The organism is Saccharopolyspora sp. NPDC003752 (assembly GCF_053605825.1).
Map to the genome: position 1 here is coordinate 56,675 of NZ_JBSGJZ010000027.1, position 54,284 is coordinate 110,958.

The window sequence follows — 54,284 nt, forward strand, 5'->3', positions numbered from 1 at the left end:
GCCCTCGACCAGCAGGGTCAGGAAGCGGTCGATGCTGTTCGGGCTGTGCTCGCTGGCCCATGAGATCGACGCCACCAGCAGCAGGAGTTCGCTCGCCAGGAGATCGGGGCGGACCTCGCCGGCCTGCTGGGCGCGCGCGAGCAGCTGTTCCCCCACTTCCTGCATCGCGTGGCAGGACGCGTAGAGCCGGGACTCCTCGTCGTTCAGCGTTGCCATCACGGAGGCGGGCAGCCCCTGGTACCTGTTCGACGACCTCGCGAATTCCCGCAGCCAGGTGACCAGCGCGGTCCGCGGCGACTTCGCGCCCAGCAGGTCGGCGCCCATCTCGCACAGCGTGGCGAAGCGGTCGTGCAGCAGTGCTTCGAGCAGGGCGTCCCGCGTCGGGAAGTGCCGGTAGAGGGTGCCGATGCCGACTCCGGCGCTGCGCGCGATCTCCTCCAGCGAAGCGTCGGTTCCGCGCTCGCGGAAGGCGGCCTCGGCTTCCGCGAGCAGCCGTTCGTAGTTCCGGCGCGCGTCGGCCCGCATCGGGCGTCGCTCGGTCGTCATGTGCTCACCCATCGGGAATCTCGTTGCCAACCGGAGGAACCCTCCGTATTGTTCGCGGAGAACCGGAGGATGCCTCAGCTTAATCGGAGGGCGGCAGAACATGTCCCACGCGCAGCACGACCCCGGCCGGCTCGGGATCTGGACGTTCGCGTTCGATCCGCACCCCGCCGCGCGGGTCCGCGATGCCGCGGCGGAACTGGAGGAACTGGGCTACGGCGCGGTGTGGTTCGGGGAGGCGTTCGGCCGGGACGCGGTGTCCCAGGCCGCGCTGCTGCTCGACGCGACGAAGCGAATCGTCGTGGCGACCGGTATCGCGAACATCTACCTGCGGGATCCGATCGCCATGGCGGCCGCCGAACGCTCGCTCGGCGAGCAACACCCCGGCCGGTTCGTGCTCGGCCTCGGCGGGCACCGGGTTCCCAGTTCGCCGACCGCGCTCGCCGGCTACCGCATCCCCTTCAGCGGCAAGCCGGTGTCGAGCATGCGCGACTACCTCGACAACCTGGACGAGGTTCCGCTCAACGCCGCGGCTGCAGCGGTGCCACCCCGACGAGTCCTCGCCGCGCTCGGGCCGAAGATGCTCGATCTGGCCGCCGAACGAACCTGGGGAGCGCACACCTACTTCGTGCCCGTCTCGCACACCGCGATGGCGCGCGAACGCATGGGCGCCGCGGCGTACCTCGCGGTCGAACAGCCCGTCGTGCTCGACCTGGACCGGGATCGGGCTCGCCGGACGCAGCGCGAGCACGTCGGCGGCTACCTGCAGGCCCCGCACCAGCGGAACAACCTGCTGCGGCTCGGCTTCGGCGAAGCGGACCTCGCCGACGGCGGCAGCGACCGGCTGGTCGACGCGATCGTCGCCGGCGCCGACATCGAGAGCATCGCCGAACGGGTGCGGGGGCACTTCCAGGCCGGTGCCGACCACGTCTGCCTGCAGGTCCTGACGGCGACGCCGGGCGAACTGCCGATGTCCCAGTGGCGCGAGCTGGCGGCGCTCGTCCAGGGGTAGCGGGTGCTCAGGGGGCGAAGGCGCAGAACCCGTTGCCCTCGGGGTCGGCGAGGATGTCCCAGTCGATCTCCTCGTCCCGGGCCCGGACCAGGGTCGCGCCCAGCGCGAGCAGTTCGTCGCGGTCGCCGACGACGTCCAGGTGCATCCGGTTCTTGCCGTTCTTCGGCTCGCGCACCGGGTTGAGCCAGATCAGCGGCCCGACGCCGGCCGGGTCGACGATCGGCACCGGCCACTCGGCGGGGCGATCGCCGGCGTCGGCGAGGCCGTCCCGGCGGACGTAGCCGATCGCTCGGCACCACCAGTCCGCCAACGCCTGGTGGTCGAGCGCGTCCAGTGCGAGGTCCTTGAAGCGTGCGGGCATGCCGGGATTCAACCGGACTACCGCCTGCGCACGGGTGCCGGGCGGGCGACACCCGAGCCGCTGAACCGGGCGTGCCGACGGGTGCCCGGGGTTCCGCGCTCGCATCCGGGCCGGTTATAGCTGGTTTGAACAGTGCCGGACCAGGAGGTGTGCCGTGTTCCTGTTGCCTCGTCCGTTGTTGCTCATCGGTGCCGGTGTGCTGGGGGTGAGCTACCTGGCCGGCACCGGCCAGGCCGGGTTCGGCGTCGGAGAGTCCGGGCCGTGCACCTTCCACGTCACCGCCGACGTCCTCAACGTCCGCTCCGGGCCCGGTTCCGGGGAGGACCGGGTGGGCAGGCTGGGCCACGGCGAAGAGGTGACGGCGACGCCCAACGTGGTCGGCGGCTTCCGCGATCTGGGTGGCGCGCGCTGGGCGGCCACCGAGTTCCTGGCGCCCGTGCCGGGCAGCTCCTGCGACCCCTGACGGAACCGGCGCGCGGTGCGCATCGTTGGACTCCTGGGACGTGTTCGAACGGACGGGAGTGCCGATGCCGTACCAGTACAAGGTCGTGGAGCTCCGGGAGAAGTGGCTCGGCGGCAAGATGTCGGGCGACAAGCTGGAGCGGGTCCTCAACGACCACGCAGCCGAGGGCTGGCAGCTGAAGGCGATCACCGGGGCCGACGTCAAGGGGCGGGTCGGCCCGGGTGGCGTCGAAGGGCTCCTGGTCACCTTCGAGCGCCAGGCGTGAGGCGGGGTGGTGCACGGCCGCTTTCGCGGGTCGGCTAAGCTGAACCCCGCAAGCGGCCGAGCCGCTCGGCGCGATTAGCTCAGCGGGAGAGCACTACCTTGACACGGTAGGGGTCACTGGTTCAATCCCAGTATCGCGCACCACCATTCGAACCCTGTCGGTGATCTCCACCGGCGGGGTTTCGTCATTCCGGCGGGGTTCGAGGCCGCGCCGATTCGGCGTCCACTGTGGATCCGGCGGGGTCGACGTGTCGACTTGTTGCCCGATGGGGAACCTGTCCTGCTCTGTCGGTGACAGTGCGCATCGGCCTGATTACGTTGGTTCGGACCAACATCCCCGAGCCCCGAGGTGGGACATGCGCAGCAGGGCGATCGCGGCAATGGTGCTGGCGCTGGCGGCGGTGGCCCCCGGTGTCGCCAGCGCGGGGAATCCCGCGCCGATGGCGGATCCGCCGCCCGCCACCTGGCAGGAGCACTGGTTCGAGCACGACCAGAACCTGCGGTTGATCGACCACAACGACACGGTGGCGCTCTACTTCGACCAGGACGTCGACCCGGCCGCGCGGGAATGGCTGATGCCGTACCTGACCTCGATGTGGCAGTACTCCCAGCAGACCTACGGCAACTCCGGCAACCAGATGACGGCCGACCGGCTGTACTCGATCCACCACGAGGGCAAGTACTACGGTGGCCACCCGTCGACCGTCTACGACGAGTCGCACGACTTCCGCAACGTCAGCGACGTCGGCGGCGACGACTGGACCACGCCGCAGTACGAGATCGTGACGCACGAGGCGGGGCACGTCGTCGAGAGCATCGCCGCCGGGAAGCACGGCTCGCCCGCCTTCGGCCTGTGGGGCGACAGCAAGTGGATGGAGTTCTACATCTACGACGTCTACAAGTCGCTCGGCATGGCGGCCGAGGCCGAGGACTTCTACAACCGGAAGACCGCCGACGACCACGTGGACGACTTCCCGCGCGCCGGCACGCACTGGTTCCGCGACTGGTTCCACCCGCTGTGGCGCGACCACGGCGGCGCCCAGGTGATGGTGCGCTACTTCGACCTGCTGGGTCGGTACTTCCCGGCCAACGGAGAGGAATTCGCCCGCGACATGAACTGGGGCGAGTTCGTGCACTTCATGAGCGGCGCGGCCGGGGTGAACCTGAAGGGCCTCGCCACCGAGGCGTTCGGCTGGCCCGCGGCGTGGGAGGAGCAGTTCCTCCAGGCACAGCGGGACTTCCCGGACATCCGGTACTCCTGACGGGGGCACCGCGCGGCCGCCCGGTCCCGTCACCTCACGCGATCGGGTAGCCGCGAGCGGGGACCCCGGCTAATCTGAAAAAAGAGTCACTTTTCGCATTTTTGAGCGTTGCCGAAACGTGTCCATTGAGGACCGTTATCTGCTTTGATCTAGGCGTCGTTACCGATGCCGCGCAGTGGCCACACGTTGTAGTGACCCGGTGCGATATTTCCTTCCAGTGCTGGTAGAGATCTTATTCGGACGGTCGGAAAACCGATCGCCAGTCCCGAAGAAGTTTCTGTCTGGAGGGGTTTGTAATGACGCGTGCTCGCTGGATGTTCGGTGCTATCGGTGCTCTGGCTGCGATTTCTCTCGTGCCGGCGGGAGCCCAGGCCGCTTCGACTCCTGCCCCGGCGTACCCGGGAGCGGAGATCAGCAGTGTCGTCGACGGGTCCCGGTGGGTCGACTTCGGCAGCGACTCGGTGGTCAAGACCGCTCCGTTCGGTGTCCTCGGCGACGCCGGCAAGTGGGTCGTCTCCGACCGGTTCGACGGCAGCTGGACCATTCGGAACCAGCAGACGAACCGCTGCGTGCAGGCCAACGCGGAGGGCGGGCCGCAGGTCCTCTCCCTGCCGTGCCAGCACGGAAACCCGAGTCAGGACTGGGTTTTCTCGCGGGATGAAAACGGCTGGATCATCAGCCCGAAGCTGGACCAGGACGTCGCGGTGGCCGTCGAGCCGCACGCTCCGGCGGGCAGCTGGCTGAAGCTCGAACCGCGCTGGCAGTCGTTCGGCAACACGAACGTCTTCCGGTTCGACGCCTGAAGCTGATCCGGCCGGCCCCGCCGGGGCCGTGGTAAGCGACCCGCTGATCCGACGCGCGCAGCCGCCGGATCAGCGGGTTTCTTCATGCGCGCGGGTCCGGTGATCACCATTTGGAGTGATCAAGATGTTTCGCTCCGCCGCCGAATGTCAATGCGCCGGTAGGTTTCTGTTGCCCCATTTCGGGGTGCGGATTCCAAGGTGCCCGGGCGCTTCGCAAATTCCGATCGCCGCGGAGCGCCCTGGACGGCGAAATCGATTGGTCTACGAAGGGAATCGGTTGATGAGTACTGCGAAGCAGACGCTCGCCGCGGCCGCTGTGGCGTTGCCGCTGCTGCTGATGGCCTCCGGCACGGCGCTGGCCGCCAACGGTCCTTCGGGGAGCCCGCCGAAGGCCTCCTGGATCGTGAAGCAGACCCAGGAGCAGGCCGAGCAGAACCACACGGTGCAGAACAACATCAACGTCTCGCCGATCACCCAGGTCAGCAACGGCAGCAAGGGTGAGCAGTCGGCGCTGACCTGGACCCAGCAGAACAACTACAACAGCTCCGAGCAGTCCGAGGGCGAGCTGCAGGACGAGGACTAGTCCGGTGCAGCCGGGCGAGCACCGCGGCTACGGGTGGGGATGAAAAGGGGCTTGGCCCGGCGAGGGAATCGCCGGGCCAAGCCTTTTCAGATGCGGGAGGACTGCGAAAGCGAGGGGGCCGCTATCGTCACCAGTCTTCCTGCACGCCGACCTCGGTCTGGTCGGTGTCGGCGTCGTTGGACTGGTTGCTCCAGCTCACCGAGTTCGCTTCACCGCTGCCCACGTTGAACGTGTACTGCGTCGGCACGTTCACGTTGGCCTGGTCGGTGTCAGCATCCTGGTTCTGAGCCTGGAACTGGTTGTCCTTGATGTTCCACGGGTGGTGGCCACCGTCGGCCAGCGCCATTCCCGGGGCACCGAGCATGATGGGGAGGCCCAGAGCAGTAGCAGCGATGACGCGCTTGGCAGAACGCATAACTATTAATCCCCTTCGTACTGACTTGAACAAGTGACGCCGCAGGAACCGCTGGCAGACTTTGTCGGGATGAAAAGTCAGTGGATTCCCATCGGATTAAGAAACCCTGCCGCAGCGGGGCCATCTAGAACATAGCGTGGCCGCAAAGCCGTGCAACCCGAGATTTTGGTGGCTCACCTCATCTGATGATCTCGATCGGTTCGCTCGCGCAACGGGCCACCTGACGGAGATCTGCGCCAGGAGCAAGGCATTGCGCAGTGCAGCAGTCCGCCGCTCGACTGCGTCGAGACGATCACGCGATCGGCAGGCCGTGCCCGGTTGGGGGCGCGTTGCGGCTACGTTCCGTCGGTGGTTCCGGGTGTGCATTCGATTTGCGTGGCTCAGGCGTCATCGCGGCCGATGTCCGCTCGGAATAGGAGAAATCGACGTGAAACACCGTCGCTTCTTTTCGGTCCGGGACACCGGCGGGTTAATGGGGAATACAGGGTGTCGCCGAGCGGCCCGATGCCGTCGCCGAATCGGAGCGGGTAGATCGTCGCGGTGGACAGGCCGGGCGCGAGATCGCCGCTCGGCGGTGGCTGGCCGTAGCGACGACCGCTTCGAGGGAGCCCGATAGGTGATCGTTTGGACTTCGCGCGGAGAGATCGTTCGGCGTGCGGTAAGGAGGACGGGGGTTTTCTTTTCTGTTCGGACGGAGGATGCAGGAAATGACCGATTCCCGGTTGCTCGGACGCGGTGTGGTCAGCGTCTTTTTCGCTGCTGCGGTGCTGGTTCCAGGAGTTGCTTCGGCCACGTCCGACGGTGCGGGGCAGAGCACCTTGAAGCTGACGGTGACGGAATCCCAGAAATCCCGGACGGTCACGCTGACCTGCGATCCGGCGCGAGGAGAGCACCCGCGTGCGACCGATGCGTGCACGGAGCTGCAGCAGGTGGACGGGAAGTTCGAGCGGTTGGACCCAGGCGAGCCGAAGAGCTGCACCAAGGAGAGCCGACCGGTGAACGCGTCCGCGGAGGGCACCTGGCGCGGCCAGCCGGTCGGATACCAGGTGATGCTGGCCAATCCTTGCGCGCTGAAGGCCGCGACCGGTTCCGTGTTCGACTTCTGATCAACCGTGCCGCCGCACCCCAGGGATTGCCGAAAGGCAAGGAGTGCAGCGTGAAAGTCGCCGCCCGTGGTCGCGCACGCCACGCGGCGGAACCAAGGTGGGATCGCATTCGCAGGGCGTGACTCTGGCCCTTCGGCCCGCCTGCGCCGCACTCGCAGTGGCTTCACCGGCAGGCCCGGTGAAGCCACTGGTTACTTTTCCGGCGATGTGATTCCCGGCCGACCGCGGCAGAAAGTCGGGGAGCGGAATTCCTCCCGCTCCCCGACTTTCTGCTGCCTGCTGATCCCGGTCAGCAGCGTCCCGCGATGGTCCGGTCGAAGATGACGGTCGGGCCCGTCGCCACGACCACCCGGGAGCTCTTGCCGTTGGCGATGCCGACGCTGTTGATGGACATGCCGTTTCCGCTGACGGAGCCGCTGGCCCGCTGTTCCCCGTCCACCGTGACGACGTAGGGGTGCTGCTGGCCGTCGTTGGTGGCGCTGCGGACGGTCAGCCGCACCGTGGCCGACGCGGAATCCTCCTGCCCGGCGGTTTTCAGTGCTGCCGCCAGGAACGGGAGGTCGGCCGCGTGCAGGCACCTGGACTCGCCCACCTCGACGGTCAGCGGTGGCCCGGCCGCCCAGGCCGTCGCGGCGACCACCGAGGCGCCAGCGGTCAGAGTTCCCAGCGCGGCCAGCACGACTGCCGTCTCGCGGCGAATTCCCATGACTTGCCTCCTGAAACGTGATTCGGATCGTGAGCAGTTACGAACGCTAGGGGCGGCCCGCTCGCCGTGCCCGGTGGACAGTCCCGGCATGGCCCCAACGTGCGACCTCCGACGGTCTGGATTTCTGGGGACCGACTTGCGCAAGTCGCCTGTGGGGCAATGGTTTTCGCGGAACTCTTCTTGATCGTTTTGTGATCGGGATCGAGATTCTACTTCTTGATCTTTTTCCTCGCGGTGGATCTCCTTCATCTGATCAGTTGAGTTGTGCGAGATCGCTTCCCGGTGCGTCGGACGCACTGCGTGATCGTGCATCCTCACGGGTGGCGCATGATTCTCTTTGGTGTGGCCCGACATGCCGGACCGGCCAAATCAATGGCAATGTTTGTCGTGCCGGTCGGCGCACCCCAAATTCCCGGAATTCCGGGAACGCAACCTGCCGGTCCGGCGAATGTCCAACATGGATGGGAGCTATAGGAATGCGTACTTCGATTCGCCTTCTCGGTGTCACCGCTGCTGCTGCTGCGATGCTGGCCATGGGCTCGCCCGCCTTCGCTGACGGTGGCAAGCACCACGGCAAGGGCGGCAAGGACGACCACTCGGTGACCGCCTCCGAGGCCACGGGTGGCAACGGCAAGGGTGGCAACGGTGGCATCGGCGTGAACGTCCTGTGTGGCATCGGCGTCGGCGTCCTCGGCGAGGGCAAGGGCTCCTGCTCCGCTGGTGACGGTGGCAACGGTGTCGGTGGCGACGCCGACTCCAGCGCGTACAGCGAGGACTGATCAGGACGCGGGCGACCCCCAGCCCGCACGTCCCGATGAGAGCGTGTCGACCGGTCTGCGAGCCGGTCGGCACGCTCTTTTTTGTTGGGGCAACGAGTTCCGGTCGCACCTACGGGTGACTGGTGCGTCGATCTGCATGTCGCTGGAGGCGTTCCGCGGGCTCTGGTGAAAGGGTCCACGCGTTGATCTCGGTACCGCCGAATCCCTTCTGAGCAGTGGCGGCGGAGCCGTTCAACCAAAGTGGTGTTCATCAGATTGGAGTTCGCAGTGCGCAGGTCTGTTCGTGTTCTGTTCGCCGGGGCCGCCGCAGTCGGGTTGATCGCGATGGGAGGGTCGCCGGCGCTGGCCGCCAAGGGCAAGGAGAAGGCGTCCGACGACGACTCCACCGTGACCGCTGCGGCCGAAGGTGGTGCCGGCGGAAACGGCGGCAACGGTGGCTTCGGGGTCAACGTTTGCCCGTCCATCGCGTTGCTGGCTCCGGCGAAGGCCGACTGCGGCGCGGGCAACGGCGGCAGCGCCAACGGCGGTGACGCCGAAGCCACCGCGGAAGACGACAGCAAGGACCGGAAGTACTCCAAGGACGACGAGTGATCCTGGGAATTTCCTAGGGCGCGGAAGCCGCGTCGGTCGCTGCGCGGCCGACGTGTCGCGCCCGAGGTTCTCGCTGGTAGCGGGCAGGCCACGTCCGAAGAAATCCCACGGCCTGCCCGCTTTTCGAGCGTAAGGCCGCCGGTTCGCCCGCGATCGGCCGAACCGGCGAAGCCGCCCGGATCGGGCGATCCGGGCGCGCGAGGTCTGGATCACAATGGACAGTTCGGATCCTCGGTATTCATGAAGATGTGTCGGCCTCCTGGTGGAGACCGACACATGTTCATTTCTAGCGCTGCGAGCTATTTTCGGGCGTCAGTCCTCGTCGTCGCCGTGCTTCTTGGCATCGGCGTCCGCGGATCCGTTGGAGCTCGTGCCGTTCGGTGCCACCGAGCACTCGGCCGTGATCTGGCCGCCGGTGAGGGAGAGCGGTCGGCAGATGCTGAAACCCTGGCCGGCTTCGCCGTCGCTGCCCGGTTTTTCGGTGGTGCTCCGCTCGGCCTGCGCGACCGGCTGGGTCGCCAGCCCGGCCGCCAGCACGCCGACGCCGAGCGCGGCGGCGGTGCCGAGGAGGCGTGCAGAAATGATCACTAGTACTCCGTTCCACGTCGTCGCCCCGAACTCGTCATCGGCAGCAGGCCTGGCGTTCCGGTTCGGGGCGAAGACTTCGGTCGGCCGGACTGCTCCCGTTCGGGCGGGAGCGCCGGACCGCGATTCCGGTGTCAGTCGTCGGATTCGGTGTCCCGGCTGTCGTCCTCAGCCTCGGCCCACGCGTCGCCGCCGTTCGCGCTGCCGCCGTTGCCGGCACCGCAGTGGGCTTCGGCCTTCGCGAGGATGCCGATCGCCGGGCAGATGTTCACGCCGAACCCGCCGTTGCCGCCATTCCCGCCCTCGCCGCCCTGGGCCGCGGCCGTGACGGTGGAGTCGTTGTCGGACTCCTTGTGCTTGCCCTTGGCGGCCAGCGCCGGGGAAGCCCCCATCGTGAGCAGGCCGACGGCCGCGACCCCGGCGAACAGGGCACGGGTTGAACTGCGCATGTCAGACTCCGATCTGGATTTTTCCGGTGGTGTCAGGGCCGGCCGCGATTCGTCGGGGCGGGCGAATGACGCGGCAAACCTTCCACCGGTGTCGTAGATCGACACGCCAACACGCCGGGAATTTCGGGCGACCACCCATTAGTTGAACGATGCCCGGAATATTCCAGTCTACTGTGGATCGCTGGTCGATCCGGGCCTCAGCCGCCGGCCATCGCGCCGACGATCAGGTACGGCTGGTCGCCCGCCGCCACAGCCGGCGGCAGCGGCGCGTCCGGCGGCTCGTTGGAGAGGTCTTCCTCGCAGGCGAAGAACCGGATGAAGGCCCGGCGCAGCTGGGTTTCCTGGTTCCGGATCGTGCCGCGCAGCATCGGGTACCGGGCCTCCAAGGCGTCGAGCACCGCCCGCTGCGTCGGCCGGCCGGTGACGTCCAGCTCGATCTCGCGGTCCGCGATCTTGGCGAGCGTCCGCAGGTGGGCGGGGAGCGCGACCCGGATCATGGCAGCGTCTGCACCTCGACGGACAGGACCGCCGGGAGGTCCCGGACGATCGGCCGCCAGTTGTTCCCGGCGTCGGGCGACACGTACACCTGGCCGCCCGTGGTGCCGAAGTAGATGCCGCACTCGTCCAGCGAATCCACGGCCATCGCGTCGCGCAGCACGTTGACGTAGCAGTGGCTCTGCGGCAGGCCGTTGGTCAGCGGCTCCCACTCGTGGCCGCCGGTCCGGCTGCGGTAGACGCGGAGCCTGCCCTCCGGCGGGTAGTGCTGCTCGTCGCTCTGGATCGGGACGACGTAGACCGTGTCCGGCTCGTGGGCGTGCACGTCGATCGGGAAGCCGAAGTCGGACGGCAGGTCGCCGCTGATCTCGTACCAGGAATCGCCGGCGTCGTCGCTGCGCATCACGTCCCAGTGCTTCTGCATGAACAGCACGTCCGGGCGGTCTCGGTGCAGCGCGATGCGGTGCACGCAGTGGCCGACCTCGGCGTCCGGATCGGGGATGCCCTCCGAGCGCAGGCCGTGGTTGATCGGCTGCCAGCTCTTGCCGCCGTCGTCGGTGCGGAAGGCACCCGCCGCCGAGATCGCGGTGAACATCCGGTTCGGGTCGTCCGGCGCGTGGATGATCGTGTGCAGGCACATCCCGCCGGCGCCCGGTTGCCAGCCGGCGGCGGAGCGGTGCTTGCGCAGCGCGGGCAGCTCGTGCCAGGTCTTGCCGCCGTCGGTGGTGCGGAACAGCGCGGCGTCCTCGACCCCGGCGTGCACGGTGTCCGGGTCGGTCGGCGACGGTTCGAGGTGCCAGACCCGCTCGAACTCCCAGGGGTGCGGGGTGCCGTCGTACCAGAGGTGCGTGCCGGGCGTGCCGTCGTAGGAGAACCGGTTCCCCACCGGTTCCCAGGTCCGGCCGCCGTCGTCGGAGCGCTGGATCAGCTGGCCGAACCAGCCGAGCGACTGCGAGGCATACAGCCGGTCCGGGGCCGCCGGCGAGCCCTTGAGGTGGTACAGCTGCCAGCCGCCGAAGTGCGGGCCGCTGATGTCCCACCGCTCGCGCGTGCCGTCCGCGGTCAGGATGAACCCGCCCTTGCGGGTGCCGACGAGAACTCGAACACGGCTCATGGGGACACTCCCTGGTAAGCGGCGAGCAGCGGGTCCATCGCCGGTCAATGTAGGACCGCTGACCGGCGATGTCCTGTCGAACGCTCGCGAGCGCTTCGGGCCGCCGTGCCGACCCGAAGCGCTCCCGCGCGTCAGGCCAGCGCCGGTTCGTGGTCGGCGACCGGGCCGAACAGGGCCTCGGAGCGCAGGGCCGCGTAGCCGGGCTTGATCACCTCGTTGATCAGCGCCAGGCGCTGGTCGAAGGGGATGAACGCCGACTTCATCGCGTTCACCGTGAACCACTGCAGGTCGTCGAGCGAGTAGTGGAAGTTCTCGGCCAGCTCGGTGAACTCGCGGGTCATCGACGTCTGGCTCATCAGCCGGTTGTCGGTGTTGACCGTGACCCGGAAGCCCAGCCGCCGCAGCAGCGCGATCGGGTGTTCCGCGACCGACGCGACGGTGCCGGTGTGCACGTTCGAGCGCGGGCACATCTCCAGCGGGATGCGCCGGTCCCGCACGAACGACGCCAGCCTGCCGAGCCGGGCGGTGCCGTCCTCGGCGATGTCGATGTCGTCCACGATCCGCACGCCGTGGCCCAGCCGGGCCGCGCCGCACCACTGGATGGCCTCCCAGATCGACGGCAGCCCGAACCCCTCGCCGGCGTGGATGGTGAAGTGGCAGTTCTCCCGCCGCAGGTACTCGAACGCCTCCAGCGAGCGGGTGGGCGGGAAGCCGGCCTCCGGGCCCGCGATGTCGAAGCCCACGACGCCCGCGTCGCGGTACCGCACGACCAGTTCCGCGATCTCCCGGGCACGCGCCTCCTGGCGCATCGCGCACAGCAGCACGCCGATGCGGATGCGGTTGCCCACTTCTCGCGCCCGCGCCGCTCCGCGCCGGAACCCGTCGAGCATCGCCTCGACGACCTCGTCCAGCGACAGCCCCTGCTGGGTGCTCAGCTCCGGTGCGTGGCGGACCTCGGCGTACACGACGCCGTCCGCGGCCAGGTCTTCGGCGCATTCGGCGGCGACCCTGCTGATCGCGTCCGCGGTCTGCATGACGCCGACGGTGTGCACGAACCGCTCCAGGTACTCCTCCAGCGAGCCGGCCCCGGCCGCGGCGGCGAACCACTCGGTGACCCCGGCGACGTCGGACGTCGGCAGTGCGCCGTAGCCCTGCTGCTCCGCCAGTTCCACGACCGTCTCGGGGCGCAGCCCGCCGTCGAGGTGGTCGTGCAGCAGCACCTTCGGGGCGCGGCGGAGCTGGTCGGCGGTCGGCGAGTCGGGCACTTGTTCCCTCCTGGGGTTCGGCGTTCCCGGCGAACTCGGCCGGGATTTCCTGTCTGACATGTTAGGCATGTTGGCGGAAGGATCTACCCTCCGAAGGTGACGTACGTCAAGGTGTGGTCTCCGGTTCTTCTCCGGCTTGCCGGAGTTGACGCGCGGGACCATCTCTCTTAACTTGTCTGACATCAACCCGGCAGGAGGTGCGGCGTGGCTTCCAGACGACCTCAGCGTCGACCGGTCGTGGACCTCTACGAGCGGATCGCCGAGGCCATCAGGCAGGGCACCTATCCGCCGGGTTCGACGCTGCCGTCCGAGCCGGACCTCGCGACCGAGCTCGGCGTGAGCCGGCCGGCGCTGCGGGAAGCGCTGATCCTCCTCCAGGAGGACGGCGTGATCACCGTGCGGCGGGGAGTGGGGCGGACGGTCAGCGACCGCCCGGCCCGGCGGGGCTTCGAACGGCTGCAACCGGTCGAGGGCCTGCTGGGCTCGGACAGCACCAAGGTGCGGCCGCTGGTGCGCGACATCGAGCAGCCGACCGACCTGGTGATGCAGCACTTGCCGGTGCCGGCCAGCTGCGAGATCCGGTTCTGGGAGAGCGTCGTCGACGTCGACGGCGTGCCGTCCTGCCTGGTGGAGGAGTGGAGCGTGCACGACGAGGCGCTGGCCGCCGTCGATCCCGCGCTGCCCGGAGCCCTGGCGGCGGCCGAAGCCCGGCCGAGCACGATGCTGCACGTCATCGGCTCGATCGACCCGCACCTGCCGCTCAGCGGCGCCAGCACGATCAACGCGACCGTGCTCGGGCGGCGCCGCGGGGAGGTCTTCGACCGGCCGCCGGACACGCCGGTCGTGCTGGTCACGCAGGTCGTCTCGATGGAGCGGACCCCGCTGATCGCCGCCAAGTACGTGCTGCCCAGCGGCGCGCCGGGCATCCCGGTGCGCCAATCCCGATGAACACCGAACAACCACAGCCGGAGCTCCGCGGGCCCGTCTCGATCTGACGCGATCACCCGCTCCGCTTCCCGGGGCAACGCTCGTGCGCGTTTTTGGTCGCCATAGCGCTCCGAAACGCGCACGAGTCCCGCGAGACTCCGCTCCCAGCAGAAAGGCGCGCTACCGATGGCGTCCAAGGAAACCCTGATCGTCGACTGCGACACCGGAATCGACGACGCGTTGGCGTTGCTCTACCTGCTGAGGGACCCGGACGTCGACATCCGGGCTGTGACCACGGTCTTCGGCAACATCGACGCGGTCACCGCGGCTGACAACACGCTGCGGGTGCTCGAACTGGCCGGGCGGCCGGACATCCCGGTGGCCATCGGTGCCCGCGACAACTGGCTCGGGAACGCGCACTTCGCGCCGTACGTGCACGGCGCGGACGGCCTCGGCAACACGGACCTGCCCGCGCCGACGGCCAGGCCGGTCGCCGAGCCCGCCGCGGAACTCATCGTGCGCCTAGCCAGGGAGAACCCCGGCACGCTGCACCTGCTTGCGGTCGGGCCGCTGACGAACCTGGCCACCGCCGTGCTGCTCGATCCCGAACTGCCCGGGCTGGTCAAGCACGTCACGATCATGGGCGGCGCGATCCGGCACCCGGGCAACGCCACCCCGGCGGCCGAGGCGAACATCAGCAACGACCCGGAGGCGGCGCGAACGGTGCTCACCGCCGGCTGGCCGATCACGCTGGTGCCGCTGGACGCGACCATGGGCGAGCGGATCACCGAGGGCCACCAGCGCCGGCTCCGCGAGACCGGCACGCCGGTCACCGCCTTCGCGGCGCAGATGCTGGACCAGTACTTCGACTTCTACGAGGGGAACGTGTTCGGCGACCGCAGCGCGGCCTGCCACGATCCGCTGGCCGCGGCCATCGCGGTCGGCGACGTCTCCCCGGTGCTGGCGCCGGTCGTCGCGGTCGACGTGGAGACGAGCCAGGGGCCGGGGCGCGGGGCGACCGTCGCCGACGTCCGCGGGCAGTACCGGAACTTCCCGGCCCAGGACGATGCGCACGTGCGTGTGGTGCTGGAGACCAGCGGCGACTTCGCCGAGCTGCTGGCCGATCGGCTGTGCGACGACCCCACCCCGACGCGACGCGTGGCGTGAGGGGGGATTTGCGATGACGCGCACCGAAGACGTCGTCGTGGTCGGTTCGCTGAACGTCGACCTGACCGCGCGCGTGCGACGCCATCCGCTGCCGGGCGAAACGGTGCACGCCACAGCGCTGGCCACCAGCGCAGGCGGCAAGGGCGCCAACCAGGCGGTCGCCGCGGCGCGGCTCGGCGCGCGAACGGCGCTGGTGGGCCGGGTCGGTGCGGACGCGCACGGCGAGATGCTGCTGGCCGCCCTGCGCGCCGATGGCGTCGGCACCGAGCACACCCACCGAGACGACGAAGCGGTCACCGGCACCGCGCTGATCACCGTCTCGGACACCGGTGAGAACAGCATCATCGTGTCCGCCGGGGCGAACGCGCGCCTGTCGCCGGCCGACATCGCGGCGGCTCAGCCGCTGATCGCGGCGGCGCGGGTGGTGTCGGTCGTGTTGGAGGTGCCGGTCGGAACCGTCGTCGCCGCTGCCCGCGCCGCGCGGGCGGCCGGGGCGCGGTTCGTGCTGAACCTGTCCCCGGTGGTCGACCTGCCCGCCGAGGCGCTGGAGCTCGCCGACCCGCTGATCGTCAACGAGCACGAAGCCCGGGAAATCCTGCGGCGCAACGGCTTTCCGGTGCCCGCCGAGAACATCGGGCACGCGACCGGGCTCCTCCGGGTCGGTGCGCGTTCGGTGGTGGTCACCTTCGGCGCGGACGGCGCGGCGGTCGCGGATGCCGGTCATGCCGAGGAAGTTCCCGGTGCGCCGGCCGACGCGGTCGACACCACCGGGGCGGGTGATGCTTTCGCCGCGACCGCGGCGTGGCGGCTGAGCCAGGGTGATTCGCTTCCCACTGCCGTGTGGTGGGCGACCCGCGTGGGGGCCTGCAGCGTGCAACACTCCGGTGCGCAAGCGTCCTATCCGACGCTCGACCGCGTGCTGAGCGGGGCCGGGCTGCCGAAGTAGTCGCCGCCAGGAGGGTCCGCATCGTGTCCGGTCGAAAGTCCTCCGCATTCCCCGGGATCGCCTCGTCCTTCGCCCTGCTCGGCGTGCTCGCCACCGGGTGCGCCGCCGCGCAGGGCGCCGAAGGCGCGAAGGCCGAACCCGCCCCGAACCTGACCGACGTGAAGCGGTCCATCGTGGACTACCGCGATTCGGGGCAGTGGGACGCCGACATCGCCGAGGCCGATCGCCGCGGCCAGGACTACCTGGCCCAGCGGCTGGCGGAGGGCGTGCCGAAACCCGCGATCGTGCTGGACATCGACGACACCAGCGTGTCGACCTACGAGTACGAGCTGGGCATCGACTTCGGCTTCGAGCAGGAGTCGTCGGACGAGTTCGTGCTGGCCCGCGGGCCCGTCGGGATCGCCGCGACGCGGGACCTCGCGCGCTTCGCGGACTCCCGCGGCGTCGCGGTCTTCTTCGTCACCGGCCGCCGGGAGAACCCGGAGATGCGCGAAGCCAGCCTGCTGGACCTGCAGGAAGAGGGCTTCCCGGAGCCGGCGGCCCTGTACCTGCGGCCGGTGGACGACCACGAGCCGTCGGTGGTGCCGTACAAGAGCGGCGCCCGCGCCGGCATCGAGCGGCAGGGCTACCGGATCGTCCTGAGCGTCGGGGACCAGGAATCCGACCTGGCCGGCGGCCACGCCGAACGCGGCGTGAAGCTGCCCAACCCGATGTACGAGCTGGACTGACCCGGTATCTCCGTCCACTGTGGTCGGTCCGTGGTCCTGGCGGTCGCAGGTCGGGGCTGATCAAGATGCTTCGGGAGGGCCGGTACCTGCCGCCCCAGATCCGGGAGGTGCTCGACGGCCTCCGGCGAACGGGCGGCAGCGACGCGCTGCGCGCGGCCATCGAGCAGTGCCAGGCGGCGCTGGCGCAGCGGGAGGTGCTCGATGGCTCCAGTCTCCTGCGCCACCGCCTGGACGACGAATCTTTACATTGACAAGATTCGACCCGGGCAGGCATCTTGTCACTGACAAGTTTGCTTTCTCCTGGGGAGGCCCGAGATGGCTCCGTTGATCATCCTGCTGGCCGTCACGCTGGTGCTGCTGGTGGCGGGCGCCGTCGGCGTCCGCGGCCTGAGGCCCTGGCCGGTCGCCGTGCGCGGCGGGCTCGCGGCGATGTTCGTGGCGACCGGCATCGCGCATTTCGTCGGCATGCGGGAGCAGCTCATCAGCATGGTGCCGCCGGTGCTGCCCGAGCCCGGCCTGCTCGTCACCGTCACCGGGATCCTGGAGCTGATGGGCGCGGCGGGGCTGCTGTGGCACCGCACCGCGCCGTGGGCCGCGGGCGGGCTGGGGCTCATGCTCATCGCGATGTTCCCCGCGAACGTCTACGCGGCGCTGGAGGGAATCCTCACCGCCGCGGACGACCAACTCGTCCCGCGAACCGCGATGCAGGTCGTCTTCCTGGCCGCCACCGCCGTGGTCGTTGTCCACCACGTGCGCGCTCGCAATGGGCGCGCAACCGAGGCGAACTGAGCTCGTCCTGCTCGGGCCCCGTGAGCGGATTGGGGTGTTATAGCGCCCCAATCCGCTCACGGGTCATCGTCGCGGGCTCAACGGGGGCGGAGAGCCGGTGGATGTCCTCGGTCGGCAGGGCGTTTCGTCGCAGGTCGCGAAAGGCGCCTGCGGTGGGCGGTGTCGTTGTGCTCGCTACGGGCGGAAGACCCCGATCGAGTTCCCGCGGCGGGGCGCCGTCGCGCGGGAACTCGATCGTTTCGGGGGTCCCGGTGCCAGGCGAAGTCCACTGAGGACTCCGGCGCCGGGGTCGGGGCGGGGTCTTGGCGGCTGGCCGGTGTCAGGCGGAGGCGGCCAGCCAGGCCGAGCGGCCCGCATGGGTCGGCAGCCAGCAGCCCGTGGGCTGGGCGCCGAGGTCCGGGGCCGGCTCGGACAGCGCGAGCAGTTCGGCGATCACTTCGCGCGCGGGGCCGGTGGTTCGCCACAGGACCTTGCTCGGGAAGAGGACGTCCGGCTCATCACCGGGGATCCGCGCGGCATCGGCTTCGTGCTCGCTGAACAGCTGCACGATGTCGAAAACCCCGCGATGGACCCGGATTCCCACCACGGCGACCAGGCCGCCGTCGGCGTCGCGCGGGTGCGCGAACTGGAAATCGCGGGCTACCAGGGCTTGCAGGCCGTTGGTAATCTCGTTCATGGCGCCACCGAGTTTCGTCGTCAAGGGCTTCAACCATGGCTCCGCGCGGAGCGTCGGGACGGCTCGTCAGACGAGGTCGTCGAACTCGCCGTCCTTGGCCCCGTGCAGGAATGCGGCGATCTCATCCCGGCTGTAGACCAGTGCTGGACCCTCGGGGTAGCGCGAGTTTCTGACGGCGATGCCGCCGTCGACCAACGGTGCCAATTCAACGCAGTTGCCCACCGCTCCGCTGTGGCGGCTCTTTCGCCACACCACGTTGGGAAGCTGCTGCGCGGGCATACCGTTCTGGATGTTCGTCATCCGAACCTCACCCTTCCCCGACTAACGCTGCACGATCATCTGCACGTGCAGTTGATCGTGCACCAAAGGTAGCAGGTGCAGATGCACGATTGAATGCACGTGCATCTCAATGAGATCTTGGTCACTCGATCGGAGGTACTTTGTTCCCAGTTAAGTGACCCGTGGTCAGTGAATGAGTGCTATGCGCAGTCGTCGGCACGCACAGGAGTGCCACCGGGTGCGGTTCCCGGTGGCACGTCGATCAGCTGTGCTTCAGGGCCTTGAGCAGCGTCTTGCGGGTCTGCTCCGGCGTCTGCGCGTCGACCGCGAGCCGGTGGCTGACCTTGCTGTAGACCTCGACCTCGTCCGGCTTGTCCAGGTAGAGCGCGCCGCAGAGGTGTTCCAGGTAGACGATGTCCGGCAGCTCCGGCTCGGCGAACCGCAGGATCGTGAACGCGCCCTCCGCGCCCGACCGGCCGAGCTCGAACGGCAGGATCTGCAGCGTCACCGCGGACATCGCCGTCGCATCGAGCAGGAACTGGATCTGCTCGCGCAGCACTTCGCGGCCGCCGATCGGCCGGTGCAGCACCGATTCGTCGATCACCGCCCACAACCGCGGAGCCTTCGGCTGGGTGAACAGCTTCTGGCGCTGCATGCGCAGCCGGACGCGCCGGTCCAGCTCGTCCTCCGGGAACTCCGGACGGCCCTGGGTGGCGACCGCGCGGGCGTACTTCTCGGTCTGCAGCAGGCCGGGCACGAACTGGATCTCGTAGGTCTGGATTCGGGAGGCCGATTCCTCCAGCCCGACGTAGTCCTGGAACCACGAGGGCATCAGGTCGTTGAACCGGTGCCACCAGCCGGGTTCGTTGGATCGGCGGACGAGGTCCAGGAAGGACTCGTGCTCGGACTGGTCCGTCACGCCGTAGAGGGTCAGCAGGTCGGCGACGTCGCGTTCCTTGAAGCCGACGCGGCCGAGCTCCAGGCGGCTGATCTTCGATCCGGACCCGCGGATGGCGTACCCGGCGTCCTCGCGGGAGATTCCGCTCGCTTCGCGCAACCGGCGCAGCTGACTGCCCAGCACGAGACGGCGGGCGGTGGGGCCGCTTCCCGTGGCACTGTCCGGAGCCACGCGGGACCTCCTGTGGAAATGGGCTCTACGACCCACTGTCGCGATCCAGTGGTTGAACGTTACGCGAGCGCATAGTAGTGGAATCCGGCCGCAGGTCGAGCGCCTTACCCGGATTGGCGGTATCTACCCGGACGTACGCTATCGGCCCTTGATCCCCTAACCTGGGATTGTCGGGGGCGGAAATTCGGGGTTGGGGAGTGGCATGACACGAACCGGCGAAGGGCGCGGGGGCGTGCCGTCTGGCATCGATCCCACGAGGCCGAGCAGTTCGCGTGTCTACGACGCGATCCTCGGCGGCAAGGACAACTACAGCGCCGATCGCGGATTGCGCGACGCGCTCGCCGAAGTCACCCCGGAACCCGGCGCGCTGGCCAAGGACAACCGCGCCTTCCTGCAGCGGGTCACCCGGTACCTGGCCGGAACCGTCGGCATCGACCAGTTCCTGGACTGCGGATCCGGGCTGCCGACGCTGGAGAACACCCACGAGGTGGCGCAGCGGGTCAACGCGGACGCGGCCGTCGTCTACGTCGACAACGATCCGACCGCCATCGTGCACGGCCGCGCCCTGCTCGTGGAGAACGACGGCACGCACTTCGTCGCCGGGGACATCACGGATCCGGATCGCCTGCTCGCCGAGCGGCCCGTCGCCAGGTCGCTGGAGTGGTCCCGGCCGATCGCGCTGTTCCTGTTCAGCACGCTGCACCACATCGCGGACGAGGACGACCCGCAGGGGCTGATGGCGCGCTACATCGACGCGCTGCCCGCCGGTTCCTACGTCGGGATCAGCCACTTCTGCCGCCCCGAGGACGCCGAGGCGGCCCGGCTGGCCGACCTGATGGAGGAGGCGTACCTCGGCGCGATGGGCAGCGGCTGGTTCCGGTCCCGCGAGGAGATCGAGCGCTACTTCGGCGGGCTCGAACTGCTGGCACCGGGGCTGGTGCCGGTGGCGACGTGGTGGCCGGACGGGCCGGGGGTGCCGGTGAACGCCTTCCACCGCTTGCTGATCGGCGGCGTCGCCCGCAAACCCTGACCGGCCGCGGGTGCTTTCGGGCCGTCAGTACTCGATGATCTGGACCGAGGTCGGGTGGTCGTGCCAGGTCGCGATCACGGACGACCCGTGCTGGCCGGCGGTGAACTCCACCCGCAGCCAGCCGACGGCCTGGTCCCAGGTCTGCACCGTGTAGCCGGGGCGCGGCGTCGCGGAGACCAGCTTCGTGCCGTCGGCGTGCACGGAGAGCACGACATTGCCGCCCTTGGCGTAATAGGTGCGCACCTCGCCGGAGTCGGTGGTCCGCGACGGGCTCGGGGTGGGCGTCCGCTCCGGCGCCGGAGTGTCCACTGTGGTCGGTTTCGGCTCGGGGCTCGGCTTCGGCGGCGGCGGCGGGGGCGGGGGCGGTGCCGTCGTGGTCGGCTGGACCAGCGGGATCGTGTCAGTCGGCTCGAACACCGCGCCGCGGATGACGTCGCGGACGCCGAGCCAGGACAACGTGACTGCGGCGGTGGTCGCGGCCAACCACACGCCGATGTAGGCGACCGCTCGTTTCATGCGCACGGGTTTACCCGACTGCGGCGCGTAATGCCTCCCTGGGGTGCGGGATTCGGCGGCGCCGAACGCCGACCGCCGCTCGCGGTGCGGCGCAGCCCGCCCGCGGACCGGAAGGCGAAGAACTCTCACAGTCCCCGTATCGTCCCCGCCATGGCTGTGGTTCTGGTGGTTGAGGACGATCCAGTGGTGCGGGCGGCGATGATCCGGGACCTGACCGCGCGGGACTGGGTCGTTCGCAGCGTCGGAACCGCCCTGGCATCGTTGCGCGAAGTAGCCGAGCACCCGCCGGACGTCATCATCCTCGACCTCGGCCTGCCCGACCTCGACGGCGGCGAGACGCTCAAGATGATCCGCGGCGTCTCCAACGTGCCGACCATCGTGGCGACCGCCCGCGACGACGAGGGTGAGATCGTCCGCCTGCTGCGCGCGGGCGCGGACGACTACATCGTCAAGCCGTTCTCCAGCGAGCACCTCAACGCCCGCATCGAAGCGGTGCTGCGCCGCGCTCGCGGCCCGCAGCCGGCGCAGCTGCTGGAGGTCGCCGGGCTGCGCATCGACCTGGGCAGCCGGGTCTCGACGCTGGACGGCGCCGAGCTGGAGCTGACGCGGCGCGAGTTCGACCTGCTGGCCTACCTCGCGGCCCGGCCCGGCCGGGTGGTGCCGCGCCGCGAACTGCTCGCCCAGGTGTGGCGGCAGTCCTACGGCGACGACCAGACCATCGACGTCCACCTGTCCTGGCTGCGGCGCAAGCTCGGTGAGAGCGCCGCCGAACCTCGGTTCCTGCACACCGTGCGGGGCGTCGGCGTGAAGCTCGTGGAACCGGAATGAGGCGCACGATCGTCCTGGTGGCGCTGGCGGTGACCTCGATGGTCGCCCTGGCGTTCCTCATCCCGCTCGGCCTGATGATCAAGGAGATGGCCCGCGACCAGGCGATGTCCGACGCCGAACGGCAAGCCGTCGCGCTGGCGCCGGTGCTGGCCACCACGACCGATCACGCGCTGGTCGGCAAGGCCGTCGCCAGCACGCGCGCCGGGCAGTCCGGGCGGGTCGCCGTGTACCTGCCGGATGGCGGCGTGGTGGGCTCGGGCCGGGTCGGTGCCGGGGACGTGCACCTGGCGATGTCCGACGTGCGGACCTCCAGCGTGGAAGTGGCCGGCGGCACGGCGTTCGTGCAGCCGATCGCGCTGGATGGCGGCCGCACCGCGCTGGCCGAGGTGTTCGTGCCCGCCGCGGACCAGACCCGCGGGGTGCTGCGGGCCTGGCTCGTGCTCGGCGCCGTCGGGCTGGTCCTGGTCGTCGGGTCGCTGCTGGTCGCGGACCGGCTGGCGGCCCGCGTCGTGCGCGCGACCACCCGGCTCGCGGAGGCCTCGTCGGCGCTCGGTGCCGGCGACCTCAGCATCCGGGTGCATCCCAGCGGCCCGCCCGAACTGGTGGAGGCCGGGCGCGCGTTCAACACCATGGCCGACCGGGTCCGCCAGCTGCTCGCCGCCGAGCGCGAGATGGCCGCGGATCTCTCGCACCGCCTGCGCACCCCGCTGACGGCGCTGCGGCTCAACGCGGAGGCGCTGGGCGATGATCAGGCGGCCGAGCAGACCAGGGTCGCCATCGACCGGCTGGAACGCGAGGTGGACCTGGTGATCACCAGCGCCCGCCGGTCCGGGCCCGGCGAGGAAGCCGACTGCGACGTCGCGGAGCTGCTGCGCGAGCGGCTCGGGTTCTGGTCGGCGCTGGCCGAGGACCAGCAGCGGCCGTGGAGCCTGCGCGGCGCGGAGGGCGAGGTCCACGTCCCGGTGCCGAGAGCGGAGCTCGCCGCGTCGGTGGACGCCGTGGTGGGCAACGTCTTCCGGCACACCCCGGAGCGGACCGAGTTCGTGGTGTCGGTGCAGCAGAAGGACGGCGTGGTCGGGGTGATCGTGGAGGACGCCGGGCCCGGGGTGGCGGAGTCCTCCGACGCCGTGCAGCGCGGGCGCAGCAGCGCCGGATCGACCGGGCTCGGCCTGGACATCGCCCGCCGGGTCGCCGAGTCCACCGGAGGACGGCTCGCGGTCGACCGGTCCAGCCTCGGCGGCGCCCGGGTGTGCATGTGGCTGTGGCAGCGCCCGGCGGCGCCGAAACCCACCCGCCGCCGCGACCGCCGCCGACGCACCCGCGAAGCGTTCTGGCCGGCCTGACCCACGAAGATCGTTCTGCTGGGGCGGGGTGCCCGGGAGGGTTGATCGTCGGTGCCGGTGGTTACCCTCGCTGGCGTGCTGACTGTGTCGACGGTGAACGTGAACGGCCTGCGCGCCGCCGCGAAGAAGGGCTTCGTGGAGTGGCTCGCCGCCACCCGAGCCGACGTGATCTGCCTGCAGGAGATCCGCGCGGAGCCCGAACAGCTCGCGCCGGAGGTCCGGGAACCGGCCGGCTGGCACACCGTGCTGGCCCCGAGCTCGGCGAAGGGCCGCGCCGGGGTGGCCGTCTACAGCCGCGCGGAACCGGAGGCGGTGCGCATCGGCTTCGGCTCGGCGGAGTTCGACGAGAGCGGCCGCTACGCGGAGATCGACCTGCCGGGCCTCGTGGTCGCGAGCCTGTACCTGCCCAGCGGCGACGTCGGCACCCCGCGCCAGGACGAGAAGGAACGCTTCATGAAGGAGTTCCGCGCGTACCTGGACGACCTGCGCGGGCGAGCCGCGGCGGAGGGCCGGGAGGTGCTGGTCTGCGGCGACTGGAACATCGCGCACCAGCAGATCGACCTGAAGAACTGGAAGGCGAACCAGAAGGAAGCGGGCTTCCTCCCGGAGGAACGGGCCTGGCTGACGGAGCTCTTCGAGAGCGGCTACGAGGACATCGTCCGGAACCTCCACCCGGAAGGCCCGGGCCCGTACTCCTGGTGGTCCTACCGGGGCAAGGCCTTCGACAACGACTCGGGCTGGCGCATCGACTACCAGGTGGCGACCGAAGCCCTGGCGAAGCGAGCGGTGTCGGCGGTGATCGAACGAGCGGAGTCCTACGACCAGCGCTGGAGCGACCACGCCCCGGTCACGGTGGCGTTCGAGGACTGAGCCGCAGTCATGGTTATCTGAACACGGCCCGCGGGGAAGAACGACTGCCGCTCGCGCGTTGCGCGCGAGCCTCTTCTGCTTCTATCTGAAGCAAACAGGCACATTCTTGATCGTTGTAGATGTCTACTCTCTTCGCGTGACAGCGCCTCAGAATCCTTGGTCGCAGCAGCAGTCCCAGCCGGCGGGTGACCAGCAGCTTCCGCCGCAGCAGCAGTTCGGCCGACCGAAAGCGCCCGGGACGGTGACGTTCGCGGCCTTGATCGGCATCGTGGTGCCGATCCTCTCGTCGATGCTGACCGGCATCAGCTTCGTGGTCCTCGCGCTGCAAGTCATCAGATATCTCGATACCTGGCAGGGCCCGCTCATCTTCAACGTGTTCAACACGTTGGGCAACTTCGCGCTCACCGCGCTGTGGGTGATCTTCGCGTTCCGGATGCGCGCCGGCCGGAACTGGGCTCGGACCACACTCGCGATCCTCGCCGGGATCTGGCTGCTCTACGGCCTTTTCGGCATCAGCCAGATGCTCATCATGGTCGATTTCCAGCTGGGGGCTCTCATCAGCCAGCCGGGCGCGCTCATCGCCAGCGTCGAGTTGTTGATGGTGCTGGTCGCGATGCCGGTGTTCCTCGTCCTGGTGTTCCGCAAATCCTCGAACCAGTACTTCAAAGCCGCGAGCGGTCACCGGCCGGAACAGCCCGGAGGACCCGGAGCCAGGCCGTGAAGCAGAGTCCGCGCGCTGGCAAGGTCGGTGTTGACCTCGTGCCGTAGCCGTGGATGCTGCCGGTCCGATCAGCCAGACATTCGGGGCTGGTCGGACTCGCGTCGGGCACGGTTGTGTTCGGCTTCTGATCGTTTCGGGTGGGTCCAGGCATTACTTTTTCCAGGACTCCCAGGTCAAACCGGCCGCCACGAGGACGATGCTGGTGATCAGGACCAGCGACGCCGTCGCGGACTCCTGTCCTGAGAACTCCGCCGTGTTCCGGAAGGTCTCTCCGACGCCGTTGAAAGCGAAAGCTGCGGCACCGCAACCGAAGACGAGCCCGGCGACAACGACGACGACGGTGACGGTCTTGCCGATGCCCTTCGGCAGGAATCGAGCGAAACCGGCGCACAGCAAGCCGACGATGACGACATCGGCAACGGCGAGGCTCAATACGGCGCCGCTGACCAAGTCATTGTCCCCGTAGCTCTCGAAGTACCCCCACGTGCCGCCGGCATCGGGGAGTCCGGCGATGCCGAGTCCGGTGATGATCGCCATCAGCGCGGCAACGCCTTTGGGCTGCCACTTCTTCGGCCGCGTCGGGAGGGCCTTGGTGCCGCGCTGCACGTGGATCTTGGTGGCGGGCTGCACGTGGACCTTGGTGGCGGGCTGCTCGCCTGCCATGGTCAGCGCCTCGGCGACCGTCGGCCTGCGGTCCGGGTCCTTGTCCAGCAGCCGGGTGATGAGCTGCGTGAGCGGTCCGGTTCGCCGCGGTGCCGGGGCCTCCTCCAGCAGTACCGCGGCCAGCGTCGCTTCCTGGGTATCGCGCCGGAACGGCGAGACGCCTTCGACGGCCTGGTAGAGGGTCACGCCGAGGGAGAACAGATCGCTGGCGGGAAGTCCATCGGTGCCGCGCAACCGCTCGGGCGCCGTGTACTCCGCCGAGCCGATGAACATCCCGGTTGCGGTCAGCGCGGTGTCGGTGTGGCGGATCGCGGTCCCGAAGTCGGTGAGCAGGACCTTCCCGTCCTCGGCGAGCATGACGTTGGCCGGTTTGATGTCGCGGTGCACAACACCTTCCCGGTGTGCCGCGCCCATCGCCGTCAGCAGCGCGGTAGCCACTTCGACTGCCCTGTCCGCCGGAAGCGGCCCGTGCCGATCGATGTGCTCGCTCAACGAGCAGCCGTCGACCAGTTCCATGACGATCCAGGGAAGGCCGTCCTCGACGACGACATCGTGGATCGCGACGATGCCGTCGTGCTTGCGCAACCGGGCGGCGTTGCGGGCTTCGCGAGTGGCACGCGCCAGCCGCTCGGCCCGTTCGGTTTCCGGCATCCCCGGCGGCAGCTGCAGTTCCTTGATCGCAACGTCGACGTCGAGGGTCTCGTCGTGGGCCCGCCAGACCCGCCCGAAACCACCGGACCCCAGTTCGGCGGCCAGCCGGTAGCGCCCGCCGACCACGTCACCGGACCGTCTCGAAGTCATGACCGCCTCCCGCCCGCCGCGCTCGGCACGACAGTTGATCACAGTACCGCCGCTGACATCGCTGCCAAGCCCGTTCGCTCCACCTGGTGTCCAATGCGGAGACGACGGCCCATCGCGTCGGTCGCCAACCGTCGGCCCGAGCGGAGTTTTCGCTCCGCTCGGGCCGGCGGACGGCAGGTCAGGACTGGGTGAGGGTGTTCTGGCGGGCCGCGATCCACCAGCGGCCCTGTTCTTTGACCAGGACGTAGAGGGCGATCATCGCGGGGTCGACGTCGATCAGCTCGCCATCGGCCTTGGTGGCCCGCGCGTTCTTGTGCGCGATGGCGACATCGGGGCGGAGGAAGACGATGTCGCCGACCTCGTAGCGCGCGTGCTCGTCGCGCAGGAAGCCGGCCAGGCCCTTGCGGTTGGCTTCGAGCAGGGCGTCCCGGCCGGACATCAGCATCCCGACCGCGTTGACGACCGATGCGTTCTGGGCGAAGTGGGCGGTCAGCAACTCGGGATCGTTGGTGTTGAAGGCGGTTTCGACGTCGGCGATCATCTGCTCGATCGCGACGATGTCCTGCTCGTGGTCGGTGGTGGTGTCCTCGATGACGGGAGGCTGCGTGGCGTTAGTGGTCATGGGCACGAGCTTGAAACCTCCACGTAACTAGAGGTCCATGCGCTTGTGCTGATCGTCACCGTTTGTGATGTCGTGAGTGGAAGTGGTCGTTGGGGCGACCGTTTCCACTCACGACGGTCGGCTGCTCGTTGTCGGGAGGGCGTCCACCTGGATCGGCCCTTCCCGGTCAGCGCTTGGTGTAGGTCAGGTGGATCACTCCGCTGCCGAACACCTCGGTGTCGGCCAGGTCGAACAGTTCCGGGGCGAATTCCCTGCTGAACAGCGGGGTTCCGGAGCCGGCGACGATCGGGTGGAGCTTGATCATCAGTTCATCGATCTCCGGGCGCAGGGCCTCCGCCAGCTTTCCGCCGCCGCAGAGCCAGATCCCCATGCCCTCTTCCCGCTTCAGCTCCCGCACCCGCTCGATCGCGTCGGTGGTGACGAATTCCACCGTGGGATCCGGGCTTTCCGCGACGCTGCGGGAGAACACGACGTTGCGGCGCATGTGCTGGTAGGCGTTCGTCATCCCGTCCTGCACGCCGACTTCCCAGGTGCTGCGGCCCTGCAGGACGGTGTCGAAGTGCTTGTTCGGCGCGTCGGCGAGGCCGATCAGCGGGCGGATGTGGGTCGGCATGATCTCCGGGTATTCGGCCCGGATGAAATCGCCGTGGTCGCCTTCGTGGAGGAAGAAGTCCGGCTTGCCGTTGGGGCCGGTGATGAAGCCGTCGATGGTCGCCGCGATCAGGTAGGTCAGCTTTCGCACGATGCCTCCGGTGAGAACCACTTCGAATGTAGTGCTTTAAATTTAGTACTATGATTGTAGTGATTGCAAGCGGGTGGCTCAGGAGGAGCGATGGTGCAGAACACCGCGAGGCGAACGGCACTGGTAGACGCGGCGATCGAGGTGCTGGCGCGGGACGGCGCGCGCGGCCTGACCTTCCGCGCCGTCGACGTCGAGGCGGGCGTGCCGAAGGGGACGGCGTCGAACTACTTCGCCAACCGCGCGGACCTGCTCAACCAGGTCGGCGCGCACATCCACCAGCGGATGACCCTCGATCAGGGGCAGTACGACCTCGACCGCCCGCCGTCGCCGGAACTGCTCACCGAGGTGATGCGCGCGCTGTTCCACCACATCTCGGACGACCGCACCGGCTGGCTCGCGCTGCTGGAACTCCGCCTGGAGGCGATCCGGCGCCCGGAGCTCCAGGCGGCGCTGACCGAAACGCTGCGCGCCAACCTGACCGCGAACATCGAGGGCCGCCGCGAATCCGGGTTTCCCGGCGACGACACGTCGACGATGCTGCTCTACTACGCGATGACCGGCGTGATCCTGGAGCACCTGACGGTGCCCGGCGTCCTCGCGCGGTTCGACGTGGACGACCTGATCGCCGCGTTCGTGGCGCGCTCCGTCGCGGAGTCGTGATCCGGCGGCGCGAGGATCAGCGGGCGATGAGCTCGTTGAGCGGCGTGTCCGGGTCGGCGAGCGCGTTCGGGTCGATCGTCGTTCCCGAGGTGATCAGGGTCTTGATCTGGTCCTGGACGTCCCAGATGTTGACGTTCATGCCCGCCAGGACCCGGCCACCGGCCAGCCAGAACGCGATGAACTCGCGGGCCGCCACGTCGCCGCGGAACACCACCTGGTCGTAGCCGCCAGGGTCGACGTGGCCGAGGTACTCCATGCCCAGGTCGTACTGGTCGGTGAAGAAGTACGGCAGTTCCGCGTACTTGCCGTCGCGTCCCAGCATCGACGCCGCCGCGGTGGCGGGCTGGCTGAGCGCGTTCGCCCAGTGCTCCACGCGGATCTGCTTGCCCAGCAACGGGTTGAACGCGTTCGCCACGTCGCCCGCCGCGACGATGTTCGGGTCGCCGGTGCGCAGCGAGGCGTCGACCAGGATGCCGTTGTCGACCCGCAGGCCCGCATCCCGGGCGAGCGCGACCTCCGGCTCCACGCCGACCGCGACCAGCACCGCCCCGGCCGGGACTTCGGCGCCGTCCGCCAGCCGGACCCCGGCCGCGCAGTCGCCGTCGACCAGGATCTCGCTGACCGCGGTGCCGAACCGGAAGTCCACGCCGTGGTCCCGGTGCAGCGCCGCGAAGACCTCGGCCACCTCCGGGCCGAGCACCCGCAGCAGCGGCAGCTCAGTCGTCTCGACGACGGTCACGGCCACGCCCGCTTCGCGCGCGGCGGCGGTGACTTCGAGACCGATCCAGCCCGCGCCGACCACCACGAGCCGCTCGATGCCCGCCAGGGTCTGCTTGATCAGGTCGGAGTCCTCGACCCGCCGCAGGTGCAGGACGCCCTCGGCGTCGATGCCGGGCACCGGCAGCGAACGGGGGTTGGCCCCGGTCGTGATCAGCAGCTTGTCGAAGTCGAGGCGCCCGCCGTCGGTGAGCTCCACCTGCCGCAGCGCCCGGTCGATGCGCCGCACCGACACCTCCAGCTGCAGATCCACCCGGTTGTCGGCGTACCAGGACTCGTCGTGCACGTACGCGCTGTCGAATCCTTCGTTGCCCATCAGGTACGCCTTGGACAGCGGCGGGCGCTCGTACGGACGGTGCGGTTCGTCGCCGAGCAGGGCGATGCGCCCGTCGAATCCCAGATCGCGCAGCGCCTGCGCTCCCTTGGCCCCGGCCATGCCGGCACCGACGATCACGAAGGTCTCCGAATCAGCCACGACAGCGCCTCACTCCCGAGCGACAACCCTCCGGACCGCCAGCGTCCTGCGGCCAACTCGCCCAGGCAACCCCAGATCGTGCGAATTGCGGCAAAGCGAAGGGCGCCTCCGACCGGATCGGCCGAAGGCGCCCTTCGAGTGTCACCCTTTGCGGCTTACTTCTGGACGGCGTCCAGGGCGTCGATGAGGCCCGCGCCGTAGAAACCGGCGCCGCCCTTGCCGCCCGAGCACACCGCGTCCGGCTTGCCGTCGCCGTCCGGGTCGTAGCTGGTCGGGCACTCCAGGGCGTCCGCCTGGTTGGTCAGCGCGCCGACCACCTGCTGGGCGTTCCACTCCTGGTGGGTGCTGCGCAGCAGCGCGACCACGCCGGCCGCGTGCGGCCCGGCCATCGAGGTGCCCTGCATCCAGCCCCAGCCGCCGCCGGGCACAGTGGACAGCACGCGACCGTTCTGCGACGGCGTCTGCGGGATCTGGTTCTTGTCGCCACCCGGGGCGGTGACCGTGATCGAACCCAGTCCGTAGTTGGAGTAGTACGACTTCACCGCGTCCGAGCCCACCGCGGACACCGAGACCACGCCCGGCAGCTCACCGGGCAGGACGTGGCACTCGTGCCCGGTCTGCCGGTCCTGGGGCGGTCCGCCGTTGTTCGGGCTGTTGGTGTCCCGGATCGGCTTGGACAGGTCCCAGTTGCTGTTGCCCGCCGAGACCACGTTCACGACGTCCTTGCCCTGCGCGTACGCGACGGCGCGGCGCACCGCCTCGGCCGCGGCCTTCTGGTCCGGGTCGCTGTCGCACCACAGGTACCAGGGGTCGACGAAGTACGAGTTGTTGGTGACGTCGAAGCCGTGCTCGGCGGCCCAGATGAAGCCGCAGACCGCGTATTCGGGGTAGATGAAGCCGCCGTCGTCGATGACCCGCACCGAGGCCAGCGTCACGTTCGGGGCGACACCGGCGATGCCGACGCCGTTGCGGGCGGCGGCGATGGTGCCCGCGGTGTGGGTGCCGTGGTCCTGCGTCGGGTCCTGCGGCTGCCAGGACTCCTGCCTGGTGTCCGGGACGCCCTCGTTGACGCAGCTCACCGACTTGGTGACGTCCAGGTTCGGCTTCAGGTCCGGGTGCGTCGGGTCGATGCCGTAGTCCAGCACGCCGACCGTGATGTCCTTGCTGCCCTGGGAGACCGCGCTGGCCTGCTCGGCCTTGATCTGCCGCATGTCCCACTGCTCGGGCTCCAGCGGTTCTTCGCCGGGAACGGCGGCGAAGGGGACGGCGCCGACCTTGCCTTCCAGCGCCTCCAGCCGCTGCGACTGCGCGGGCGGCAGCTGCTCGGCGAGGTTTCGGCTGGCACCGGCCTGTTCCACGGCTGGCTGGGTGCGAACTGCGGCGGCGAAACCGGGATCCGTCGAGGTCGCGACGATCACGCCGATCTGGGGCCAGCTCTGCACGACGGTTCCGCCGACCGCGCGGACCGATTCCTCGGTCTGCTGCAGGCCGTCGCCGGTCGGGCCGAGCACGACGAAGTGAACCGGCGCGGCGGTGGCCGCGGGCGCGGATTCGGCTGCGCCGACGATGCCTGCGGGTACCAGCAACGCCAGCGCGAGCGCCGAGCCGGCGATGCGCATCGCCCGGCCGCTCCTTCTAGTGCGTGACACGTGTCCCTCCTATGGAGACAGAGTGTGATTCACCCAGTGGTATTCGTCGGATTTTGCGCCTGATTCGGTGAGTACCGGTAGGGCAGAACGGAGTAATTCAATAGCCGATAGTGAGGTGTGTGGCACGTCTACGACGGTTGGGCGGTGCGTGCTCGGCGACTTAGAGTCGGCTGGTGTCGGTTGCAGATCTGGAACTTCCCCCGCCGGAACCCACTCCGAGCGCCTCGGCGATGCGCCGTGCGCTCCGCCGCGCCACGGACGGCGTTTCGCTGGACGCCGCCGAAGCCGCTGTCCTGCTGCACGCCCGCGGCGATGACCTCGAAAGACTGCTGGCGGCGGCCGGTCGCGCGCGGGACGCGCACCTGGTGGCCGAGGGACACGAAGGCGTGGTCACCTACAGCCGCAACGTGTTCATCCCGTTGACCCGGCTTTGCCGGGATCGTTGCCATTACTGCACGTTCGCCACCGTTCCGCACCGCGTGGAATCCGCCTACCTCGAACGTGACGAGGTGCTGGAGATCGCCCGCCAGGGCGCGGCGGCGGGGTGCAAGGAGGCCCTGTTCACCCTGGGAGACCGGCCCGAGGAGCGCTGGCCCGCCGCCCGGGAGTGGCTGGAGGCGCGCGGTTACTCCTCCACAGTGGACTACGTGCGGGCCTGCGCCATCGCGGTGCTGGAGGAGACCGGCCTGCTGCCGCACCTGAACCCCGGCGTGCTCAGCTGGTCGGAGCTGACCAGGCTCAAGCCGGTCGCGGCGAGCATGGGCATGATGCTGGAGACCACGTCGGAGCGGTTGTGGCGGGAGAAGGGCGGCCCGCACTTCGGCAGCCCGGACAAGGAGCCCGCCGTCCGGCTGCGGGTGCTGGCCGACGCCGGCCGCGTCGCGGTGCCGTTCACCAGCGGAATCCTCATCGGAATCGGTGAAACCCGGACTGAGCGCGCCGAGTCCCTGCTCGCGTTGCGCGGCGTCGCCCGCCAGTACGGGCACATCCAGGAAATCATCGTGCAGAACTTCCGGGCCAAGCCGGACACCGCGATGCGCGGAATGCCCGACGCCGACCTGCAGGACCTGGCCGCCACCATCGCGGTCGCGCGGCTGCTGATGCCCTCCGGGGTGAGCGTGCAGGCGCCGCCGAACCTCATCGGCGACGAGCAGCTGCTGATGCTGCGCGCCGGTATCGACGACTGGGGCGGGGTTTCGCCGGTGACGCCGGACCACGTCAACCCGGAACGGCCGTGGCCGGAGATCGACGAGCTCGCCGCGAAGACCCGCGAGGGCGGCTTCGAGATGCGCGAGCGCCTCACCGCCTACCCGCGCTACGTGCGCGCCGGGCTGGCCGGGGACAGCACCCAGTGGCTGGACCTGCGGGTGGCCGGTCACGTCGCGGCGCTGTCCGATTCGGACGGTTTCGCCGCCGCGGGCGCCGCGCCGGTCGGCCGGGAGTGGCAGGAGCCGGACGGCGGGTTCGAGTCCATCGGCCGCACCGACCTGCACCGCAGCATCGACACGACCGGTCGCACCGACGATCGCCGCGGCGACTTCGACACGGTCTACGGCGACTGGGACGAGCTGCGCAGGCAGCTGCCCGCCGACGCGGCACCGGAGCGGTTGGACGCCGACGTGCGCGAGGGCCTGCGGCTGGCCGAGGCCGATCCCGCCGCGCTGCTCGACGAGAGCCGCACCGCCGCCGCGATGGCCTTGATGACCTGCGACGGAGCCGCGATGGACGCGCTCGCCGGGATCGCCGACGGGCTGCGCCGGGACGTCGTGGGCGAGGACATCACCTACGTCGTCAACCGCAACATCAACTTCTCGAACATCTGCTACGTCGGCTGCCGCTTCTGCGCCTTCGCGCAGCGCGAGCGCGACGCCGACGCCTACCGGCTCTCGCCGGCGGAGGTCGCCGACCGGGCCGACGAGGCGTGGCGGGCCGGGGCGACCGAGATCTGCATGCAGGGCGGCATCGATCCGCGGCTGCCGGTGTCCGGCTACGCCGACCTGGTGCGCGCGATCAAGCAGCGGGTTCCCGAGATGCACGTCCACGCGTTCAGCCCGATGGAGATCGTCAGCGCCGCGGCGAAGGCCGGGGCGAGCATCGCCGACTGGCTCGCCGAGCTGAAGGAGGCCGGGCTGGGCAGCATTCCCGGCACCGCGGCGGAGATCCTCGACGACGAGGTGCGCTGGGTGCTGACCAAGGGCAAGCTGCCCGCCGCCGAGTGGATCGAGGTCGTCAGCACCGCGCACCGGCTGGGCATCCCGTCCTCGTCGACGATGATGTACGGCCACGTCGACACCCCGGAGCACTGGCTCGGGCACCTCCGCACCCTGGCCGGTGTGCAGGACGCCGCGGCCGAGCACGGCAACGCCGGGTTCACCGAGTTCGTCCCGCTCCCGTTCGTGCACCGCAACGCGCCGATCTACCTCGCCGGGCTGGCCCGCCCGGGCCCGACCCGCCGGGACAACCGCGCGGTGCACGCGATGGCGCGCGTCCTGCTGCACGGCCGGATCGACAACGTCCAGTGCTCGTGGGTGAAGCTCGGCGACGAAGGCACGTCGGAGGTCCTCAACGGCGGCGCCAACGACGTCGGCGGAACGCTGATGGAGGAGACCATCAGCCGGATGGCCGGTTCCGAGCACGGCTCGGAGCGCAGCGTCGAGGAGCTGCACGAACTGGCCGCGCGGGCGGGCCGCTCGGCGCGGCAGCGCAGTACCACTTACGAGCGAATTGGTCGGGTCCAGCTGGGCATCAGCCCGGCATAGCTCGATCCGGTGTGTCGTAGAACACAGGTGAATTTCCGGCCGGGGTCATCCCTCGGGATGATCCCGGCCACTGGCCTGCGCGATTCCATGATCGGCGGACCCGGCGGCAGCGGCCGCGAGCCGGAAAATATGATCATTGCGTCGTGGCCGGTTTACGCAAAGCGACCACGACGGTAATGAGGGATCGGTACGGTCCGCCACCGAACTCAGACGAGTCCTGACCTGATCGGGTCAACTGTCGCAGGGAGGGCACGCCCGTGCGTAGCCGAATATCTCGCGTGGCAACGCGAGCCTCCGTGCTTGGTGCCGCGGCCGCCGCCGCGCTCCTGGCGACCGCCGGTGCCGCCGCCGCCGAGTCGACCGCTCAAGCGGCCGGCCCCCTGGATTCGCTGAGCGCCCCGGTCGGCCTCACCGCGATCGGGCTCGGAGTGGTCGGCATGGTCGCGGGCATGTTCCGGAAGAAGAAGATCCAACCGGAGAACCAGCGCAAGAGCTGACCCGCCGGAAAACCGGAGAGGTCGCGCCCACCAGCTTCGCGGGGCTTGCGAGAATCACCACGTGAGCAGCGACAGCCCCGCAACCCAGACCAGCGACCAGCCCGCGGCGCGGCCGCGCGTGCTGTCCGGCATCCAGCCCACCGCCGACTCGTTCCACCTCGGCAACTACCTGGGTGCCCTGCGGGAATGGGTCACCATGCAGGACGACCACGACGCCTTCTACTGCGTCGTCGACCTGCACGCCATCACCGTCGCGCAGGACCCGGAGCTGCTGCGCCAGCGCACCCGGCTGTCCGCCGCGCAACTGCTCGCCATCGGCATCGACCCCGAGCGGTCGACGCTGTTCGTGCAGAGCCACGTCCCCGAGCACGCCCAGCTCAGCTGGGTCCTGGAATGCCTGACCGGCTTCGGCGAGGCCGGCCGGATGACGCAGTTCAAGGACAAGTCCGCCCGCCAGGAAGCCGACCACGTCAGCGTCGGGCTGTTCACCTACCCGGTGCTGCAGGCCGCGGACATCCTGCTCTACCAGGCCGACGCGGTCCCGGTCGGCGAGGACCAGCGCCAGCACCTGGAGCTCACCCGCAACCTGGCGCAGCGGTTCAACTCCCGCTACGGCAAGACCTTCACGGTGCCGGCCGCGCACATCCCGAAGGACACCGCGAAGATCTACGACCTGCAGGACCCGACCTCGAAGATGAGCAAGTCGGTGCCCGCCGGGGTCGTCGAGCTGCTGGAGTCGCCGAAGCGCTCGGCGAAGAAGATCCGCTCCGCGGTCACCGACCTGGAGCGGGAGATCCGCTACGACGTCGAGAACAAGCCGGGCATCAGCAACCTGCTGGTGATCTACTCGGCGCTCACCGGCCGCAGCATCGCCGACCTGGAGGCCGCCTACGAGGGCAAGGGCTACGGCGACCTGAAGAAGGAGCTCGGCGAGGTCGTGGTCGAGTTCGTCACCCCGTTCCAGGAGCGGGTCCGCGAGTACCTCGACGACCCGACCGAGCTGGACAAGGTCCTGCACCGGGGTGCCGAGCGGGCGCGGGCGGTGTCCGCGGAGACGCTGCGGACCGTGTTCGATCGGGTGGGCTTCCTTCCGCCGATGGGCTGAACTGATCATCCACGGGTAGCCTGCCACCGTTCGGGGGATGCCGTTGCGGCGGGAGGCGCACCGTGGCCGGTCAGGAGCAGGAAGCGAAGCCGGGACGACTGGCGCTGCTGCGCCGCCGCCACGAGTGGCTGGACCGGATCATCCGCGCGTTCGAGCGCTACCAGGGGCAGTACGGCGACTACTACGCCGCCGCGATCACCTACTTCAGCGTGCTCGCGCTGGTGCCGCTGCTGATGATCGCCTTCGCCTCGGCCGGTTTCGTGCTGAGCGGGAACCCGGAGCTGCTCGGCCGGCTGCAGACGTCGATCACCACGGCGGTGCCCAGCCCGGCGATGAGCGACATGCTCAACCGCGTCGTCGAGCAGGCGATCAGCCAGGCCGGGACGGTCGGTGTGATCGGCCTGCTCGCCGCGCTGTACTCGGGGCTGGGCTGGATGACGAACCTGCGGGAGGCGCTGACCGCGCAGTGGACGCAGGAGCCCAGCAAGCAGTCGATGGTCCGGCGGATGGCCGCCGACCTGGGATCGCTGATCGGGCTCGGCGCGGCGATGGCCGTCTCGCTGGGCATCAGCGCCCTCGGCGGCGGGGTCGGGCGGTGGTTTTTCGAGCTGGTCGGGGTCGAGGACAGTCCGGCCGCGGTGTTCGCGCTGCGTGCGCTGTCGATAGTGCTGTCGCTGCTGGCGAGCTGGCTGGTGTTCCTGTGGGTGCTTTCGCGGCTGCCGCGGAAGCCGGTCACGCTGCGCAGCGCGGTGTGGGGTGCGCTGTTCGCCGCCGTCGGGTTCGAGATCCTCAAGCAGGTCGGCGTGGTCTACCTGAACAGCGTCACCAGCTCGCCGGCGGGCGTGGCGTTCGGCCCGGTCCTCGGTCTGCTGGTGTTCGCGAACCTGACCTCGCGGTTCATCCTGTTCGTGACGGCGTGGACGGCATCGGCCCGGGAGAACCTGGAGGTGGCGCCGCCGCAGCCGCCGGGCCCGGCGATCATCCGCCCGGTCGTCCAGGTGCGGGAACGGGCGGGCGTCCGCGCCACGATGGGCCTGGTGGGCCTCGGAGCCGTCGCCGGCTGGGCCTGGCGCCGCAGCGCTGACCGCCGCAATTTCAATGGAAATCAGAGGTCCGATTTCCATTGAAATTGCGGACCTCCGGCGAGTCGGGACACGACACGCCGGAGGCTGTGGACAACTTCCGCGATTTCAATGGAAATTGCGGGACGTCAGCCGGCGATGTCCGACAGCATCGCCGCGAGGTCGGCGGGGCGCGAGAACATCGGCCAGTGCCCGGTCGGCAGGTGGTGCAAGTCGGCCCCGGCCAGCAGCGCGAACATCGGGATTCCGGCGTCGACGAGGGCCTTGACCTCCTCCGGGGTGAACGTGGACGCGATCACCGAGATCGGCACGTCCGGGACGGCGTCCGGCCGCCGCAGGGGCTGCGTCGCGGTGGCGAACGGCTGCGGCGTGCTCATGGCGCGCATGCGGGCCAGCTGCTCGTCGGACAGCCCGGCCAGGTCCTCCACGCCGAACTCGGGCAGCGGGAGGCGCCAGCCGTCGCCTTCGGCCTCGACCGCCTTGCGCCACTCCTCCTGGACCTCCGGAGGGTTGGAATCGAGCACGGCCATGCCGCTCGGCATCGGCCCGGCGTCGACGTAGACGACGCGCGCGACCCGGTCCGGAACGCGGTCGGCGGCGCCGGTGACGGGCACGTTCCCGCCGCTGTGCCCGACCAGCACGACCTCCCGGAGGTCGTTGTCCTCGATGAGCCCGACCAGGTCCGCGATGTGGGTCTCGACGCCGACTTCGGGACCGGCTTCGGCGGCGCGGTCGGCGAGCCCGGGCAGCGTCACCGCGTGGACGTCGTGGCCCAGCTCCCGCAGCTCCCGCGTCACGTCATCCCATGCCCACGCGCCGAGCCAGAAGCCGGGAACCAGCACGATCGTCGCCATCGCGACGCTCCTTTCCTCGTGGATTCGATGCGTTGGACACTAGGCTCGATACCGGTCAGAACTCGCCCTGATTGACCTTCCGGGAGACGTGTGTCACATCCGACGAGTCGATTGCTGGCGATGCTGGAGCTGCTGCAGGCGAATCAGCGGGTCGGCGGGCCTGCGCTGGCCGAGCGCCTGGGCGTGGACGAGCGCACCGTCCGCCGGTACGCCGAGCGGCTGGTGGAGCTGGGCATTCCGGTGGTGGCCGAGCGCGGCCGCTACGGCGGATACCGGCTGATGCCCGGGTACAAGCTGCCGCCGCTGATGCTCACCGACGACGAGGCCACCGCCGTCGTGCTCGGCCTGCTGACCGGGCGGCGCCTCGGTCTTCCCGGGCCGGCCGCGGAGACCGCGCTGGCCAAGGTGCAGCGCGTACTCCCGCCCGAGCTGCGCGACCGCGTCCAGTCGTTGCAGGAGACGCTCGGCTTCACGATGGGAACGCGGGAAGGCGCGGCCCCGGCGACCGCGGCGGTGCTGACCCTGGCCGGGGCGGCGCGGCATCGTCGCCGGGTGCGGCTGAGCTACGTCTCCTGGAAGGGCGCGGCCAGCGAGCGCGAGCTCGACCCGCACGGGCTGGTCTTCCACTCCGGCCGCTGGTACGTGACCGGGTACGACCACGGCCGCGGCGAGGTCCGCACCTTCCGGGTCGACCGGATCCGGTCGACGGAGCTGCGCACCGAAACCTTCGAGATGCCGCCCGACGCCGACCCGGTGCGGCAGGTCACGACGTCGCTGGCCAGCGTCCCGTACGCGCACGAGGTCGAGGTGCTGCTGAAGACCACGCCGGAACGGGCCCGGGCCCGGATCCCGCCCTCCGTGGGCACTCTCGCGGAAACCTCCGACGGCGTGCTGTTGTCGACGCGCGAGGAGCACCTGGACGGCATGGCGCAGATGCTCGCCGGGCTGGGCTGGCCGTTCGTCATCCGCCGCCCGGACGAACTGCGCTCTGCCGTGCGCGAGCTCGCGGTCCGGCTGATGGCCCAGGCAGGTCCCGACCCGGCCGTGGACGGTTGACCACAGTTTCAATTGAAACTGTGGTCAACCGGAGAACGTCGTGCACGGTTTCAATTGAGCATTTTTCATCCTGGTCTGCGGCGTCAGGCCAGGTCCCGAGTGTGCAGGGGTCGTGAGTGCCCATGGTCGTCATAGCAGCCATGACCACTCACGACCCAGGACACAGGCCATCCGCGTAGAGGATGGAAAAACCTCAAGGGAAACTGCGTCTCATCGCCGTTCTCGAACCGGAGTTCCGATCGAAGCGTCGAGCAGCCCCGCCCGACGGTAGACCGACTCCAGGTACTCGCGGGCTCCGGCGGCATCCAGCGGTTCCGGCTGGATGAGGCGGAACAGCACGGCGCCGACCATCATGTCGATCAGCACGTCCGGGTCCGCGGCGGCGTCGAGCACCCCATCGGCCTGCGCGCGTTCCAGCAACGCGCGGGTGATGCGCCGCCGCGGCACGACGTAGTTCTCCCAGTAGGTCGCCATCAGCGCCGGGTGGCTGACGCTGGAACCGAAGACGCGGGCGACCATCGCGCGCAGCCGGGGGTCGGCGACCGCCTCGGCGAGCCCGGGCAGCGCCTGCTCGACCAGCACGGCGACGGGCAGGTCGGCGAAGTCCGCCGGCATCGTCTCGGGGATCTCGTCGCGGGCGGACTCGATCGCGGCGGCGATCACCGCTTCCTTGGAGTCCCAGCGCCGGTACACGGTGAGCTTGCCGACCCCGGCCCGCTTGGCGATCTGCTCGATGCTGGTGCCTTCGACGCCGCCTTCGATGAACAGATCCAGCGCGGCCTGCAGGATCGCCTTGTCCGCTGCGGGATTGCGCGGTCGTCCGCGACGGTTGGTCATGTCGTCCTTCCGTTGCCGAGCGCGTTGTCGAGCCATCGCGCGAGGGAGCGCAATTCCGTCCCGCGCCACGCGAGATGTGCGTCGGGCCGGATCAACCAGACGTCCCGCTGCGGCCGGTCCGGTGCGAGGCGTACGACATGTTCTCCCAGCGGCGCAAGGACTTCCAAACCCATCCACGGGGGAGCGAGCAGTGCCCACTTCCCGTCGAGCTCGGAGTGCAGCCGGGTCGGTCCGCGGTCGCCCCGGCACGCCAGGTCGGGCACGCGGTCACCGGGCCGCGGCCGGGGGCCTCGCCGCGAGCCGAGCGGGCCTTTTCGGTAGCTGACCCAGAGCTGCGAGGCGAGCCAGGTCGCCCGCCGTTGCACCACGGCGAGGTTCGCCAACGGGGTGATGAGCCGGTCGCGGGCGAACCGGGCGACCGCGCCGTCGGCCAGCATGAGCTTGGTGTTCGCCGTGGTGCTGCGCAGCACGTCTTCGGCGAGCGGCCGACGCTCGGCCTGGTAGGTGTCCAGCAGCGCCGAACCGGCGCGGCGCTCCGCGACCAGCGCGAGCTTCCAGGCCAGGTTCTCGGCGTCGCCGATGCCCGTGTTCATGCCCTGGCCGCCGAACGGGCTGTGGATGTGCGCGGCGTCGCCGACGAGCAGCACGCGCCCGTCGCGGTAGCGGTCGGCGAGGCGGCGGTGGATGCGGAAGGCCGATGTCCACGTCACGTCGCGGATCTGCGCATCGGCCCGGCCGGTGCGCTCGGGCAGCAGCTCCTGCAACCGGTCGAGGACGTCGTCGGAGTCCGTGCCTGGGCGGACATCGGCCATCAGCCGCCATGCGTCGTCCGCGCCGTTGCGCATCGGCATCGCGAAGAACAAGCCGTCCCGGTGGAACCACCCGGACGAACCGGTGCGGTCCAGGGCCCAGTCGGCGCGGACGTCGGCCAGCAGCCACTGGTCGACCAGCGGGACCCCGGGAAAGCCGATGCCGCTGAGCTTTCGGACCGTGCTGTGCGCGCCGTCGCAACCCACCACGTAGTCGGCGCTCAGGCCGCCGTCGCGCAGCTTCGCGGTGACGCCGTCGGGCCGCTGCTCGAGATCGCTCAGCTCCCGGCCCCATTCGACGGTGCCGCCGAGCTCGGCGAGCCGCTCCCGCAGGACGGCCTCCACCTCGGCCTGCGACACCAGCAGGGCCGAGAGCTGGTTGCCCTCGATCCGGCCGAAACTGACCTCGGCCAGCGGCTTCTCCCCGACGTGGAGGGTCATCCGGACGGCGTGCAGCGCGCGGTCCGGCAGGTCTCCGAGAGCTCCCAGCCGGTTCAGCACCTCGACTCCACGGGCGTGCAGGATGTTCGCCCGCGAGGTGCTCGCCGGTCCGGCCGCTCGGTCGATCACGCGCACCGCGACGCCGTGCTGCCGGAGCCCGCAGGCCAGCGCCAGGCCGGCCGGCCCGGCGCCCACCACCAGGACGGATGTCGTCTCCATGGCCGCTCCAATTTATTAACGATCCGGGACCGTTAACTAATTAGAGCACGCCCGGCGACGCGCCGGAAGCGGTTTCCGTCAGGGGTGGTCGTTGCCGTTGTGCTTGCGGCGCGCGGCGGCGGCGAGCCGTGCGCGACGCTGGCGGAGCGCCAGGACGCCGAGCGCCGCGGCCGCAAGGATCACGATCAGCGTCAACGGCCCGCCGACCGTGCCGAACATCGACGACGCCTGCGGCTGGCCGTTCACCGGTGAATCCCCCTGCGCCTGCGCGGCGGTGGCGTCGGCGGGGTCCGCATAGGGCGGTTCGGGCGACGTCGTCACCAGCCGGCCCACCGGGTCGTCGTCGCTGAGCCCGAACCCGTAGTCCAGCAGGTGCATGGTCTGCTGGGACTGCCGGATCGGCTGGTTCTCGCCGCGCATCAGCACCGCCACCAGCCGGCGCCCATCGCGCTCGGCGGCACCGATGAACGTGTGCCGCGCATCGTCGGTGAACCCGGTCTTGCCGCCGATGGCGCCGGGGTAGTTCAGCAGCACCTGGTTGTCGGACCAGACCTCCAGCGGCGGGCCGTCCGGCTTGCCCGGCAGCTGCGTGTTGTGGATCGCGGCGATCGACGCGAACGCCGGCTCGCTCATCGCCGCGCGGAAGATGACGGCCAGGTCGTAGGCCGAGGTGCTCATGCCCGGGCCGTCCAAGCCGGACGGCGTCGCGACCCGGGTGTCCAGCGCGCCGAGCTCGCGGGCCAGCGCGTTGACCTTGTCGAGCGTGACCTCCACGCCGCCCATCTTCATGGCGAGCGCGTGCGCGGCGTCGTTGCCGGACCGCATGATCAGCCCGGTCAGCACCTGCTGCACCGTGTAGGTGACGCCCGGGCTCAGCCCGACCCGGCTGCCCTCCTGGTCGGCGTCCTCCTGGGTGACGACGATCGTGTCGTCCAGCCGCAGCTCGCGGATCGCGGTGAGCGCGGTGAGCACCTTGATCGTGGACGCCGGCCGGTGCCGGGCGTGCGGGTCCCTCGCCGCCAGCACGGCGCCGCTGTCCAGGTCGGCCAGCACCCAGCTGGCGGCGGTGACCTCGGCGGGCGGCTCCGGCAGCCCCTGCGCGATAACCGTGCCGCATTCCGCCAGGCGATCGCCGCCGACGGGGTTCTCCGGCACCGGCACCGGTTCGGGCACCGGCATGCCCGGCGCGGGCACCTCGGAGGTGTCCACCGGGGGCGGTGGGGCGATGTTGGGGCACGCGGCCGGCGGCTGGGCCGCGGCGGTGCCGCCGGTCCCCAGCACGAGCGCGGCCGCGATGGTGCAAACGGCCACGCGGAGCACGGACTTCACGCGGAGCGGGCCGCAGGCACTCAGAGGCACACGCAGCAGGCTAACCAATCCCGGTATGCGGCGGAATGTTGACCGCCACCCGGGCAGGTGGGTGAAGCAGGTTACAGCGGATACTGGGGGCCGTGACAATTTCCCGCCGCGTTGCGCTGTTCCTGCTGGCCTTCGGCGTCTGGTCGTACCTGCTGTGGCCGAACTTCATGCGCAACATCTGGAACAGCGACCGCTCCTGGGCAGGCGGCTCGCCGACGTCCTACCTGATCGTCCACTTCGTGATCGCGATCGTCTCCCTTGTCCTGGGCACGATCATCGGAGTCCTCGGCTGGCGAGCCTTCCGAGCCACCCGCCGCTGACCTGGGGTGCTCAGGACGACCGCACGCGCGGAACTCCGCCTTTGCGGCCCAAACCGAACGCGATCCGGTAGATATCAGGCAGGTCGAGCTTGCCATTCCGGCGGCTTGTCATCACTCCCAGTTCGATCAGCTCGGCGATGAGCGCCGACAGTTGGGTGTCGCGGGGGCCGGTCGCGGCCGGAGCTTGGTCGGACGCCAGCTGGAGAGCGTCGAGCTGCGTCTTCAGGTCGGCGTCTCGCCAACAGGATTCCACCTCTTGCTGCTCGATTGGCACCTGCATCTCCTTGAGCGGAGCAATGGAGGTGGCGACCCAGGGTATGTCCTCGGTGATCTCATCGACGCGGGTCTTAGACGCCACCTGCACTCCGCGCTTGATCGCATCCCAGTGCAGTGCGTGGTCGTGCCCAGCATTTTGTTCTTCAGTGATCTGGGCGGCTGTGCGCAGTGCGCTGAGGAAGCTGCGCGGACTCACCTGGCCGGTCCCATCGGCCAGGTGATTCGGCAACCAAGTGTAGGTATGTCCCTTGCGGTGGTTCTTACCCATATAAGGCCCAGCGATTTTCACGAACTCCGCCTTCTGTCGGTCGCCGTCACCGACCAGTGCATCGGGCGGAATGTGCCGGCTGCCGGCCTCCTTCCACAACCCGGTCGTTTCCCGGAACGCGGTGGACTGCGCGTTCGCCTCAGAATTGCCCAGATGGTGGAACAGCAGGCCGTAGAGGTTGGCCCTGGACCAGATGAGCTCCGCTGCGTTCGACATTAGCTTTGAGGCGTCCGGGAAGCTCAGGGTGAGATTTTCCAGCATGTCGTGCCGGACGAAGACCTTTGCGCGCAACCTACGAGTCGAGACACGTAGTTCCAGCGCCAGCTGCAGTATCCCGGTCGCCAGGCGATCCGCGAGGCTGCGGTTGCGGTGCAACCATTCCAATGCGTCGAACAGGAACAGCTGAACAGTGCCGTTCGCTTCGGCTTCCCGGTCGGCGTTGATGAGTGCGTTGTCAGCAGCCTCGGGATTGGCCAGCACCCAGCGGATTCGGTTGGACCATTCCCCGGATTGCAGTTCCGGAACCTCAAGTGCGGCGAGGACGACCGTGTACCAGATGTCCTGCGCGGAAAAGGTTCGCAGGAGATCCTCAAGAGTCCGCGGGCTCGGGTAGCTGGCCTTGCGCTCGGAACCGAATCCGGTGTGTGCCTCGACTCGGGTGAGCACTGGGAGCTGGTATTCATCGGCGACGACAGCACGCAGCGCCGGGTCTTGGAGCGCCTGGAACCAAACCGTCTTTCCGACACCGCGACCGCCCTTGACCACCGTCACGTCGGGGTCCAGAGCCAACCGGTGGCCACGCGGGGTGAAGAGCGAATGCGGATCCGGCTTGATCGTGTCGGCATCCGGAGTGCGCAGCGCTACCCGGAGCAGAGCCCGATACGTCTGCGGATTCAGCGACGTCACGAGTTCTCCTCGATGATCAGTGCGGCTGCGGTGGTCAGGAATTGATCGTAGGCCTCGCGGAGGAAGTGAGACGAATACCAATCAGGCATAGCCACATGGTTAAGGCCGACGAGCCCGCCGTGGAAAAGGATGGGCAGCGGCGAGTGTGGTGCGTCTTCGTCCTCCGGGCTGAAGTTGAATGCATCCAGGTCGGCCGGAGACTTCTCGTCGTCGTAGAGCATGTCCGCAAAGCACTGCTGAGCGTTGTCCCGGAAGTTGCGAACGTACTGTTCAGAGTCGCTGTCCGGAACCAGGGACGCGACCATGCGCAACCGCTGGCGGAGTTTTCCCAGCCGATCCGGGGGGAGTTGCCGCCACTGCCCGAAAAGCGTGCGATACCCGGCCCAGGTGTGCGGGTTGTCGGTGGCGAACAGGAAACTGAAGCCGCTGAGCCGGGTAATCGCGATTGCGGCGATGTCGTGGATGCCAGCTCGACTGTCGAGGAGCGTGACGTCCGGCTTCCGGCTGCGTTCGGCAACCTGCCGCTCGGCTTCGCCCAAGGCCTGCTCAAGGCGATCTGCTAGCGTTCGCGGGCCGTCGGGTCCGCCTGGTACCTCGGTGTAGACGCGGTTCAATTTGGCCAGGTAGTCCCGTTTGGTCGGAGACGATTCGTCGGAGACCGACGAATGCAGTGGTGCGCCGTCGGCGGGAAGCAGCCAGACTTCGCCGTTGCCCGGGGATTTGATCACCTCGCTCCGGCTTACCAGATCGAGCCCGGCTTCGTTCCCAACCGCTGCCTCGACGAGGTAGTCGACTAGACCGTGCTTCGGCAGCGCGGCGGTGTGTTGGAGGAGCTCCCCGATCCCGGGTGATTCGAGGTCCAGATCTGCTACCAAGACGCAGAACCCACGGTCGGCCAAGTGTTTGGCGAGCATGAATGTCGCCGTGGACCTACCGACGCCGCCCTTGAAGCCGTACAGGGTCGCTCGATGTTCAGGTGGGCTGACGGAAGCACGAACCCAATCAGCTCCAACGGCCGTACGCTCCAGCACGGCGAACCGTCCACGTCCCTTCACGGGGTCCGATTCATGCTGAATCAGCAGGTCAGGTGAGTTGAGAAGGGCAGTGGCAGCGAACATCTCGCTGGCACGGTGGATAGGCGTAGCCGCGCAGAACGGCCCCGCAGCCCTGCCGAAATCGGCTGCCAACCCGTCCGGAACCGCGATGTCCTGCATGTCGTCGAGAATCAGTGAAAGGCGACCGACCAAGTCCCGCACCAGGATCACATCTATCCCGGCCCGGCTCGCACCGTCCGCAACCTCGCAGGCGTTCTCCCACGCCTTGTCGAATCGGATTCTGGTCACGGCAGCACCCCGTCGATCTGGGCTTGTTGATAGATGGACAGTACCTGGTGTGCGGCCGCCAGATGTTGATCGGCGCGGGCAGCGTCGATGTGTGCACCGTCGGCATAGCGTTCTGCCACATCCCACCGTTGGAAGGGGTTTCCCCGCGCCATGACGTGGTGAAAAGCGCTGCCGCTTCGGCCGTTGGAGACCACTGTGATCTCATCCCACAAGGTGGGCAGATGCCCGTACTTGGGACCAGCGTGTGTTCTGGGGTGCTCCGGATGATTGGGGCGGTTATGGGTGTCGATGTACCCGTCCAGATAGCTGGTCAGAATGGCCTTGAGCCCACATTCGGCAGCGACACCCGCTAAGTGGTCGGCATTGGGCAGGCGCTGCTCTTCTCTCAGCAGTTGCGCGTCGAGGTAGTGCCGATGGGCAGCCGTTGTGAAGCTGGTGTTCGGAGCGGGCTCGGCCATGATCAGGAGCGTACTCACTCGGGGTGACCGCGTGTGCTCCTAGCGGTCAGACTGGAAAACGCCAACGGCGCCCGCCTCCGGGGAGGCGGGCGCCGTTGGCGTTGCCGGGGGTCAGCGGCGGCGGAACATCAGCGCCCGCTTGACCTCCTGGATCGCCTTCGTGACCTGGATGCCTCGCGGGCAGGCGTCCGTGCAGTTGAAGGTCGTGCGGCAGCGCCACACCCCGTCGACGTCGTTGAGGATGTCCAGTCGCTCCTCGGCACCCTCGTCGCGGCTGTCGAAGATGAACCGGTGCGCGTTGACGATCGCCGCCGGGCCGAAGTAGTTGCCGTCCGACCAGTACACCGGGCACGACGTGGTGCACGCCGCGCACAGGATGCACTTGGTGGTGTCGTCGAACCGGGCCCGCTCGGCGACCGACTGGATGCGCTCCCGGGTCGGCTCGTTGCCGGTGGTCATCAGGTACGGCTTGACCGCCCGGTAGGCCTCGAAGAACGGCTCCATGTCGACCAGCAGGTCCTTCTCGACCGGCAGGCCCTTGATCGGCTCGATGGTCAGCGTCGTCTCGCCGCCCTTGACCAGCAGGTCCTTCATCAGCACCTTGCAGGCCAGCCGGTTGACGCCGTTGATCCGCATCGCGTCGGACCCGCACACGCCGTGCGCGCAGGACCGGCGGAAGGTCAGCGTGCCGTCGACGTACCACTTGATGTAGTGCAGCAGGTTCAGCACGCGGTCCGACGGGAGCGCCGGGATCCGGTAGGACTCCCAGTGCAGGTCCTCGTCGACCTCCGGGTTGTACCGGAGGATCTTGACGGTGACCATCGTCGCGCCGTCCGGGATCGGCGGTGCGTCGTCCGGAAGGTCGGTCGTGTCGTTTTTCGTGGTAGCGGCGGTCATCAGTACTTACGCTCCATCGGCTGGTACCGGGTGACGACGACGGGCTTGTAGTCCAGGCGGATGTCGGCCTGGAATCCGGTCAACCCGAGCGGCGCGTTTGGGTCCTCCTCCTCGGGCAGGACCTTGTACTGCATGCTGTGCCGCATGAAGTTGACGTCGTCCCGGGCGGTGTAGTCCTCGCGAGCGTGGCCGCCGCGGGACTCCTTGCGGGCCAGCGCGGCGTTGACCAGCGCCTCGGCCAGGTCGAGCAGGAAGCCCAGCTCGATGGCCTCCAGCAGATCGGAGTTGTACCGCTTGCCCTTGTCGTGCACGGAGATCCGGCCGTAGCGCTCCTTGAGCGCCTGCACGTCCGACAGCGCCGTCTTCAGGGTCTCCTCGGTGCGGTACACCGAGGCGTTGGCGTCCATCGTCTGCTGCAGCTCGGTGCGGATCGTGGCGACCCGCTCGCCGCCGTGCGCGGTGCGCAGGTGGTCGACCATGCCCTCCACGAGCTTGGTCGGCTCCTCCGGGATCTCGACGTGGTCGTGGCCGAGCGCGTACTCGGCCGCGGCGATGCCCGACCGGCGGCCGAACACGTTGATGTCCAGCAGCGAGTTGGTGCCCAGCCGGTTCGAGCCGTGCACCGAGACGCATGCGCACTCGCCGGCGGCGTACAGGCCGGGGATGACGTTCTCGTTGTCCCGCAGCACCTCGCCGACGATGTTGGTCGGGATGCCGCCCATCGCGTAGTGCGCGGTCGGGTAGACCGGCACCGGCTCCTTGGTGGGCTCCACACCCAGGTAGGTGCGGGAGAACTCCATGATGTCCGGCAGCTTGGCCTCGAGCAGCTCCTCGCCGAGGTGCGTCACGTCCAGCAGCACGTAGTCCTTGTTCGGACCCGCGCCGCGTCCTTCCAGCACCTCCAGGGCCATCGACCGGGCGACGATGTCGCGCGGTGCCAGGTCCTTGATCGTCGGGGCGTAGCGCTCCATGAACCGCTCGCCGTCGGCGTTGCGCAGGATGCCGCCCTCACCGCGGACGCCCTCGGTGATCAGGATGCCCAGGCCGGCCAGGCCGGTCGGGTGGAACTGGTAGAACTCCATGTCCTCCAGCGGCAGGCCCTTGCGGTAGATGATGCCCATGCCGTCGCCGGTGAGGGTGTGCGCGTTCGACGTGGTCTTGAAGACCTTGCCGAAGCCGCCGGTGGCGAAGATGACGGACTTGGCCTGGAAGACGTGGATCTCGCCGGTGGCCAGCTCGTAGGCGATCGCGCCGGAGCAGACCTGCTGGCCGTCCGGGCCGTCGCTGAGCATGATGTCCAGGACGTAGAACTCGTTGTAGAACTCCACGCCGTGCTTGACGCAGTTCTGGTACAGCGTCTGCAGGATCATGTGGCCGGTGCGGTCCGCGGCGTAGCAGGCGCGGCGGACCGGGGCCTTGCCGTGGTCGCGGGTGTGACCGCCGAACCGGCGCTGGTCGATCTTGCCTTCCGGGGTCCGGTTGAACGGCAGCCCCATCTTCTCCAGGTCGAGGACCGCGTCGATGGCTTCCTTCGCCATGATCTCGGCGGCGTCCTGGTCGACCAGGTAGTCACCGCCCTTGATGGTGTCGAAGGTGTGCCACTCCCAGTTGTCCTCTTCGACGTTGGCCAACGCCGCGCACATGCCGCCCTGGGCGGCGCCGGTGTGCGAACGGGTGGGGTAGAGCTTCGTCAGCACGGCGGTGCGGGCGCGCTGGCCGGATTCGATCGCGGCGCGCATGCCGGCGCCGCCGGCGCCGACGATGACCACGTCGTACTTGTGGAATTGCATGGTCGCCTCCTCGGGCTGTGGCGGGACCCGCGGGTGGGGCGTCGATCTCGCCACGCTGTGGTCGTCTGCGGCGCTAGCCGATGTTCGGGTCGAAGGTGAAGAGAACGAAGGTGCCCAGACCCACGGTCAGCAAGACCGAGACGTACAACAGCATCTTCAGCCAGAAGCGTGTGCCGTCTTTTCGGGAGTAGTCGTTGATGACGGTGCGCAGCCCGTTGCCGCCGTGCAGGCCCGCCAGCCACAGCATGGTGAGGTCCCAGAACTGCCAGAACGGGGACGCCCAGCGGCCGGCGACGAACGCGAAGTTGATCTTGTGAACGCCGCCGTCCAGGAACAGCATGATCAGCAGGTGGCCCAGCACCAGGAACAGCAGGAGCACACCGGACAGCCGCATGAACAACCAGCTGTAGAGCTCGAAGTTGTTGCGGCGCGCGGCGGGGCGCGACGGGGTGCGCGGCTTCTCCACGGAAAGCGGTGCGTCGGTGACGGTCATTTTGCTCAACCCCCGAAGAGTTCCGTGACTGCGCGGCTGATCAGGCTGATCGCGGCCGGGATGATCAACACCAGCCAGAGCACCACGACCGTCCACAGCATCGGCTTCTGGTACGTCGTGCCCTTGGCCCAGAAGTCGACCAGCATGACCCGGATGCCGTTGAACGCGTGGAACAGCACAGCCGCCAGCAGACCCAGCTCGAAAAGGATCATCACGGGGTGCTTGTAGGTTTCGATGACCGTGTCGTACGCGTTCGGCGAAACCCGGACGAGGGCCGTGTCCAGGACGTGTACGAACAAGAAGAAGAAGGTGAGTACGCCCGTGATCCGGTGGGCGACCCACGACCACATGCCCAGATCGCCGCGGTAGAGGCGCCCCTTGGCGCGCGGTGCGGTGGCGCGCTGCGGGGCCTCGGCCGCGGAGGCGGTGGTGCTGGCCATGGTGGAAGGCCTCCAACCTCGCTGGTGGACTGACGGCCCCGTTCGGGAACAAGGGGCGGCCGGCCCCGAGTTGCAGTTGGTCCCAATTGGCATTGGGTGCACGCCCGTCACCGGCCACGAACTGGGGCCTTGACTCATCGGATGCTAGACCCGACGAATCGCCCCGGCCTACTCGCCTGCGCCGTCTGTGATCGACCAGACAAGCGCCCCATCTCGGTTGATCGATGTAGAAACCATTTCGTGACATGCGAGCAATGCCCAAGCGGCAGCGTCAAGACTTAATTTCGAGAGCCACGTCACCGAATGGCGTGCGCCGCGCCCCGGAAGAACAATTCACCGGAGACAACACCTTCGTGTGGGAGTTCACCCGGCGCCGCGGACCTCCGGTCAAAGCCGGAGCGGCGATGGGGGCGCGGTGGGACCGACAGGAAAGGGGAACGGCATGCGGCGAACGCCGACTTGGGGAAGGCGCTCGGGTGCCGGAGGAGTGCGCCGGAACGGCGTCACAGTGGTCGCAGTGCTGCTCACCGGCGCCGTGGCGCTGGCGGGTTGTGCCAAGGACAGCGGGGGTGGGGGAACCAACAACGCCCAGGGCCAGGGGTGCCAGCTGAGCGCGCCGCCGGCCGGGGCCGCACCGACCACTTCCGGCAACGAGCAGCAGCAGCCCGCCCCGCAGGCCGCCGGGATGCGGGTGGGGCTGGCCTTCGACATCGGTGGCCGCGGGGATGCCTCGTTCAACGACGCCTCGGTCGCGGGCCTGGACCGCGCCAAGGCGCAGATGGGCTTCAGCGACATCAAGGAGCTGGATGCCGGCGCCGGTGAGCCGGAGGACGCCAAGCAGACCCGGCTGCGGCAGCTGGCGCGCGAGGGCTACAACCCCGTCATCGCGGTCGGCTACTCCTACGCGGACTCGATCAAGATGGTCGCGCCGGAGTTCCCGGGCACCAAGTTCGCGATCATCGACGAGGACGTGCAGGGGATCCCGAACGTCACGTCGCTGGTGTTCGCCGAGGAGCAGGGCTCGTTCCTGGTCGGCGTGATCGCCGCGCACCGGTCGAAGAACTGCCACATCGGCTTCGTCGGCGGCGTGAAGACGCCGCTGATCGAGAAGTTCGAGGCCGGGTACGTGGCGGGCGCCAAGGCCGCCGCACCGGACATCAAGATCGAGAGCAAGTACTTGTCGCCGGCCGGTGACTTCAGCGGCTTCCAGGACCCGAACCGGGGATCCGAGGTCGCGACGAGCCAGCTGGAGTCCGGCGCCGACGTGATCTACCACGCGGCGGGCGCCTCCGGCAAGGGCGTGTTCTCGTCGGTGAAGTCCTCGAGCGCGCAGGCCATCGGCGTGGACTCCGACCAGTACAACCAGCCGACGGTCGCGGAGTACAAGGACGTGATCATCAGCTCCATGCTCAAGCGGGTCGACTTCGCGGTGTACGACTACATCGCGGCGGTCGCGCGCAACGACCTGAGCTCGCTGCCGAAGAAGTTCGACCTGGGCATCGACGGCGTGGGCTACTCCACCTCCGGTGGCAAGATCAACGAGCTGGTGCCCACGGTGGACGCCTACAAGGCGGCCATCGCCCGCGGCGACATCAAGGTTTCCGACAAGCCGTGACATCCGGGGCGAGGGGCACTTCCGGCGCGGTCGACGCGTCGGGAGTGCCCCTCACCCGTCCACGGATCGGTTGGCGGGTTCGCGCCAAGATCGTCACGTTCTCGCCGAAACCGTCCATTGTTGAGCGTCTTCCTGCTTCGCTGCCGGTGTCGACGTCCCACGGAGCCCCATGAACACCTCGATTGCGCCGGATTCCGGCGGCCCACCCGGCGCGGCCGGGGAGCCGGCCGTCGAACTGACCGGCATCACCAAGACCTTCCCCGGCGTGGTCGCCAACTCCGATGTGAACCTGCTGGTGCGATCCGGTGAGGTGCACGCGCTGTGCGGCGAGAACGGTGCCGGCAAGTCCACCCTGATGAAGATCCTCTACGGCATGCAGGCGCCGGACTCCGGCACCATCCGCGTGCACGGCGAGGAAATCCGGTTCCGCACGCCCGCCGAGGCGATCCGGGCCGGCATCGGCATGGTGCACCAGCACTTCATGCTCGCCGACAACCTGACCGTGCTGGAGAACGTCGTGCTCGGCGCGGAGCGCGAACACGGCATCGGCGCGAAGGCGCGGCGGCGGGTGCTGGAGCTCGCCGAGCAGGCCGGCTTCGAGCTGCGCCCGGACGCGCTGGTCGAAGGGCTCGGCGTGGCCGACCGGCAGCGGGTGGAGATCCTCAAGGTCCTGTACCGGGGCGCGCGGATCATCATCCTCGACGAGCCGACCGCCGTGCTGGTCCCGCAGGAGGTCGACGAGCTGTTCGACACCCTGCGCACCATGCGCGAACAGGGCTTCACGTTCCTGTTCATCTCGCACAAGCTCGACGAGGTCCGGGCGATCGCCGACACGATCACGGTCCTGCGGCGCGGCACCACGGTCGGCACGGTGCCGGCCGCGGAGGTCAGCAGCCGCGGCCTCGCCGAGATGATGGTCGGCAGCCAGCTGCCGGTGCCCGAGCACGGCGAATCCACCGTGACCGACCGCGAGGTGCTGGTCGTCACCGGTCTGTCCGCATCGGACCAGGACCGGGCGGTGCTCTCGGACGTCGACCTGACGGTGCGGGCCGGCGAGGTCGTCGGCATCGCCGGCGTCGAGGGCAACGGCCAGACCGAGCTGGTCGAGGCGATCATGGGCATGCGGTCGGTCACCGCCGGCCGGGTGGTGCTCGGCGACCGCGACCTGACCGGTCTGTCCACTCTGGCGCGGCGGGAAGCGGGCATCGGCTACGTGCCGGAGGACCGGCACCGGCAGGGCCTCCTGCTGCAGCAATCGCTGTGGGTCAACAGGATCCTCGGCTACCAGACCCGCAGGCCGACGGCCCGCGGGGTCTGGCTGGACCGGGCGGGCGCGAAGGCCGACACCCAGCGGATCATCGACGAGTTCGACGTCCGCACGCCCGGCATCGACGTGGACGCGGCCGCGCTGTCCGGCGGCAACCAGCAGAAGCTCGTGGTCGGCCGGGAGCTCTCCGGCGACCCGGCGCTGCTCATCGCCGCGCACCCGACACGAGGCGTGGACGTCGGCGCCCAGGCGGGCATCTGGGGCCACCTGCGCGCCGCCCGCTCGGCCGGCCTGGCGGTCCTGCTGATCTCGGCCGATCTCGACGAGCTGATCGGCCTGTCCGACACCATCCGGGTGATGTTCCGAGGACGGCTGGTCGCGACGGCCGACCCGCGCTCGGTCACCCCGGAGGACCTCGGTGCGGCGATGACCGGTGCAGGGGAGGCGGCATGAACACGTGGCGCGCACGGCTGCTGCCACCTGCGCTGGCGATCGTCTTCGCCGCGGTGCTGTGCAGCGTGGTGCTGCTGGTCTCCGGCGCGAACCCGCTCGCGACGCTGGCGGAGATGATCGCGCAGGTCGCCCGCGGCACGACCTCGGTGGACATCGTCAACACGGCGGGGGCGTACTACCTGGTGGCGATCGCGGCCGCGATCGGGTTCCAGATGAACCTGCTGAACATCGGCATCGAAGGCCAGTACAAGCTGGCCGCCTGCGTGGCGGCGATCGTCGGCGGCGCGATCAGCCTGCCGTTCGGGCTGCACGCCGTGGTGATCGTGGTGGTCGGCGCCGTCGTCGGTGCCGCGTGGAGCGGCATCGCGGCGCTGCTCAAGGTCTACCGCGGGGTGTCCGAGGTGATCTCCACGATCATGCTCAACATGCTGGCGATCGGCGTGGTCGCGTACCTCGTCCCGGCCTTCGGCGAGCTGCGCGGGAACACGCAGGGCACCAAGATCATCCCGGACAGCGGCCAGGTGCCCGGCATCCCGCTCGGCGGCGCGGGCACCATGTTCGGCCTCGTGCTGCTCGCGGCCGCCGTCGGCGTCGGCTACGCGGTGCTGATCGACCGGACCCGCTACGGCTTCGAGCTGCGGGCCTCCGGCCTGTCGTCGACCGCGGCCACCGCCGGTGGCGTGAACTCCAAGCGCATGGTCATGTCAGCGATGCTGATCTCCGGCGCCGTCGCGGGACTGGCCGGCCTGCCGGAGATCCTCGGCCGCGACCACACCTTCACGCTCAACTTCCCGACCGGGTACGGCTTCGCGGGGCTGGCCATCGCGCTGCTCGGCCGCAACCACCCGATCGGCGTCGCGTTCGGCGCGCTGCTCTGGTCCTTCCTGGACAAGAGCTCGTTGACGCTCGACAACATCGGGGTGCCCAAGGAGATCGTGACGATCCTGCAGGGCGCGATCGTGCTGTCGGTCGTCGTCGCGTACGAGTTGGTGCGCCGCCGCGAACTCGCCGCCGAGCAGCGGCGGGTCGGGCGTGCGCTGGGCACCGCGGCCGCCCCGGCCGCCGCCGGAACCGGAGGTGAGCGGGCATGACCGCGGTCGCGACCAAATCATCGGCCCCGGCGGACCGGAAACCGGGCGTCCTCGGCCGCCGGATGCCCGGCTGGGCCCGCGTCCTGCTGTGGGTGGCGGTCGGCTTCCTGGCGGTGTCGATCACCTCGTACCAGACCGGCGTACCGCAGCTGACCTCGTCCGGCACCGTGCAGGCGGCGGTGCGGTTGGGCATCCCGATCCTGCTGGCCGCCCTCGGCGGGCTGTGGGCGGAGCGAGCCGGGGTCATCAACATCGGCCTGGAAGGCATGATGATCCTGGGCACCTGGGGCGGTGCCTGGGCTGGCTACCAGTGGGGACCGCTGGCCGGGCTCGTCGCCGCCGCGGCGTTCGGCGCGCTCGGCGGCCTGGTGCACGCCGTGGCGACGGTGACCTTCGGGGTCAACCACATCGTGTCCGGTGTGGCCATCAACCTGCTCGGCGCGGGCACCGCGAAGTACCTGTCGACGCTGCTGTTCGAGCCGATCTCGCGGAACCCGCGGGAGTCCCCGCCGGTG

At 69.2% G+C, this 54,284-nt stretch carries 60 protein-coding genes and 1 tRNA gene (2 of these 61 running past the window's edge); 32 read left to right on the forward strand and 29 right to left on the reverse strand.

Features of this window, described 5'->3' with window-relative positions:
• A protein-coding gene (locus ACWEV3_RS29365; protein ID WP_452616976.1) for a TetR/AcrR family transcriptional regulator crosses the window boundary here: on the reverse strand, positions 1 to 546 show its 5' portion. 12 nt of this gene lie to the left of the window's left edge; 546 of the gene's 558 nt are visible here — the first part of the coding sequence; its start codon is at positions 544 to 546; its stop codon lies off the left edge, out of view.
• Between the two features lie 100 nt (positions 547 to 646).
• Between ACWEV3_RS29365 and ACWEV3_RS29370 the strand changes: the two genes are divergently transcribed.
• Complete coding sequence (locus tag ACWEV3_RS29370) at positions 647 to 1,555, forward strand: TIGR03620 family F420-dependent LLM class oxidoreductase (RefSeq protein ID WP_452616977.1); 909 nt, start codon at positions 647 to 649, stop codon at positions 1,553 to 1,555.
• Positions 1,556 to 1,562: 7 nt separating this feature from the next.
• Here the strand turns inward: ACWEV3_RS29370 and ACWEV3_RS29375 are convergent, their stop codons facing one another.
• On the reverse strand, positions 1,563 to 1,916 hold the full coding sequence (locus ACWEV3_RS29375) for a VOC family protein (protein WP_452616978.1): 354 nt from the start codon (positions 1,914 to 1,916) through the stop codon (positions 1,563 to 1,565).
• A gap of 154 nt (positions 1,917 to 2,070) precedes the next feature.
• Between ACWEV3_RS29375 and ACWEV3_RS29380 the strand changes: the two genes are divergently transcribed.
• From ACWEV3_RS29380 to ACWEV3_RS29405, 6 genes are all read left to right on the forward strand, one after another.
• Complete coding sequence (locus ACWEV3_RS29380; protein WP_452616979.1) at positions 2,071 to 2,379, forward strand: SH3 domain-containing protein; 309 nt, start codon at positions 2,071 to 2,073, stop codon at positions 2,377 to 2,379.
• Positions 2,380 to 2,443: 64 nt separating this feature from the next.
• Positions 2,444 to 2,644 carry a DUF4177 domain-containing protein gene (locus ACWEV3_RS29385; RefSeq protein WP_452617042.1) on the forward strand — a complete coding sequence of 67 codons (201 nt, stop codon included), beginning with the start codon at positions 2,444 to 2,446 and terminating at the stop codon, positions 2,642 to 2,644.
• Positions 2,645 to 2,712: 68 nt separating this feature from the next.
• Positions 2,713 to 2,787 (forward strand) — tRNA-Val (locus ACWEV3_RS29390).
• Between the two features lie 212 nt (positions 2,788 to 2,999).
• Complete coding sequence (locus tag ACWEV3_RS29395) at positions 3,000 to 3,905, forward strand: hypothetical protein (RefSeq protein ID WP_452616980.1); 906 nt, start codon at positions 3,000 to 3,002, stop codon at positions 3,903 to 3,905.
• Between the two features lie 353 nt (positions 3,906 to 4,258).
• Complete coding sequence (locus ACWEV3_RS29400; protein WP_452616981.1) at positions 4,259 to 4,708, forward strand: RICIN domain-containing protein; 450 nt, start codon at positions 4,259 to 4,261, stop codon at positions 4,706 to 4,708.
• Between the two features lie 280 nt (positions 4,709 to 4,988).
• The gene (locus tag ACWEV3_RS29405; protein ID WP_452616982.1) at positions 4,989 to 5,291 is read left to right on the forward strand and encodes a hypothetical protein; all 303 of its coding nucleotides are present in this window, start codon (positions 4,989 to 4,991) and stop codon (positions 5,289 to 5,291) included.
• Between the two features lie 127 nt (positions 5,292 to 5,418).
• Here the strand turns inward: ACWEV3_RS29405 and ACWEV3_RS29410 are convergent, their stop codons facing one another.
• Positions 5,419 to 5,706: a hypothetical protein gene (locus ACWEV3_RS29410; RefSeq protein ID WP_452616983.1), complete on the reverse strand. Its 288-nt coding sequence runs from the start codon at positions 5,704 to 5,706 to the stop codon at positions 5,419 to 5,421.
• A 707-nt stretch (positions 5,707 to 6,413) separates the two neighbouring features.
• Between ACWEV3_RS29410 and ACWEV3_RS29415 the strand changes: the two genes are divergently transcribed.
• Complete coding sequence (locus ACWEV3_RS29415) at positions 6,414 to 6,812, forward strand: SSI family serine proteinase inhibitor (protein WP_452616984.1); 399 nt, start codon at positions 6,414 to 6,416, stop codon at positions 6,810 to 6,812.
• A gap of 289 nt (positions 6,813 to 7,101) precedes the next feature.
• Here ACWEV3_RS29415 and ACWEV3_RS29420 read toward each other — a convergent pair whose 3' ends face one another.
• Entirely contained in the window at positions 7,102 to 7,518 is a 417-nt protein-coding gene (locus ACWEV3_RS29420; protein ID WP_452616985.1) for a hypothetical protein, read from the reverse strand.
• Between the two features lie 476 nt (positions 7,519 to 7,994).
• Here ACWEV3_RS29420 and ACWEV3_RS29425 point away from each other — a divergent pair, with 476 nt between their 5' ends.
• Together ACWEV3_RS29425 and ACWEV3_RS29430 are read left to right on the forward strand one after the other, a co-directional pair.
• Positions 7,995 to 8,297: a hypothetical protein gene (locus ACWEV3_RS29425; RefSeq protein WP_452616986.1), complete on the forward strand. Its 303-nt coding sequence runs from the start codon at positions 7,995 to 7,997 to the stop codon at positions 8,295 to 8,297.
• Between the two features lie 324 nt (positions 8,298 to 8,621).
• Positions 8,622 to 8,888, forward strand: a complete 267-nt coding sequence (locus tag ACWEV3_RS29430; protein WP_452616987.1) for a hypothetical protein — start codon at positions 8,622 to 8,624, stop codon at positions 8,886 to 8,888.
• A gap of 312 nt (positions 8,889 to 9,200) precedes the next feature.
• On the opposite strand, the gene ACWEV3_RS29435 is transcribed toward ACWEV3_RS29430, so the two are convergent.
• The 5 genes from ACWEV3_RS29435 to ACWEV3_RS29455 all read right to left on the reverse strand — a co-directional run bounded on the left by ACWEV3_RS29435 (position 9,201) and on the right by ACWEV3_RS29455 (position 12,796).
• Positions 9,201 to 9,476, reverse strand: coding sequence for a hypothetical protein (locus ACWEV3_RS29435; RefSeq protein ID WP_452616988.1), 276 nt, complete (start codon positions 9,474 to 9,476; stop codon positions 9,201 to 9,203).
• A gap of 131 nt (positions 9,477 to 9,607) precedes the next feature.
• Positions 9,608 to 9,922 carry a hypothetical protein gene (locus tag ACWEV3_RS29440; protein ID WP_452616989.1) on the reverse strand — a complete coding sequence of 105 codons (315 nt, stop codon included), beginning with the start codon at positions 9,920 to 9,922 and terminating at the stop codon, positions 9,608 to 9,610.
• 197 nt (positions 9,923 to 10,119) lie between these two features.
• A complete protein-coding gene (locus tag ACWEV3_RS29445) occupies positions 10,120 to 10,419 on the reverse strand; it encodes a MoaD/ThiS family protein (RefSeq protein ID WP_452616990.1) in 300 nt (99 codons plus the stop codon).
• Positions 10,416 to 11,531, reverse strand: coding sequence for a WD40/YVTN/BNR-like repeat-containing protein (locus ACWEV3_RS29450; protein ID WP_452616991.1), 1,116 nt, complete (start codon positions 11,529 to 11,531; stop codon positions 10,416 to 10,418). The genes ACWEV3_RS29445 and ACWEV3_RS29450 overlap by 4 nt, the downstream gene beginning before the upstream one ends.
• 131 nt (positions 11,532 to 11,662) lie before the next feature.
• Entirely contained in the window at positions 11,663 to 12,796 is a 1,134-nt protein-coding gene (locus ACWEV3_RS29455; protein ID WP_452616992.1) for an adenosine deaminase, read from the reverse strand.
• Between the two features lie 204 nt (positions 12,797 to 13,000).
• Here ACWEV3_RS29455 and ACWEV3_RS29460 point away from each other — a divergent pair, with 204 nt between their 5' ends.
• The 6 genes from ACWEV3_RS29460 to ACWEV3_RS29485 all read left to right on the forward strand — a co-directional run bounded on the left by ACWEV3_RS29460 (position 13,001) and on the right by ACWEV3_RS29485 (position 17,353).
• Positions 13,001 to 13,744: a GntR family transcriptional regulator gene (locus ACWEV3_RS29460; protein ID WP_452616993.1), complete on the forward strand. Its 744-nt coding sequence runs from the start codon at positions 13,001 to 13,003 to the stop codon at positions 13,742 to 13,744.
• 165 nt (positions 13,745 to 13,909) lie between these two features.
• Entirely contained in the window at positions 13,910 to 14,890 is a 981-nt protein-coding gene (locus ACWEV3_RS29465) for a nucleoside hydrolase (RefSeq protein WP_452616994.1), read from the forward strand.
• Positions 14,891 to 14,903: 13 nt separating this feature from the next.
• Complete coding sequence (locus ACWEV3_RS29470; protein WP_452616995.1) at positions 14,904 to 15,836, forward strand: ribokinase; 933 nt, start codon at positions 14,904 to 14,906, stop codon at positions 15,834 to 15,836.
• A 23-nt stretch (positions 15,837 to 15,859) separates the two neighbouring features.
• Complete coding sequence (locus ACWEV3_RS29475; RefSeq protein ID WP_452616996.1) at positions 15,860 to 16,564, forward strand: HAD family acid phosphatase; 705 nt, start codon at positions 15,860 to 15,862, stop codon at positions 16,562 to 16,564.
• 65 nt (positions 16,565 to 16,629) lie between these two features.
• Positions 16,630 to 16,815, forward strand: coding sequence for a hypothetical protein (locus tag ACWEV3_RS29480; RefSeq protein WP_452616997.1), 186 nt, complete (start codon positions 16,630 to 16,632; stop codon positions 16,813 to 16,815).
• A 64-nt stretch (positions 16,816 to 16,879) separates the two neighbouring features.
• Complete coding sequence (locus tag ACWEV3_RS29485; RefSeq protein WP_452616998.1) at positions 16,880 to 17,353, forward strand: DoxX family protein; 474 nt, start codon at positions 16,880 to 16,882, stop codon at positions 17,351 to 17,353.
• A 319-nt stretch (positions 17,354 to 17,672) separates the two neighbouring features.
• On the opposite strand, the gene ACWEV3_RS29490 is transcribed toward ACWEV3_RS29485, so the two are convergent.
• The 3 genes from ACWEV3_RS29490 to ACWEV3_RS29500 form a co-directional block, all read right to left on the reverse strand.
• The gene (locus tag ACWEV3_RS29490) at positions 17,673 to 18,029 is read right to left on the reverse strand and encodes a hypothetical protein (RefSeq protein ID WP_452616999.1); all 357 of its coding nucleotides are present in this window, start codon (positions 18,027 to 18,029) and stop codon (positions 17,673 to 17,675) included.
• Positions 18,030 to 18,095: 66 nt separating this feature from the next.
• Positions 18,096 to 18,329, reverse strand: a complete 234-nt coding sequence (locus ACWEV3_RS29495) for a DUF397 domain-containing protein (protein WP_358617215.1) — start codon at positions 18,327 to 18,329, stop codon at positions 18,096 to 18,098.
• Between the two features lie 241 nt (positions 18,330 to 18,570).
• Complete coding sequence (locus ACWEV3_RS29500) at positions 18,571 to 19,437, reverse strand: helix-turn-helix domain-containing protein (protein WP_358580149.1); 867 nt, start codon at positions 19,435 to 19,437, stop codon at positions 18,571 to 18,573.
• A 202-nt stretch (positions 19,438 to 19,639) separates the two neighbouring features.
• On the opposite strand from ACWEV3_RS29500, the gene ACWEV3_RS29505 reads away from it, so the two are divergent.
• A complete protein-coding gene (locus ACWEV3_RS29505; RefSeq protein ID WP_452617000.1) occupies positions 19,640 to 20,467 on the forward strand; it encodes an SAM-dependent methyltransferase in 828 nt (275 codons plus the stop codon).
• A gap of 24 nt (positions 20,468 to 20,491) precedes the next feature.
• Here the strand turns inward: ACWEV3_RS29505 and ACWEV3_RS29510 are convergent, their stop codons facing one another.
• Entirely contained in the window at positions 20,492 to 20,983 is a 492-nt protein-coding gene (locus tag ACWEV3_RS29510) for a hypothetical protein (RefSeq protein ID WP_452617001.1), read from the reverse strand.
• Positions 20,984 to 21,133: 150 nt separating this feature from the next.
• Between ACWEV3_RS29510 and ACWEV3_RS29515 the strand changes: the two genes are divergently transcribed.
• The 4 genes from ACWEV3_RS29515 (at position 21,134) to ACWEV3_RS29530 (ending at position 24,745) form a co-directional block, all read left to right on the forward strand.
• Positions 21,134 to 21,811, forward strand: coding sequence for a response regulator transcription factor (locus tag ACWEV3_RS29515; protein WP_358580156.1), 678 nt, complete (start codon positions 21,134 to 21,136; stop codon positions 21,809 to 21,811).
• Complete coding sequence (locus ACWEV3_RS29520) at positions 21,808 to 23,154, forward strand: sensor histidine kinase (RefSeq protein ID WP_452617002.1); 1,347 nt, start codon at positions 21,808 to 21,810, stop codon at positions 23,152 to 23,154. The genes ACWEV3_RS29515 and ACWEV3_RS29520 overlap by 4 nt, the downstream gene beginning before the upstream one ends.
• Before the next feature lie 75 nt (positions 23,155 to 23,229).
• Positions 23,230 to 24,024, forward strand: a complete 795-nt coding sequence (locus ACWEV3_RS29525; RefSeq protein WP_452617003.1) for an exodeoxyribonuclease III — start codon at positions 23,230 to 23,232, stop codon at positions 24,022 to 24,024.
• 58 nt (positions 24,025 to 24,082) lie between these two features.
• On the forward strand, positions 24,083 to 24,745 hold the full coding sequence (locus ACWEV3_RS29530) for a hypothetical protein (protein ID WP_452617004.1): 663 nt from the start codon (positions 24,083 to 24,085) through the stop codon (positions 24,743 to 24,745).
• A 150-nt stretch (positions 24,746 to 24,895) separates the two neighbouring features.
• Here the strand turns inward: ACWEV3_RS29530 and ACWEV3_RS29535 are convergent, their stop codons facing one another.
• The 3 genes from ACWEV3_RS29535 to ACWEV3_RS29545 all read right to left on the reverse strand — a co-directional run bounded on the left by ACWEV3_RS29535 (position 24,896) and on the right by ACWEV3_RS29545 (position 27,573).
• Complete coding sequence (locus tag ACWEV3_RS29535) at positions 24,896 to 26,209, reverse strand: serine/threonine-protein kinase (protein WP_452617005.1); 1,314 nt, start codon at positions 26,207 to 26,209, stop codon at positions 24,896 to 24,898.
• A gap of 178 nt (positions 26,210 to 26,387) precedes the next feature.
• Complete coding sequence (locus ACWEV3_RS29540) at positions 26,388 to 26,831, reverse strand: SgcJ/EcaC family oxidoreductase (protein WP_452617006.1); 444 nt, start codon at positions 26,829 to 26,831, stop codon at positions 26,388 to 26,390.
• Between the two features lie 166 nt (positions 26,832 to 26,997).
• Positions 26,998 to 27,573, reverse strand: coding sequence for a dihydrofolate reductase family protein (locus tag ACWEV3_RS29545; protein ID WP_452617007.1), 576 nt, complete (start codon positions 27,571 to 27,573; stop codon positions 26,998 to 27,000).
• A gap of 90 nt (positions 27,574 to 27,663) precedes the next feature.
• Between ACWEV3_RS29545 and ACWEV3_RS29550 the strand changes: the two genes are divergently transcribed.
• Entirely contained in the window at positions 27,664 to 28,233 is a 570-nt protein-coding gene (locus ACWEV3_RS29550) for a TetR/AcrR family transcriptional regulator (RefSeq protein WP_452617008.1), read from the forward strand.
• A gap of 16 nt (positions 28,234 to 28,249) precedes the next feature.
• Here the strand turns inward: ACWEV3_RS29550 and ACWEV3_RS29555 are convergent, their stop codons facing one another.
• Both ACWEV3_RS29555 and ACWEV3_RS29560 read right to left on the reverse strand, forming a co-directional pair.
• Positions 28,250 to 29,485 (reverse strand): NAD(P)/FAD-dependent oxidoreductase, encoded by a 1,236-nt coding sequence (locus ACWEV3_RS29555; protein ID WP_452617009.1) that lies wholly within the window; start codon positions 29,483 to 29,485, stop codon positions 28,250 to 28,252.
• Between the two features lie 155 nt (positions 29,486 to 29,640).
• Positions 29,641 to 31,134, reverse strand: coding sequence for a S8 family peptidase (locus tag ACWEV3_RS29560; protein ID WP_452617010.1), 1,494 nt, complete (start codon positions 31,132 to 31,134; stop codon positions 29,641 to 29,643).
• Positions 31,135 to 31,364: 230 nt separating this feature from the next.
• Here ACWEV3_RS29560 and ACWEV3_RS29565 point away from each other — a divergent pair, with 230 nt between their 5' ends.
• The 4 genes from ACWEV3_RS29565 (at position 31,365) to yhjD (ending at position 36,622) form a co-directional block, all read left to right on the forward strand.
• Positions 31,365 to 33,893: a bifunctional FO biosynthesis protein CofGH gene (locus ACWEV3_RS29565; RefSeq protein ID WP_452617043.1), complete on the forward strand. Its 2,529-nt coding sequence runs from the start codon at positions 31,365 to 31,367 to the stop codon at positions 33,891 to 33,893.
• Between the two features lie 278 nt (positions 33,894 to 34,171).
• Complete coding sequence (locus ACWEV3_RS29570) at positions 34,172 to 34,390, forward strand: hypothetical protein (protein ID WP_358580185.1); 219 nt, start codon at positions 34,172 to 34,174, stop codon at positions 34,388 to 34,390.
• Between the two features lie 61 nt (positions 34,391 to 34,451).
• Entirely contained in the window at positions 34,452 to 35,495 is a 1,044-nt protein-coding gene (trpS, locus tag ACWEV3_RS29575) for a tryptophan--tRNA ligase (protein ID WP_452617011.1), read from the forward strand.
• 62 nt (positions 35,496 to 35,557) lie between these two features.
• A complete protein-coding gene (gene yhjD / locus ACWEV3_RS29580; protein WP_452617012.1) occupies positions 35,558 to 36,622 on the forward strand; it encodes an inner membrane protein YhjD in 1,065 nt (354 codons plus the stop codon).
• Positions 36,623 to 36,705: 83 nt separating this feature from the next.
• Here the strand turns inward: yhjD and ACWEV3_RS29585 are convergent, their stop codons facing one another.
• The gene (locus tag ACWEV3_RS29585) at positions 36,706 to 37,431 is read right to left on the reverse strand and encodes an alpha/beta fold hydrolase (protein WP_452617013.1); all 726 of its coding nucleotides are present in this window, start codon (positions 37,429 to 37,431) and stop codon (positions 36,706 to 36,708) included.
• A 120-nt stretch (positions 37,432 to 37,551) separates the two neighbouring features.
• Here ACWEV3_RS29585 and ACWEV3_RS29590 point away from each other — a divergent pair, with 120 nt between their 5' ends.
• Complete coding sequence (locus ACWEV3_RS29590) at positions 37,552 to 38,487, forward strand: helix-turn-helix transcriptional regulator (protein ID WP_452617014.1); 936 nt, start codon at positions 37,552 to 37,554, stop codon at positions 38,485 to 38,487.
• 210 nt (positions 38,488 to 38,697) lie between these two features.
• On the opposite strand, the gene ACWEV3_RS29595 is transcribed toward ACWEV3_RS29590, so the two are convergent.
• The 3 genes from ACWEV3_RS29595 to ACWEV3_RS29605 form a co-directional block, all read right to left on the reverse strand.
• Positions 38,698 to 39,324, reverse strand: coding sequence for a TetR/AcrR family transcriptional regulator (locus ACWEV3_RS29595; RefSeq protein ID WP_452617015.1), 627 nt, complete (start codon positions 39,322 to 39,324; stop codon positions 38,698 to 38,700).
• Positions 39,321 to 40,793: an FAD-dependent monooxygenase gene (locus ACWEV3_RS29600; protein ID WP_452617016.1), complete on the reverse strand. Its 1,473-nt coding sequence runs from the start codon at positions 40,791 to 40,793 to the stop codon at positions 39,321 to 39,323. The genes ACWEV3_RS29595 and ACWEV3_RS29600 overlap by 4 nt, the downstream gene beginning before the upstream one ends.
• A gap of 78 nt (positions 40,794 to 40,871) precedes the next feature.
• Positions 40,872 to 42,152 carry a D-alanyl-D-alanine carboxypeptidase family protein gene (locus ACWEV3_RS29605; RefSeq protein ID WP_452617017.1) on the reverse strand — a complete coding sequence of 427 codons (1,281 nt, stop codon included), beginning with the start codon at positions 42,150 to 42,152 and terminating at the stop codon, positions 40,872 to 40,874.
• Between the two features lie 92 nt (positions 42,153 to 42,244).
• Here ACWEV3_RS29605 and ACWEV3_RS29610 point away from each other — a divergent pair, with 92 nt between their 5' ends.
• A complete protein-coding gene (locus ACWEV3_RS29610; protein ID WP_358307353.1) occupies positions 42,245 to 42,472 on the forward strand; it encodes an SCO4848 family membrane protein in 228 nt (75 codons plus the stop codon).
• 10 nt (positions 42,473 to 42,482) lie between these two features.
• Here ACWEV3_RS29610 and ACWEV3_RS29615 read toward each other — a convergent pair whose 3' ends face one another.
• The 7 genes from ACWEV3_RS29615 to sdhC form a co-directional block, all read right to left on the reverse strand.
• Positions 42,483 to 43,922, reverse strand: a complete 1,440-nt coding sequence (locus tag ACWEV3_RS29615) for a hypothetical protein (protein ID WP_452617018.1) — start codon at positions 43,920 to 43,922, stop codon at positions 42,483 to 42,485.
• Positions 43,919 to 45,265: a KGGVGR-motif variant AAA ATPase gene (locus tag ACWEV3_RS29620; protein ID WP_452617019.1), complete on the reverse strand. Its 1,347-nt coding sequence runs from the start codon at positions 45,263 to 45,265 to the stop codon at positions 43,919 to 43,921. The genes ACWEV3_RS29615 and ACWEV3_RS29620 overlap by 4 nt, the downstream gene beginning before the upstream one ends.
• Complete coding sequence (locus tag ACWEV3_RS29625) at positions 45,262 to 45,723, reverse strand: hypothetical protein (protein WP_452617020.1); 462 nt, start codon at positions 45,721 to 45,723, stop codon at positions 45,262 to 45,264. Before ACWEV3_RS29625 ends, ACWEV3_RS29620 begins: the two co-directional genes overlap by 4 nt.
• Positions 45,724 to 45,834: 111 nt before the next feature.
• Positions 45,835 to 46,620 carry a succinate dehydrogenase iron-sulfur subunit gene (locus ACWEV3_RS29630; protein ID WP_452617021.1) on the reverse strand — a complete coding sequence of 262 codons (786 nt, stop codon included), beginning with the start codon at positions 46,618 to 46,620 and terminating at the stop codon, positions 45,835 to 45,837.
• A complete protein-coding gene (gene sdhA, locus ACWEV3_RS29635; protein WP_452617022.1) occupies positions 46,620 to 48,410 on the reverse strand; it encodes a succinate dehydrogenase flavoprotein subunit in 1,791 nt (596 codons plus the stop codon). Before sdhA ends, ACWEV3_RS29630 begins: the two co-directional genes overlap by 1 nt.
• A 73-nt stretch (positions 48,411 to 48,483) precedes the next feature.
• Positions 48,484 to 48,903: a succinate dehydrogenase hydrophobic membrane anchor subunit gene (locus ACWEV3_RS29640; RefSeq protein WP_452617023.1), complete on the reverse strand. Its 420-nt coding sequence runs from the start codon at positions 48,901 to 48,903 to the stop codon at positions 48,484 to 48,486.
• Positions 48,904 to 48,908: 5 nt separating this feature from the next.
• A complete protein-coding gene (sdhC, locus tag ACWEV3_RS29645) occupies positions 48,909 to 49,343 on the reverse strand; it encodes a succinate dehydrogenase, cytochrome b556 subunit (protein WP_452617024.1) in 435 nt (144 codons plus the stop codon).
• Positions 49,344 to 49,830: 487 nt separating this feature from the next.
• Between sdhC and ACWEV3_RS29650 the strand changes: the two genes are divergently transcribed.
• From ACWEV3_RS29650 to ACWEV3_RS29665, 4 genes are all read left to right on the forward strand, one after another.
• Positions 49,831 to 50,958, forward strand: coding sequence for a BMP family lipoprotein (locus ACWEV3_RS29650; protein WP_452617025.1), 1,128 nt, complete (start codon positions 49,831 to 49,833; stop codon positions 50,956 to 50,958).
• 169 nt (positions 50,959 to 51,127) lie between these two features.
• Positions 51,128 to 52,678: an ABC transporter ATP-binding protein gene (locus tag ACWEV3_RS29655; RefSeq protein ID WP_452617026.1), complete on the forward strand. Its 1,551-nt coding sequence runs from the start codon at positions 51,128 to 51,130 to the stop codon at positions 52,676 to 52,678.
• Complete coding sequence (locus ACWEV3_RS29660) at positions 52,675 to 53,769, forward strand: ABC transporter permease (RefSeq protein WP_452617027.1); 1,095 nt, start codon at positions 52,675 to 52,677, stop codon at positions 53,767 to 53,769. The genes ACWEV3_RS29655 and ACWEV3_RS29660 overlap by 4 nt, the downstream gene beginning before the upstream one ends.
• Positions 53,766 to 54,284, forward strand: the start of a protein-coding gene (locus tag ACWEV3_RS29665) for an ABC transporter permease (RefSeq protein WP_452617028.1). It continues 750 nt past the right edge of the window; 519 of the gene's 1,269 nt are visible here — the first part of the coding sequence; the start codon lies at positions 53,766 to 53,768; its stop codon lies beyond the right edge, outside the window. Before ACWEV3_RS29660 ends, ACWEV3_RS29665 begins: the two co-directional genes overlap by 4 nt.

Coding starts and splice junctions, on each gene's coding strand:
- ACWEV3_RS29370 (WP_452616977.1), top strand. CDS start 647: ATGTCCCACGCGCAGCACGACCCCGGCCGGCTCGGGATCTGGACGTTC.
- ACWEV3_RS29375 (WP_452616978.1), bottom strand. CDS start 1,916: ATGCCCGCACGCTTCAAGGACCTCGCACTGGACGCGCTCGACCACCAG.
- ACWEV3_RS29385 (WP_452617042.1), top strand. CDS start 2,444: ATGCCGTACCAGTACAAGGTCGTGGAGCTCCGGGAGAAGTGGCTCGGC.
- ACWEV3_RS29395 (WP_452616980.1), top strand. CDS start 3,000: ATGCGCAGCAGGGCGATCGCGGCAATGGTGCTGGCGCTGGCGGCGGTG.
- ACWEV3_RS29405 (WP_452616982.1), top strand. CDS start 4,989: ATGAGTACTGCGAAGCAGACGCTCGCCGCGGCCGCTGTGGCGTTGCCG.
- ACWEV3_RS29410 (WP_452616983.1), bottom strand. CDS start 5,706: ATGCGTTCTGCCAAGCGCGTCATCGCTGCTACTGCTCTGGGCCTCCCC.
- ACWEV3_RS29415 (WP_452616984.1), top strand. CDS start 6,414: ATGACCGATTCCCGGTTGCTCGGACGCGGTGTGGTCAGCGTCTTTTTC.
- ACWEV3_RS29420 (WP_452616985.1), bottom strand. CDS start 7,518: ATGGGAATTCGCCGCGAGACGGCAGTCGTGCTGGCCGCGCTGGGAACT.
- ACWEV3_RS29425 (WP_452616986.1), top strand. CDS start 7,995: ATGCGTACTTCGATTCGCCTTCTCGGTGTCACCGCTGCTGCTGCTGCG.
- ACWEV3_RS29430 (WP_452616987.1), top strand. CDS start 8,622: ATGGGAGGGTCGCCGGCGCTGGCCGCCAAGGGCAAGGAGAAGGCGTCC.
- ACWEV3_RS29440 (WP_452616989.1), bottom strand. CDS start 9,922: ATGCGCAGTTCAACCCGTGCCCTGTTCGCCGGGGTCGCGGCCGTCGGC.
- ACWEV3_RS29445 (WP_452616990.1), bottom strand. CDS start 10,419: ATGATCCGGGTCGCGCTCCCCGCCCACCTGCGGACGCTCGCCAAGATC.
- ACWEV3_RS29450 (WP_452616991.1), bottom strand. CDS start 11,531: ATGAGCCGTGTTCGAGTTCTCGTCGGCACCCGCAAGGGCGGGTTCATC.
- ACWEV3_RS29465 (WP_452616994.1), top strand. CDS start 13,910: ATGGCGTCCAAGGAAACCCTGATCGTCGACTGCGACACCGGAATCGAC.
- ACWEV3_RS29470 (WP_452616995.1), top strand. CDS start 14,904: ATGACGCGCACCGAAGACGTCGTCGTGGTCGGTTCGCTGAACGTCGAC.
- ACWEV3_RS29480 (WP_452616997.1), top strand. CDS start 16,630: ATGCTTCGGGAGGGCCGGTACCTGCCGCCCCAGATCCGGGAGGTGCTC.
- ACWEV3_RS29485 (WP_452616998.1), top strand. CDS start 16,880: ATGGCTCCGTTGATCATCCTGCTGGCCGTCACGCTGGTGCTGCTGGTG.
- ACWEV3_RS29490 (WP_452616999.1), bottom strand. CDS start 18,029: ATGAACGAGATTACCAACGGCCTGCAAGCCCTGGTAGCCCGCGATTTC.
- ACWEV3_RS29495 (WP_358617215.1), bottom strand. CDS start 18,329: ATGACGAACATCCAGAACGGTATGCCCGCGCAGCAGCTTCCCAACGTG.
- ACWEV3_RS29505 (WP_452617000.1), top strand. CDS start 19,640: ATGACACGAACCGGCGAAGGGCGCGGGGGCGTGCCGTCTGGCATCGAT.
- ACWEV3_RS29510 (WP_452617001.1), bottom strand. CDS start 20,983: ATGAAACGAGCGGTCGCCTACATCGGCGTGTGGTTGGCCGCGACCACC.
- ACWEV3_RS29515 (WP_358580156.1), top strand. CDS start 21,134: ATGGCTGTGGTTCTGGTGGTTGAGGACGATCCAGTGGTGCGGGCGGCG.
- ACWEV3_RS29520 (WP_452617002.1), top strand. CDS start 21,808: ATGAGGCGCACGATCGTCCTGGTGGCGCTGGCGGTGACCTCGATGGTC.
- ACWEV3_RS29535 (WP_452617005.1), bottom strand. CDS start 26,209: ATGACTTCGAGACGGTCCGGTGACGTGGTCGGCGGGCGCTACCGGCTG.
- ACWEV3_RS29540 (WP_452617006.1), bottom strand. CDS start 26,831: ATGACCACTAACGCCACGCAGCCTCCCGTCATCGAGGACACCACCACC.
- ACWEV3_RS29550 (WP_452617008.1), top strand. CDS start 27,664: ATGGTGCAGAACACCGCGAGGCGAACGGCACTGGTAGACGCGGCGATC.
- ACWEV3_RS29565 (WP_452617043.1), top strand. CDS start 31,365: ATGCGCCGTGCGCTCCGCCGCGCCACGGACGGCGTTTCGCTGGACGCC.
- ACWEV3_RS29585 (WP_452617013.1), bottom strand. CDS start 37,431: ATGGCGACGATCGTGCTGGTTCCCGGCTTCTGGCTCGGCGCGTGGGCA.
- ACWEV3_RS29590 (WP_452617014.1), top strand. CDS start 37,552: ATGCTGGAGCTGCTGCAGGCGAATCAGCGGGTCGGCGGGCCTGCGCTG.
- ACWEV3_RS29595 (WP_452617015.1), bottom strand. CDS start 39,324: ATGACCAACCGTCGCGGACGACCGCGCAATCCCGCAGCGGACAAGGCG.
- ACWEV3_RS29600 (WP_452617016.1), bottom strand. CDS start 40,793: ATGGAGACGACATCCGTCCTGGTGGTGGGCGCCGGGCCGGCCGGCCTG.
- ACWEV3_RS29625 (WP_452617020.1), bottom strand. CDS start 45,723: ATGGCCGAGCCCGCTCCGAACACCAGCTTCACAACGGCTGCCCATCGG.
- ACWEV3_RS29630 (WP_452617021.1), bottom strand. CDS start 46,620: ATGACCGCCGCTACCACGAAAAACGACACGACCGACCTTCCGGACGAC.
- sdhA (WP_452617022.1), bottom strand. CDS start 48,410: ATGCAATTCCACAAGTACGACGTGGTCATCGTCGGCGCCGGCGGCGCC.
- ACWEV3_RS29640 (WP_452617023.1), bottom strand. CDS start 48,903: ATGACCGTCACCGACGCACCGCTTTCCGTGGAGAAGCCGCGCACCCCG.
- sdhC (WP_452617024.1), bottom strand. CDS start 49,343: ATGGCCAGCACCACCGCCTCCGCGGCCGAGGCCCCGCAGCGCGCCACC.
- ACWEV3_RS29655 (WP_452617026.1), top strand. CDS start 51,128: ATGAACACCTCGATTGCGCCGGATTCCGGCGGCCCACCCGGCGCGGCC.
- ACWEV3_RS29660 (WP_452617027.1), top strand. CDS start 52,675: ATGAACACGTGGCGCGCACGGCTGCTGCCACCTGCGCTGGCGATCGTC.